We start from the raw sequence: 56009 nt of genomic DNA, 5'->3' as shown, positions 1-56009 counted from the left end.
GGAATGGTCGACTTCTTCGCCACCTCCGTTCTACAACTTCGCTCACATGCCTGAGAAAGTTGGCCTGGACTGCTGGCACGAAGCCAAGGAAGAAGGCGTTGCGTACAAGGTTCCGGCCAAGTACGAAGCCATCCACATGCCGAGCAACACTGCTACCGGTCTGTTCATGGGCCTGTTCCTGACCGTCTTCGGCTTCGCTTTCATCTGGCACATCTGGTGGCTGGTGGGCGCGAGCCTGGTTGCAACCATCGCGGTCTTCGTTCGCCACGCTGCACGTGACGACCAGGGCTACATGGTTCCGGCCGAAGAAGTGGCGCGCATCGAAGGCGAGCGTATGAAAGCGCTGGCCAAAGCAGGTGCTCTGCCTGCCGGCGCACGTGTCGAATCGTTTGAGCGGGTGTAATCAATGTCCAGTCAAGTAATGCACGGCGGCGCAGCTCATGGTCACGACCATGGGCATGACGACCACCACCACGACTCGGGCCAGATGACCGTACTGGGTTTCTGGCTGTACCTGATGACCGACTGCATCCTGTTTGCGTCGCTCTTCGCCACCTACGCGGTGCTGTCCGGCAGTTTTGCCGGCGGCCCGTCGGGTCACGACATCTTCCAGCTCGACTTCGTAGCTGTTGAAACGCTGTTCCTGCTGCTGTCCTCGATCACCTTCGGCTTCGCCATGCTGAAGATGTTCGATGGCAAGAAAGCAGGTGTGCTGGGCTGGTTGGCTGTGACCTTCCTGTTCGGTGCAGGCTTCATCGCGATGGAAATCTATGAATTCCATCACCTGATCGGCGAGGGCTTCGGCCCGCAGCGCAGTGGCTTCCTGTCGGGCTTCTTTGCCCTGGTAGGTACCCACGGCCTGCACGTGACTGCTGGTCTGATCTGGATGGCAATCATGATGTACCAGATCAACAAGCACGGCATCACGCCGACCGCCAAGACCCGCATGAGCTGCCTGAGCCTGTTCTGGCACTTCCTGGACGTGGTCTGGATCTGCGTATTCACCGTCGTTTACCTGCTGGGGGTTCTGTAATGGCTAACGCACACGACACTCATCACGAAGGTAATCACGGCAGCGTCAAGTCGTACATGATCGGTTTCGTACTGTCGATCATCCTGACCGCGATCCCGTTCGGCCTGGCCATGACCGCCAGCCTGCCGAAGAACCTGACCGTTCTGATCATCGTTGCCATGGCCGTGATCCAGGTAGTTGTGCACCTGGTGTACTTCCTGCACATGGACCGCTCGAAAGAGCAACGCAACAACGTATCGACGTTCCTGTTCACCACGCTGGTGATCGCACTGCTGGTCGGCCTGTCGCTGTGGATCATGTTCAGCATCCACTTCGAAATGCTGGCCAAGTGAGGTAAGACTGCATGTCCGTTAAGCACTTTATCCAAATCACCAAACCGGGGATCATTTTCGGTAACGTGCTTTCCGTGGCAGGCGGTTTCTTCCTTGCCTCGAAGGGCCATGTGGATTTCGCCCTGTTCCTGGCGGCGGTGATCGGTACTTCGCTGGTGGTGGCGTCCGGGTGCGTGTTCAACAACTGCATCGACCGTGACATCGACCACAAGATGGAGCGCACCAAGAACCGCGTGATGGTTCAGGGCGGCATGTCGCTGCCCCTCGCGCTGATCTACGCCACCCTGCTTGGGGTGGCGGGTTTCAGCCTGCTGTATGTCCAGGCCAACCCGCTGTCGGCGTTCTGCGCAGCAGTAGGGTTCGTCGTCTACGTCGGCTTCTACAGCCTGTGGCTGAAGCGCAAGTCGGTGCACGGCACCTTGGTCGGCAGCCTGTCGGGTGCCATGCCTCCGGTGATCGGCTACTGTGCCGTGAGCAACAGCTTCGACCTGGCTGCGGTAACCTTGCTGGTGATGTTCAGCCTGTGGCAAATGCCGCACAGCTTTGCCATTGCCATCTTCCGCTTCAAGGATTACAGCGCTGCCAACATTCCGGTGCTACCGGTGGCGCGCGGCATTCTGGCGGCGAAGAAGCAGATCGTGCTGTACGTACTGGCTTTCGTGCTCGCTACCTTGATGCTCACCCTCGGCGGTTACGCCGGCCTCGGCTACCTGGCCGTGGCAGCTGCCATGGGCCTGTACTGGCTGTACATGGCCTGGGGTGGCTACAAGGCCGAGGATGACAGCAAGTGGGCACGCAAGGTGTTCGGCTTCTCCATCCTCACCGTCACTGCCCTGAGCGTGATGATGGGTGTGGACAGCCAAACCGCTGCGGACGTGCTGATGACATACGCACGCTGAAATAGCTGCCTGTTTCACGAAAACCCCGGCCATGTGCTGGGGTTTTTTTATGGGTGTTTTTCCTGTGCCGGCCTTTTCGCGGGCTTGCCCGCTCCCACAGGTACGGCGCAGGTCCCAGGGGCTGCGGGTAACCCTGTGGGAGCGGGCGAGCCCGCGAAGAGGCCAGCGCAGGAAAACATAAATCCTGTATTTTCAAAAAATACTTCTGAAAAGATCTAAAAAAACAGGAATTTGTCCTTTACAGGTATCCTGTCTCGGCATTATCTTCTGATCCAGGCCGCCACATCGGCCAGCGTCGCTCGGACGGTTCCGGGCGCTTACGTTCTCAGAGGAAACCATGGCCAACCCAGGTTCGCCGCGCCGCTTTGCGCGCATCGATCGTCTCCCCCCTTACGTCTTCAACATCACTGCCGAGCTCAAGATGGCTGCCCGCCGCCGTGGCGAGGACATTATCGACCTGAGCATGGGTAACCCCGATGGCGCCACGCCGCCGCACATTGTCGAGAAGCTGGTGCAGGTTGCCCAGCGTGAAGACACCCACGGCTATTCCACCTCGCGCGGTATTCCGCGCCTGCGCCGGGCCATCGCCAACTGGTACAAGGAACGCTATGAAGTCGACATCGACCCGGAGAGCGAAGCCATTGTCACCATCGGTTCGAAGGAAGGCCTGGCGCACCTGATGCTCGCCACCCTCGACCAGGGCGACACCGTGCTGGTGCCCAACCCCAGCTACCCGATCCACATCTACGGGGCGGTGATCGCCGGCGCCCAGGTGCGCTCCGTGCCGCTGGTGCCGGGGGTGGACTTCTTCAACGAGCTTGAGCGCGCCATTCGCGAGTCGATACCCAAGCCGAAGATGATGATCCTTGGCTTCCCGTCCAACCCCACCGCGCAGTGCGTGGAGCTGGACTTCTTCGAGCGTGTGGTGGCACTGGCCAAGCAGTATGGTGTGCTGGTGGTGCATGACTTGGCCTATGCCGACATCGTCTATGACGGCTGGAAAGCCCCGTCGATCATGCAGGTGCCGGGCGCCAAGGACATTGCGGTGGAGTTCTTCACCCTGTCCAAAAGCTACAACATGGCGGGTTGGCGCATTGGCTTCATGGTCGGCAACCCCGAGCTGGTCAATGCGCTGGCGCGGATCAAGAGCTACCACGACTACGGCACCTTCACCCCGCTGCAGGTGGCGGCCATCGCTGCCCTGGAAGGTGACCAGCAGTGCGTGCGCGACATTGCCGAGCAGTACCGCCAGCGCCGCAACCTGCTGGTCAAAGGCCTGCACGAGCTGGGCTGGATGGTCGAGAACCCCAAGGCGTCGATGTACGTCTGGGCGAAAATCCCGCCGGCGTATGCACACCTAGGGTCGCTGGAGTTTTCCAAGAAGCTGCTGGCCGAGGCCAAGGTATGCGTGTCGCCGGGCATCGGTTTCGGTGATTACGGCGATGATCATGTGCGCTTTGCCCTGATCGAGAACCAGGACCGCATTCGTCAGGCCATTCGCGGTATCCGGCAGATGTTCCGGGCTGACGGGCTGGCTCGCAAGTAAGCTTTAGGGACCGCTTTGCGGCCCATCGCGACACAAGGCCGCTCCCACAGGGGCCACGCAGCATCCGAAAGCTGCGCTGTACCTGTGGGAGCGGCGTTGTGTCGCGAAAGGGCTGCAAAGCAGCCCCAGGATCTTCAGCCGGGCGAGCTTTCCGCCTGCATTCCAAGGCTCGGCCAACCTACCTTCGGCACTCATTTCTCACCGAAGGGATCCCCCCCATGAGTGTCTTCACCGCCTATTTCTGCGGCACCGGCTCGCACCGCTTCGACCACGCCAACCCCAACTTCTGGAACGGCGAGCTGGTTTCGACCCTGGCCAGCAACGAGCAGGGCCACGAGTTCGCCCATTGGATTGCTGTCGATGGTCCAGGCAGCGGCAACCTTCAGGATGACAACCTGTTCGTGGAACCTGGTGGCTATTACAACTGGACCGGGCAGCTGTTTGGTCGCGGCTGGGAAGAAAACGTCAACCACGTGCTGCAGGTGATCAAAGGCGAAAGCAACTGGCAGCGCAACGAACTGAGCAAGGAAGAATACGAGCGGCTGAAGCAAGCTGGGGTGCCGATACCGGATGCCAGGTCTGCGGCCTCATGGTTCTGGCGCAACTACAGCTACGGCGCCCGCCACCCAACACCGCAGCAATTGCAGGAGGGCATCATCAGTATGTTCCGCAAGCCGCGCCTGCCGACCCAGGTCAACCTGGTGGGCTGGAGCAGGGGAGGGATCAGTTGCCACATGCTGGCCAATGCCATGGCACAAGACCCTGTACTGCGCGACATACCGGTGAACATCTTTGCCATCGACCCGGTACCGGGGGTTGGCAATGTGCAGCAGCAGCGGGTCAGCTTGGCCGGCAACGTGAAGGAGTACGTGGGGTTCTATTCGCGGGATGAGCGTTCCAAAGGGTTTGCCTGCGTGGTTCCTGCCGTGGCGAGCACCACACGCATCTGCATTTATCCAATGCCTGGCCGGCACGCCACGCTGGTAGGCAACGCATCGGTTGACGGCGCGGGCGCAGGCAAGGCGTTGGCTGAACCGGGGTTGATCGTTCGCCACTTTGCTGAAGTCTGCCTGGCCCGCTGGGGTGTGCAGTTGGGCAAGCGCCTGGCGTTGACCGACAGCCAGTTGATGCAGTATCACCAGCAAATGGCAGCGGCGGACGACCAGTACCAGGCCATGCGGAATGCGTCCTATACCGTGCTCACCGAGGGTGAGAAGGACGACCGCCTGGTGCACTGTGGTCAAGCGCCCATGCGCTTTAGCGAGGTGCAGGGTACAGCCTACGAACCCAGCACGGGCCTGGCCTTGCAGCGCTGGGACGCCGACACTTACAAAGCCATCTGCTAGCGTTGCCAGGCGGCCGGATCAGCGGCAATTTTTTTTGCATTGCCCCTCTATCCAGCCGCCCCTGCTTGGACTGAGAATGGCGCCGCGGGCCAGACCCGATAACAACAACCTTCCCTCCGTGCCATCATGTCCGAATACAACCCTTGCCTTGACTGCGGCGCCTGCTGCGGGTACTTCCGTGTGTCTTTCTTCTGGGGCGAATGCCAGTCTGCCGGGGGCGTTGTCCCGGATGACCTGGTAGTGCAGGTCAACCCTACCCGTGTGGCCATGATCGGCACCGATGCCAAGCCGTGCCGCTGTATCGCCCTTCAGGGCGAGGTTGGCAAAGAGGTGGCCTGTACCATTTATGCCAACCGCTCCAGCCCCTGCCGTGAGTTCGAGGCGTCGTGGGAGGGTGGGGTACATAACCCCAGTTGTGACGCTGCCCGGGCAGCATATGGCCTGCCACCGCTGACACCGCCTGGGGCCAACGAGCCGCATTGGCCGGATGATGGGGCCGAGGTGGCCTGACGCTTTTTCGCTGGCCTGCACTGGCCCTATCGCCGGCAAGCCAGCTCCCACAGGTACTGCGCAAAGCTCAGGTGTTGGGTCGCCATGGGCTGCGCAGCAGCCCCGGGATGCCGTAACCTCGCGCTTGACGTTAAACTGTCATCTCCCCAGCAATGGACAGGAGATCCGGCGTGACCCCACCCCGCAGTTTCCCCAGTGACCTCTGCCTCGACAGCCCGCGCCTGCAACTGCGCCCCATGCGCCATGCCGATGCCGCGCAGTGGCTGGCGATCATGGCCGACCCCGAGGTCATGCGTTATTGGCACCATGCCCCTTGGCAAAACCTGGCCGAGGCCGAAAGCGCCCTGGCCGCCGACCGCGAAGCCTATGCCAATGGCGACCAGCTCAAGCTGGGTATGTACCGCCGCGACAACGGTGAACTCATCGGCATGGTCCAGTTGTTCAACATCGACGATGTTTCCCGCCGTGGCGAGATCGGCTACTGCCTGGCCAGCGCCGTGCAGGGCAGGGGCTACATGGATGAAGCGCTCACCTGCTTCATCGATTACCTGGCCAACACCCTGCACATGCGCCGCCTGGAAGGTGAGATCGACCCGCGCAACCAAGGCTCGGCACGCACCCTGGAACGGCAAGGTTTCGTGCTTGAAGGCACCCTGCGGGCGCGCTGGTGCGTGGCCGGTGAGTTGTCCGACTCCGGCATCTATGGTCTGCTGCTTGAGCCCCCGGTCGCCTAGGAATTTGCCCTTTGCCCGTTTTCTACCTGAGCATCAGCCTGCTGCTGTACTTGCTCGCCCTGTTCTTCAACGGCGCGCACATGAATGGCGGGCATCACATGCCGGCGCTGCAGATGCTGCTGTACGGGCCATGGGGCTTGCCCTTCGGCTTGCACCAATGGTTTGCCAACCCGCTGCTGGCGTTGGCCATCCTTGCCCACCGGCGCTTTCGCCGGCTGGCATTGCTGGCCGGGTTGGCGGCGGCTTACCTGGCGGGCAGCAGCTTCGGCATCACCCGTCTGCCGGATAACCAGACTTATGAATTCCATGACCTGAGCGGGTTTGGTGCCGGCTTCTACCTGTGGCTGGCGGCGATGGGCGTGTTCTGCCTGGGCCAGGCCTGGTATTGCTGGAAGGCCCGCAGCGCTGAGGACATGCCCGGTTGGAACTGGCTTGATGTGGCCTTGATTGCGGCGTTGGGTGTGGCGGTTTATGCCGCCACACAGATGCCAGCGCTGCAATTCGAGCCGGGCAAGGTGCTGATGCCGCCGGTGCAACCCCAGACGCTTTGATACCTAAAAGGAGAGTTGGCATGTGCAAGCAATACCTGGCAGGGCTGGCACTGACCTGCGTGCTGCCATTGGCCGTGGCCGATGACTACACGGCGGCCTACGTGCGGTGCATGGACAAGGCCTCCAGCACGGTGGCCATGAGTGAGTGCATCGGGGCCGAGACGCAGGTGCAGGACCAGCGCTTGAACCGGGTGTACAAGCAACTGATGGGCAAGCTGGATGCCGGGCAGCAGAAAAGCTTGCGCGATGTGCAGCGCAAGTGGCTGGCGTACCGCGATGGCAATTGCCAGTTTCATGTGCAGGCCAGTGGCGGGACCATGGCGCAGCTGGAAGGCGGTACCTGCATGATGAGCATGACCCGCGACCGCGCGGCGGAGCTGGAGCGGGTGCTTAGCCCGGAGCAGTGAGTTGCCTGTACGGGCCTCTTCGCGGGCATGCCCGCTCCCACAGGGGGTAGTGTTGGGAGCAACTGTCTTGTATTGCCTGGACTGGCCTCATCGCCGGCAAGCCAGCTCCCACAGGGATTGCGCCAGCTTATGGCTTTTGAGCACGACAGTTGCCCCCACAGGGATTGCACAGGATTTGAAGTCGATGCGATCGAGGTGGGAGCTGGCTTGCCTGCGATGGGGCGCGAAGCGACCCTGGTTTTACAGGTGTCGCTGGCGCAGTGCCCGGGCCTTGAGGTACTCGCGCACTTCCACGGCATCCCCGGCAAACTCGATGCGTTCGGCCTTGGCTGCCCGCTGGTAGGCATACATCGGGTCGTAGTACTCGTTCAGCAAACCCTCGATCCAGCCCCGGTGCAGGTCCACCGCGCCGCTGCGCTGCTGTTCTTCCAGGGCCTGGCGCAAAACTTCCGATAGCCGTTGGTAGCGTTCGCCACCCAGGCGCTTGTGGATGTTGGCCATGCTCTGCAGCATGCGCTCGGCAAACAGGCGGCGACCGTCTTCCTCGCCATGCACGGCCATAAACTCGGCACTCAGGTTGATCACATAGTCGCGAAGAATGCGTTCCACGCGGTTAGCGAAGCTGTCCTCCAGCCACACCAGCGGATACCGCTGCATGCCTTGGTATAGCTCCAGCGGCAACGTGCAACTGCCGACAATACGGCCTTCATCTTCCAGCACGAACTGCTCGACCCCTCGGGCACGCTTCTTCAGCACATCGATGGCCAACTGGTTCTCGAAATCGATCTGCGCCGGCTGCGCCGTGGCGCGCTTGCCGAAGCTGGAGCCGCGGTGATTGGCGTGGCCTTCCAGGTCGAGCACGTTGTCCAGTTGCTGCAGCACATCGGTCTTGCCGGTGCCGGTCAGGCCGCCGACCAGCACGAAATCGCATTGGGCCACCGCCTGCTGGGTCGTCCCCAGCAGAAAGTTACGCATGGCCTTGTAGCCACCTTTGACGCGTGGGTACTGGATGCCCGCTTCATCGCGCAGCCAGCCCTGCACGATCTGCGAGCGCAGGCCGCCCCTGAAGCAGTACAGGTAGCCCTCGGGATGCGCCTGGGTAAAGGCTACCCAGGCTTGCAGGCGGGCCTGCTTGGTAGCACCGCTGACCAACTGGTGGCCCAGCGCGATGGCGGCGGCCTGGCCCTGTTGCTTGAAGCAAGTGCCGACCTTCTGCCGCTCCTGGTCGTTCATCAGCGGCAGGTTGACCACGCCGGGGAAGGCGCCCTTGGCGAATTCGACCGGCGCGCGCATGTCCATCATCGGCATGTCGTCGAGGAACAGCTGGCGAAAATCGGTGCAGTCGGGGCGCATCAGATCACCTCGACCGCGTGGCTCTGTCGCTCGACCAGCTTGCCGATCGGCGCCAGTTGCAGGCCCAGTTCGGCGGCCACCGCCAGGAACTCTGCTTCACCTTCCGGGGTAACTGCCACCAGCAGGCCACCGCTGGTTTGCGGGTCGCACAGCAGGTGCTTCTGGTCGTCGCTGAGCGTACCGATCTTGTGTCCGTAGCTGTCGTAGTTGCGCAGGGTGCCGCCGGGGATGCAACCCTCGGCCAGGTAGTGGTCGACACTGGGCAGGCGGGGTACAGCGGCGTAGTCCAGGTGCGCGGTAAGGCCGCTGCCTTCTGCCAGTTCGACCAGGTGGCCGAGCAGGCCGAAGCCGGTGACGTCGGTCATGGCCTTGACCCCGTCCAGCTTGCCAAAGCGGCTGCCGGGGGTATTGAGGGTGCACATCCAGTCACGGGCCAGGCCTTGGTCCTGCGCGCGCAGCCTGGCCTTTTTCTCGGCAGTGGTGAGGATGCCGATGCCCAGTGGCTTGGTCAGGTACAGCTGGCAGCCGGCACTGGCGGTGTCGTTGCGTTTGAGGTGGCGCTTGCTGACCACACCGGTGACGGCCAGGCCGAAGATGGGCTCGGGGGCGTCGATGGAGTGGCCGCCGGCCAGAGGAATACCGGCTTCAGCGCACACGGCACGGCCACCGCGGATGACTTCGCGGGCGACTTCCGGTGGCAGCACGTTGACAGGCCAGCCAAGGATGGCGATGGCCATCAGCGGGTCGCCGCCCATGGCGTAGATGTCGCTGATGGCGTTGGTGGCGGCGATTCGACCGAAGTCATAGGGGTCATCGACGATCGGCATGAAGAAGTCGGTGGTCGAGACCACGCCACGTTCGTCGTCCAGTGCGTATACCGCGGCATCGTCGCGTGAGGCGTTGCCGACCCACAGTTTCGGGTCCAGGGCCTGGGTGCCGCTTTCAGCGAGGATCACGTCCAGCACCTTGGGGGAAATCTTGCAGCCACAGCCGGCACCGTGGCTGTACTGGGTCAGGCGAATCGGCTCGCTCATACGTACCTCAGCAGGTCAATTTGTTGCGCGATTGTAGCAAAGCTGGCCTTTGCGCCTGTGCCTCTTATAATTCCTTGGGCCAGCTTCAAGCTTCAAGCTTCAAGCTTCAAGCAAAAGCAAAAGCCACATGCAGGCTGCTTTTGCTTGCAGCTTGCAGCTTGCAGCTTGCAGCTTGCAGCTTGCGACTTGCGACTTGCGACTCGCAGCCGCTTTTCCCCGCCATTGAACCGGAGAACCCCCCATGCTCAAACGCCCCCTGGCGCTCGCCGCTGGCCTTGTGCTGTCCTGCTGTGCCGTTGTCGTGCAGGCCGCTGAAACCTTGCGGGTCAGCGCCATCCCAGATGAAGCACCCACCGAACTGCAGCGCAAGTTCAAGCCGTTGGGCGAGTACCTGGCCAAGCAGTTGGGCATGGAAGTGAAGTTCGTGCCGGTGGCCGATTACCCGGCTGTGGTCGAGTCGCTGGCTTCCGACCGCCTCGACCTGGCCTGGCTGGGTGGGTTCACCTTCGTCCAGGTTCACCTGAAGGACCCGACCGTCACGCCGTTGGTGCAGCGTGAGCAGGATGCGCAGTTCACCTCCAAGTTCATCACCGCCGACCCCAACGTGAAAAGCCTGGCTGACCTGAAGGGCAAGTCGTTTGCCTTCGGCTCCATCTCGTCCACGTCCGGGAGCCTGATGCCGCGCTACTTCATGCTCAAGCAAGACAACATCAAGCCTGAGGACTACTTCAGCCGTGTGGCCTATTCCGGTGCGCATGACGCCACCGTGGCGTGGGTGCAGGCGGGCAAAGTGGACGCAGGTGTGCTCAATGCCAGCGTCTGGCAGAAGCTGGTGGACGCCGGCAAGGTCGATACCAGCAAGGTGAAGGTATTCGCCACCACACCGACCTATTTCGACTACAACTGGACCGTGCGCGGCAACATGGACCCGGCGCTGAAAGAGAAGATCAAACAGGCCTTCCTCGCCCTCGACCCGGCCAACCCGGCGGACAAGGCGATTCTCGACCTGCAGGCCGCCAGCCGCTTCATCGAGACCAAGGCCGAGAACTATGTGGGCACCGAGCAAGCGGCGCGTGAGGCCGGCCTGCTCAAGTGACAGCCTCGAACGCGGCCATCCAGCTGCATGGCGCCGGCCTGCGCCACGGTCAGGTGCGCGCTCTCGATGCCGTCAGCCTGCAGATCGACCAGGGCGAGCGCGTGGCCATCATCGGGCCTTCGGGCGCGGGCAAGTCCAGCTTGCTGCACCTGATGGCCACGGCCGTGCGGCCTGGCAGCGGGCGCCTGGAACTGCTCGGCGAGCAGCCCTGGGCGTTGTCGGTGCGGGCGCGTCAACGCTTACGTGCGCGGGTCGGCCTGGTACACCAGGCGCCACCCTTGCCGCCGCGCCAACGGGTGGTCACGGCAGTGCTGGCAGGGCGCCTGGGGCAGTGGGGGCTGCTGCGCGGCTTGTTCAACCTGCTGTACCCCAGCGATGTCGCAGGCGCTCGGCAGGTTCTGGCTGAACTGGGCCTGGCCGACAAGCTGTTCGTGCAATGCGGGCAACTGTCCGGCGGGCAGTTGCAACGGGTCGGCATCGCGCGCGCGTTGTATCAACGGCCGCAGGTACTGCTCACCGACGAACCCGTGTCGGCCATGGACCCGGTGCTGGCCGACCACAGCCTGGCTTTGCTCAACCGCCATGCCCAGCGTCATGGCGTTACCCTGGTGGCCAGCCTGCATGCGGTGGAGCTGGCGCTGGCGCATTTCCCTCGGGTGGTCGGTATTCGCGAGGGGCAGGTGGCGTTCGACTGTCCGGCCACTGCGGTCACCAAGCAGATGCTGGATGCGTTGTACGCCAATGAACACCTGGCTTCGCCGCCAACCCCTGGGGCACCCCTGACCGTGCACATTCCGCGATGCTGAATGCCAGCACCCGCGACCCGGCCTTATTGCCGCGGTTGCTGCTGGCCGTGCTGGCTGTGGCCGTCCTGTGGCCGGGTATCCAGTTGAGCGAGCTGAACCCCGGTGTGCTGCTGCAGGCAGAGAACCGGCAGCAGATCGCCCAGTTCACCCGCGCGTTCTGGCCACCGGCCCACGACGCCGATTTCCTTGCGTTGCTGTACGACGCCACGTTGCAGACCCTGGCCGTGGCGACTGCCGGCATGGCGCTGGCATTGCTGCTGGCGATCCCGGCTGGCTTGCTGGCCAGCCGGGCGTTGTCGTTGCGCGCTGCATCCAGGGGCGGACGGGCCAGGTTCGGGTCACGGGTGGTACGCCTGCCTGTGCGCGGGTTGCTGATTTTCCTGCGCAGCGTGCCCGAGATTGTCTGGGCGTTGCTGTTCGTGCGTGCGGTGGGGTTGGGGCCGACGGCAGGGGTACTGGCCATTGCCATCACCTACAGCGGCATGCTCGGCAAGGTCTATGCCGAGATTTTCGAATCGGTCGACCAGCGCCCGGCACATGCCTTGTTGCACGCGGGCAGCGGGCGCTTGGCGGCGTTCCTCTACGGCATCCTGCCCAATGCTGCCGCCGAGGTGGTGTCGTACACCGTGTACCGCTGGGAATGCGCGGTACGGGCTTCGGTGGTGATGGGCTTTGTTGGCGCCGGGGGGCTGGGGCAGCAGATCGACCTGTCGATGCGCATGTTTGCGGGTGCCGAGGTTGCCAGCATGCTGCTGACCTTCCTGTTGCTGGTGATCCTGGCCGACCTGCTCAGCCGCTTGCTGCGTTGGAGGTTGGCATGAACCGGGTGATCAACCTGCTACTGCTGGGGGCCATCGTGGCGGCAGTAGCGGCCTCGTTTGCCTACCTGCAGCTGGACTTGCAAGCACTGGTCGGCAATGGCGGCCTGGGGCAGATGGGCGAATACGCCGGGCGCTTCCTGCACCCTGACTGGTCTGCCGGGCACCTGAAGGCGGTATGGCACGGGGCGCTGGAGACCCTGGCCATGTCCGGGCTGGGCACCCTGTTGGCGATGGTGCTGGGGATGCTGCTGGCGCTGCCGGCGGCGGGCCGCTTCGGTTGGCCGTTGCAGGGCGCTGCGCGGTTGCTGCTCAATGCCCTGCGCGCCATTCCGGAGCTGGTGTGGGCGGCGCTCACCGTGCTGGCTGCCGGGCTTGGGCCCAATGCAGGCACCCTGGCCCTGGCGCTGCACACTGCCGGGGTACTGGGGCGGTTGTTTGCCGAGGCGCTGGAGAACGCGCCGCCAGAGCCTGCGGCGGCGATCCGTTTGCAGGGGGGTAGCCAGGTGGCGGCCTTCTGCTTTGGCACCTTGCCCAATGTGTGGCCGCAGTTGCTGGCGTATAGCTTGTACCGCTGGGAGAACAACATTCGCATGGCCAGCGTGCTGGGGTTTGTCGGGGCGGGGGGGCTGGGGCAGATGCTGTACACCACCTTGAGCCTGTTCCAGGAAGCCCAGGCCAGCACGGTGATCCTTGGCATGCTGGTGCTGGTGTTGCTGGTGGACCTGCTCAGTGATGTGTTGCGCCAGCGTTATGTGCGGGCCTGACCGATAGCCAGGGCCACAAGGCAGCCCGAAAATCCATCAGGCTCCCACCACCTCGCCACACTGCGCCTCGCGCTGCATCGATTCCAGGTTGCGCTCGATCGTCTCGCAAATGGTGTCCATCTGGATCTGGTGCTCACTGAACCTGAACGGGCTCTGCAAGTCGGTACCGATCCGCTCGATGGCCAGCAACATGAACCCCACCACCGTCGACGCCAGCGGTGTGAACCAGCCCAGCGACTCCACCAGCCCCACCGGCACGATCAGGCAGAACAAGGTGATGAACAGGCGCGGAAAATACACGTAAGGGTACGGCAGCGGCGTATTGGCAATCCGCTCCATGCCGCCCTGGGCATTCGACAGGTCCACCAGGGTTGCCTCCAGCCGCGCCAGGCGAATGCTGTCCAGCCGCCCGGCCTGGTATTCCCGGGCCAGCAGGGCCGCCGAGCCGCTGAGGATGTCGTTGGCGAAGTTGTTCGAGCGGTTGCGCCGTTCGAACTCCGCCGGCGGGATAAAAGCCATCAGTTCCTCCGGGCAGGTTTCACCTTTCAGGTGTGCCGCCAGGCAGTTCACATAGGCGACATGCCGGCGCAGCAGGGTGGCCTTGACCGGGTTCAGGCCGTCGTCCGTGTCATCGATCAGGGTCAGCGTCTGCCGGGCAAAACTGCGCGAGCTGTTCACCAGCGCGCCCCATAGCGTGCGTGCTTCCCACCAGCGGTTGTAGGCACTGCTGTTGCGAAAGCTCACCAGCACCACCAGCGCAGAACCCAGCAGGGTCAATGGGATCAGCGGCAAGGTGAACTTGCTGTTGAAGAACAGCATGAAGTCGATGGTGACCAGCACATCCCAGATCAGCAGCCAGAACAGCGACCAGCCGATGTAGCCGATGGTCTTCACCACCAGGCGGTACTTGCGGGCGATGACGTCTTTCACGCGGGGGTACCTCGGAACGCGGGGGATGCAGGATGGGACGTCGAGGGGCGCCGAAGGTTCGCCATCCTTGAGCGGGTGTATCCATAAGGATACGATTGGGTGGCCACTTGATGATGCCGAATGGTGTGAAGCCCAGCTGTGGATAGAGCAGCAGGCCGGCGGTGTCGTGATTGAAGCATGGCACTCAGACCTCCCGAGCGCAGGCACTAATCCCGCGCAGGCCCTGTAGGAGCGGGTTTACCCGCGAAGAGGCCATCAGCCTCACATCATAGGCCGCTTTCCATCCAGCACCGCGCCCCGATTCACGGCTTGGCGGCCACCGCCACGTAGCCTTTGACCGCAGCCGGCGCCCTCGGCTTGGCCTTGCGTGCCAGCAGGTACTGATAGCGCCGCCACTCCTTGTCGATCTCGTTGAACGACATGAACACGCTGATGCGTTCCTTGCCGATCAGGTCGGGGCGCCTGCCAGCGTCGATCTCGCTGGTCGGGATGATGGCCACGTTGATGCCCACGACCTTGCCATCGTCGGCAAACACCGGCCCACCCGACATGCCTTTGGTGATCGGGCCATCGTGTACCGAGTAGAAGACACTGCCAGGCGTACCTTCCAGCCGAACCAGCGACGGCAGGGCATGGCCCTTGCCTTGCATCGGCATCATCAAGCTGTTGTAGCCGACCGCCGTCACGGCCTCGCCCGGCACGTACTGGCGCCAGGCCGGTACCGTCGCAGCCTTGTGCTTGAAGAACACCACATCACCGAGGCCTTCGTGAACCACGTTGGGCAGGAAGGGGGTGTGTTTGGCGGTTACTGCGTAATCCTCGTTCCACTGGATGGCGCTGGCCATCAGCAGCATTGGCAGCGGAGCACCGGAGGTGACCACGAATGCCTGGCTGTAGACGGGATCGGAAACGTACGACGTTGGCACTCCATTGCACCCACCCAGCAGCATCATTGCTGCCACACAGGGCGCTATAGCTTTCATGGTTCACACAGGATTGAGGGGAAGGGTGCGCAACTATGGCTAAGTGCCATTATTCGGACAATCCTTTCGTGATATATCCGACGAATGACAGCTTAAGGGCTAATCAGAAGGGTAGCCAATTGAATCGGGGTATCGGGGCGAGGCCCGGCGCCGTGGCGGTGGCGTCAAGGCGAAGGGTGGTTTTGGCGAGACGAAAAAAAACCGACCATAAGGTCGGCTTTTTCCGGATTTTGGTGCCCCGAGGGAGACTCGAACTCCCACTCCTTTCGAAAACGGATTTTGAATCCGCCGCGTCTACCAATTCCGCCATCAGGGCGTGTGGCGCGCAGTATAGTGAGCTGCCGCTGGTCGGTCAATCGGCTTTCATGGTCAATTTTCACACATTGGGCTAAACTTCCCGGCCCTGCCGAACCGAACATCATCATGCGCGTCGCCGATTTTTCCTTCGAACTCCCCGATTCCCTGATCGCCCGCCACCCACTGGCCGAGCGCCATGGCAGCCGTCTGCTGGTCCTCGATGGGCCGAGCGGCGTGCTGGCACACCGGCAATTCCCCGATTTGCTCGAGTACCTGCGCCCGGGCGACCTGATGGTGTTCAACAACACCCGGGTCATCCCGGCCCGCTTGTTCGGCCAGAAAGCGTCTGGCGGCAAGCTGGAAGTGCTGGTCGAACGCGTGCTCGACAGCCACCGGGTGCTGGCTCACGTAAGGGCCAGCAAGGCGCCGAAAGAGGGCGCGGTCATCCTCATCGATGGCGGTGGCGAGGCCGAAATGGTCGCCCGCCACGACACACTGTTCGAGCTGCGCTTCACCGAAGAGGTGCTGCCACTGCTCGACCGCGTCGGGCACATGCCGTTGCCGCCCTATATCGACCGCCCCGACGAGGGCGCCGACCGTGAGCGCTACCAGACCGTCTACGCCCAGCGTGCCGGTGCAGTGGCCGCGCCCACCGCCGGCCTGCACTTCGATGAAGCGCTGCTGGAAAAAATCGCAGCCAAGGGCGTGGAGCGCGCCTTCGTCACCCTGCACGTGGGCGCCGGCACGTTCCAGCCGGTGCGTGTCGACAAGATCGAAGACCACCATATGCACAAAGAGTGGCTCGAAGTGAGCCAGGACGTGGTCGATGCCATCACGGCCTGTCGCGCTCGCGGTGGCCGGGTGATCGCCGTGGGCACCACCAGCGTGCGTTCGCTGGAAAGTGCCGCGCGCGACGGCGTGCTCAAGGCGTTCAGCGGCGACACCGATATTTTCATCTACCCGGGTCGGCCGTTCCATGTGGTCGACGCACTGGTCACCAACTTCCACCTGCCGGAGTCCACGCTGCTGATGCTGGTCTCGGCCTTCGCCGGCTACCCCGAGACCATGGCCGCCTACGCCGCGGCGGTGGAGCAGGGGTACCGCTTCTTCAGTTACGGTGATGCCATGTTCATCACCCGCAATCCGGCGCCACGCGGCCCCGAGGATCAAGCATGAGTCGCACCTGTCGAATGTCCTTCGAACTGCTGGCCACCGACGGCAAGGCCCGTCGCGGTCGCATCACTTTCCCTCGTGGCACCGTGGAAACCCCGGCGTTCATGCCGGTGGGCACCTATGGCACGGTCAAGGGCATGCTGCCACGCGATATCGAGGCCATTGGCGCCGAGATGATCCTCGGCAATACCTTCCACCTGTGGCTGCGCCCCGGCACCGAGGTGATCAAGAAGCATAACGGCCTGCACGATTTCATGCAGTGGAAGGGCCCGATCCTCACCGACTCCGGTGGTTTCCAGGTGTTCAGCCTGGGCGCCATGCGCAAGATCAAGGAAGAGGGTGTGACCTTCGCCTCGCCGGTCGATGGCTCCAAGGTGTTCATGGGCCCGGAAGAGTCGATGCAGGTCCAGCGTGACCTGGGGTCGGACGTGGTGATGATCTTCGACGAGTGCACCCCGTACCCGGCCGAGCACGATGTCGCGCGCACCTCCATGGAGCTGTCGCTGCGCTGGGCCCAGCGCTCGAAGAACGCCCACGCCGACAACACCGCCGCGCTGTTCGGCATTGTTCAGGGTGGCATGTATCAGGACCTGCGCATGCGCTCGCTCGAAGGTCTGGAAAACATCGGCTTCGATGGCCTGGCCATTGGTGGCCTGTCCGTTGGCGAGCCCAAGCACGAAATGATCAAGGTGCTGGATTACCTGCCTGACCAGATGCCGGCTGACAAACCTCGTTACCTTATGGGGGTAGGCAAACCGGAAGATCTCGTTGAGGGTGTGCGCCGCGGCGTCGACATGTTCGACTGCGTGATGCCAACGCGCAACGCGCGCAACGGGCATCTGTTTGTCGATACAGGGGTGATCAAGATCCGCAATGCGTTCCATCGCCACGATGAATCGCCGCTGGATCCGACCTGTGACTGCTACACCTGCACCAACTTCTCGCGCGCCTATCTGCACCATTTGGACAAGTGCGGCGAAATGCTGAGCAGCATGCTGAATACCATCCACAACTTGCGCCATTACCAGCGCTTGATGGCCGGTTTACGCGAGGCCATTCATCAGGGTAAATTGGCCGCCTTTGTCGACGCCTTCTACGCCAAGCGCGGGCTTCCGGTTCCGCCCTTGGACTGACTGTCTGCATCCATTATTAGAAAATTACATTAGGAGTGCCCAATGAGCTTCTTGATCCCCGCCGCATACGCGGACGCTGCAGCACCTGCCGCCGGCCCAGCCGGTACCGGCTTCGAGTGGATTTTCCTGGTCGGTTTCCTGGTCATCTTCTACCTGATGATCTGGCGCCCACAGGCCAAGCGTGCCAAAGAGCAGAAGAACCTGCTGAGCAACTTGCAAAAAGGTGACGAAGTTGTCACCAACGGCGGTATCGCCGGCAAGATCGTCAAGGTTTCCGATGACTTCGTGGTACTGGAAGTGTCCGACACTGTCGAACTCAAGTTCCAGAAGGGCGCCATTGCTGCGACCCTGCCAAAAGGTACGCTCAAGGCTATCTGAGTTACCGGTTTTATTTTCCAGTCGGGGCGCGCAACGCGCCCCGCGTCTTGAACGGGCGGCGTGATGCTGAACAAATACCCTCTGTGGAAATATGCACTGATCGTGCTGGTACTGGTGGTCGGTTTCATTTATTCCGCACCCAACCTTTACCCGGACGACCCGGCGGTGCAGATCAGTGGTGCCAGCTCGGCGCTGCAGGTGAACCAGGCCGACCTCGACCGCGTCAGCAAGGCGTTGGTCGATGCCAAGATCGCAGTCAAGGGCACCAGCCTGGGCGAGAAGGGCAGCGGGCTGATCCGCCTGACCAACCAGGAAGACCAGCTGCCGGCCAAGGATGTGGTGCGCAAGGCGCTGGGCGATGATTACGTCGTGGCCCTGAACCTGGCCCAGACGACTCCGCAATGGCTGCGCAACCTGGGTGCAAGCCCGATGAAGCTGGGCCTGGACCTGTCCGGTGGTGTGCACTTCCTGCTGGAAGTGGACATGGACAAGGCCATGAGCGCCCGCATGAAAGTCTACGAAGGCGAGGTCAAGACCTTGCTGCGTAAAGAGCGTGTGCGCTACCGCAGCCTGCCTCAGCAGGATGGTGGCATCATGCTGGGCTTTGCTGACGATGCAACCCGCGAACAGGCGCGTGCCCTGATCCGCAAGAATTTCAATGATTTCGACCTGACCACCACCGAGCGCAACGACCTTGCGGTGCTGCGCCTGGCGCTGACCCAGGCGAAGGTCGCCGAAATCCGCGAATACTCGATCAAGCAGAACCTCACCACCGTGCGCAACCGCGTCAACGAGCTGGGCGTGGCCGAGCCGCTGGTACAGCGTCAGGGCGCCAACCGCATCGTGGTCGAGTTGCCGGGTGTGCAGGACACTGCCGAAGCCAAACGTATCCTGGGTAAAACCGCCAACCTCGAGTTCCGTTTCGGTGCCGAACCGGGTGCGTCCAAGGCCACTACCGAGGTGTTCGAGTTCCGCGAAGGCGGCCGTTCCGCTGCGGTCGAGCGCGGGCTGATCATTACCGGTGACCAGGTTACCGACGCCCAGGCAAGTTTCGATGAACACGGCCGCCCACAGGTGAACATTCGCCTGGATGGCCACGGTGGCGAGCTGATGAGCCGCGCTACCCGCAGCAACGTTGGCCGCAGCATGGCGGTGATCTTCATCGAGCAGAAGCCGGTTACCCGCTACGTCAAGCAAACCGTCGACGGCGTCGAGAAAGACGTGGCCGTGCAAACCTTCGTCGAAGAAAAGAAAATCATCAGCCTGGCCACCATCCAGTCGCCGCTGGGTAGCCAGTTCCGCATCACCGGCCTGAACGGCCAGGGCGAATCGTCCGAGCTGGCGCTGTTGCTGCGTGCCGGTGGTCTGGCTGCACCGATGTACTTCGCAGAAGAACGTACCATTGGCCCAAGCCTGGGTGCCGACAACATCACCAAAGGTATCGATGCATCGCTGTGGGGCATGCTGTTCGTCTCGCTGTTCATCATCGCCATCTACCGTGGTTTTGGCGTGATCGCAACCATCGCCCTGGCGGGCAACATGGTGCTGCTGCTGGCACTGATGTCGCTGCTGGGTGCCACCCTGACCCTGCCAGGCATTGCCGGTATCGTGTTGACCATGGGTATGGCGGTAGACGCCAACGTGCTGATCTTCTCGCGCATACGCGAAGAGCTGAAGGCCGGCATGTCGGTGCAGCGCGCCATCCACGAAGGTTTCAACCGCGCCTATACCGCGATCATCGACGCCAACCTGACCAGCCTGCTGGTCGGCGGCATCCTGTTCGCCATGGGTACCGGCCCGGTCAAGGGCTTTGCGGTCACCATGTCCCTCGGGATTTTCACCTCGATGTTCACCGCCGTCATGGTGACCCGCGCAATGGTCAACCTGACCTGTGGCGGGCGTGACATCAAGAAGCTGTGGGTTTGAGGGAGCTGCGATGAAAACCATCAACTTCATGGGCGTGCGCAATGTCGCGTTCGCCATTACCGTGCTCCTCACCGTGCTGGCGCTGTTCAGCTGGTGGCAGAAAGGCCTGAACTTCGGCCTGGACTTCACCGGTGGTACGCTGATCGAGCTGACCTACGAGCGCCCGGCAGACCTCAAGGCGGTACGCGCCGAGCTGGTCGACTCCGGTTTCCACGAGGCCGTGGTGCAAAGCTTTGGTGCTACCACCGACCTGTTGGTGCGTATGCCGGGTGATGACCCGCAACTGGGCAACAAGGTAGCTGCCGCACTGCAGAAGGCGGGCGGCGACAACCCGGCCACGCTCAAGCGCGTCGAGTTCGTTGGCCCGCAGGTGGGTGAAGAGCTGCGCGACCAGGGTGGCATGGGCATGCTGCTGGCGTTGGGCGGCATCCTCATCTACCTGGCCTTCCGCTTCCAGTGGAAGTTCGCGGTGGGGGCGATCATCTCGCTGATTCACGACGTGGTGGTCACACTGGGTATCCTGTCGTTCTTCCAGATCACCTTCGACCTGACGGTGTTGGCGGCAGTGCTGGCGATCATTGGCTACTCGCTGAACGACACCATCGTCGTGTTCGACCGGGTGCGGGAAAACTTCCGCGTCATGCGCAAGGCTTCGTTGATCGAGAACATCAACGTGTCCACCACCCAGACCTTGCTGCGTACCATCGCCACCTCGGTTTCGACCTTGCTGGCCATCGCGGCGCTGTTGTTCTTTGGTGGTGACAACCTGTTCGGCTTCTCGCTGGCCTTGTTCATCGGGGTGATGGCAGGTACCTACTCGTCGATCTACATCGCCAACGTGGTATTGATCTGGCTGAACCTGAACAGTGAAGACCTGATCCCGCCGACCAAGGCAGAAGGCGTGGACGATCGTCCGTAGCGGCTAGCCCAACACCGCCTGGCGGTGCAAAAGGCGCGAGTATTGAACTCGCGCCTTTTTTTTTGCTCCAAGGCTGGGAGAAGCGCGGGTTGCGACCCGCTGTTACGATCAGGAGGTTGACGTGAATAAATCAATGCTGGTGGGTGCGGTACTGGGTGCTGTCGGTGTGACTGCCGGAGGTGCTGTCGCGACCTACAGCTTGGTCAACAAGGGGCCTGAATATGCCCAGGTCACCGACGTGCAGCCGATCAAGCAACAGGTGAAAACCCCGCGTGAAGTGTGCAAGGACGTTGCCGTAACGCGCCAGGCGCCGGTCAAGGACCAGCACCAGATCGCCGGTACCGTGGTAGGCGCCCTGGCGGGCGGCTTGCTCGGCAACCAGATCGGTGGCGGCACAGGCAAGAAGATCGCCACCGTTGCCGGTGCGGTCGGTGGTGGTTATGCCGGCAACAAGGTGCAGGAAGGCATGCAGCAGCGTGACACCTACACCACCACGCAAACCCGCTGCAATACGGTCAATGACATCAGTGAGAAGGTGGTGGGGTACAACGTGAAGTACACCCTGGGTGATCAGGTAGGGCAGGTGAAGATGGACCGCGAGCCTGGGTCGACCATTCCGGTGGACAAGAATGGCAAGCTGATCCTGAGCGAGGCCGGGCAGTAAGTCTGAATGCGGTCCGCTCTTTTATGTGGGGGCGGCCTTGCATCGCGAAAGGGGCGCGCAGCGGCCCCAGGGTCTGTGACCCATCAGAGATTGTCGGGGCTGCTTTGCAGCCCTTTCGCGACACAAGGCCGCTCCCACAAAATGCGGATTGTGGACGGCTTCGGCAGGCACAAAAAAGCACCCCGAGGGGTGCTTTTTGTTTGCCAGCAATCCGCGCTTAGCGCTTCAAGCTTTCTGGCAGGTGTGGCTGGATAGCGGTCAGCACGGCCTTGAAGCACTTGATGTTGCCCGCAACGATGTGGCCTTTGTCGAGGAAGTCGTGGCCACCGTTGAAGTCGCTCACCAAGCCACCGGCTTCCTGAATCAGCAGCACGCCAGCGGCCATGTCCCACTCGGACAGCCCCGATTCCCAGAAGGCGTCGAAGCGGCCGGCAGCAACGTAGGCCAGGTCCAGGCTGGCAGCGCCGGCGCGGCGGATGCCGGCAGTCTGGCCGGTCAAGGCGCGGAACATGCCCAGGTAGTTGTCGAGGTCGGCCATCTGGCTGTCGCGGAACGGGAAGCCGGTACCCAGCAGGGCGCCTTCCAGGCTGGTGCGCGAGCTTACACGCAGGCGGCGGCCATTGAGTTGGGCGCCACGGCCACGGCTGGCGGTGAATTCTTCCTGGCGAACCGGGTCGACGATCACGGCGTGCTCAAGGCGGCCGCGGTATTTGCAGGCAATGCTGACAGCGAAGTGCGGGATGCCACGCAGGAAGTTGGTGGTGCCGTCCAGCGGGTCGATGATCCACAGGTAATCCTTGCCCTCTTCACCGGTGCCGGCGTGCAGGCCGGTTTCTTCACCCTGGATGGAGTGGTTCGGGTAGGCCTTGCGCAGGGCGTTGACGATGGTCTGCTCGGCGGCGCGATCGACTTCGGAAACGTAGTCCTTGGCCTCTTTCTCATCGACCTTGATGCTATCCAGGCGTTCGATGGAGCGGAAAATCAGTTCACTGGCGCTGCGAGCGGCGCGCAGGGCGATATTCAGCATAGGCTGCATGGGCGGGTCACCTGGAGATGTTAAAGAAGAAAGCCGATCATTCTAGCAGAAAACTGTGGCGGCAGAAGGGGCACATTTGCTTTCGTGGCGTTACGTCTGTCGGTTCTGTAAGATCCAAGCCCCTGATTCCTGCATCTGTGAGCACAACACCTTGCTGCAAAATATTCGTGTTGTTCTGGTCAATACCAGCCACCCCGGCAACATCGGCGGCGCTGCACGTGCCATGAAAAACATGGGCTTGTCGCGCCTGGTGCTGGTGCAGCCGAAAGAGTTCCCCGCCGTGGATGCCAGTGCCCGCGCCTCTGGTGCCGACGATGTGCTGGGCAATGCCCAGGTGGTCGACAGCCTCGAACAGGCCCTGGTCGGCTGCAACCTGGTGATGGGCACCAGCGCCCGCGAGCGCAGCATTCCTTGGCCGTTGATCGGCCCGCGTGAATGTGGCGAAAAGGCGGTGGTGCATGCCAATGGTGGCGAAGAAATCGCCCTGGTGTTCGGGCGCGAACACGCCGGCCTGACCAACGAAGAACTGCAGCGATGTCACTTCCACGTGCACATTCCCTCCAACCCCGACTTCAGCTCGCTGAACCTGGCTGCCGCCGTGCAAGTGCTCGCCTATGAGGTGCGCATGGCCTGGTTGGCCGCCGGTGTGGCACCGGCCCAGGTCGAGAAGGTTGATGCCAGCGAGCTGGCGACCATGGACGAAATGGAGCTGTTCTACGACCACCTGGAGAAAACCCTGGTGGGCATCGGCTTCCTCGACCCTGCAAAGCCCAAGCACCTGATGCCGCGCTTGCGCCGGCTGTACGGGCGGGTGGCGGTCGAGCGTTCGGAAATGAGCATTTTGCGCGGCATCCTGACCGAGACCCAGAAAGTGGTCCGGGGCGAGCCGCATAAACGGAAGGACTGAAAGATGTTTGAACGCCTGCGTGAAGATATTCAAAGCGTATTCCACCGTGACCCGGCTGCGCGCAATGCCTTCGAGGTGCTCACCTGCTACCCCGGCATGCATGCCATCTGGCTGCACCGCCTGGGTAATGCCTTGTGGCGGCGCGACTTCAAGTGGCTGGCGCGCCTGGTCTCGAACTTTGGCCGCTGGCTCACCGGTATCGAGATTCACCCGGGTGCCACCATCGGCCGGCGTTTCTTCATCGACCACGGCATGGGCATCGTCATCGGCGAAACCGCCGAAATCGGCGATGACGTCACCCTTTACCAGGGCGTCACGCTGGGCGGCACCAGCTGGAACAAGGGCAAGCGCCACCCCACCCTGGAAAACGGCGTGGTGGTAGGGGCGGGGGCCAAGGTGCTGGGCCCGTTCACCGTGGGTGCGGGGGCCAAGATCGGCTCCAATGCGGTGGTGACCAAGGCGGTCCCGGCCGGTGCCACGGCAGTGGGCATCCCCGGGCGCATCATCGTCAAGAGCGAAGACAGCGAAGTGGAGGCCAAGCGCAAGGCCATGGCCGAGAAGATCGGCTTCGACGCCTACGGTGTGAGTGGCGACATGCCTGACCCGGTGGCGCGCGCCATTGGCCAGATGCTCGACCACCTGCAGGCCGTCGACGAGCGGCTGGAGGGTATGTGCGGCGCGTTGACGAAAATGGGCAGTGACTACTGCGCCAAAGAGCTGCCGGCCCTGCCTGAAGATGACTTCACCGAAGCGGCCCAGGCCGTCAGGCGCGACACTCAGCCGCATTGATTGCGCCGCGGCGCACCGAGGTAGACATACGGGGCGTGTGCTCACGCCCCTCGTCTGCTACAATCGCGCCGCCTCCCAGATGCAAACCCGACTAAAGCAGTAGGTCTAATAGTTGACTTAAATGCTCGGGAATCGCATACTTGCACACATCCCGAAACTCCCGTGGTACCCAATAGCCATGCGACTGACTACCAAAGGCCGATACGCCGTGACTGCCATGCTCGACCTGGCGTTGCACGCGCAGCATGGGCCGGTGTCTTTGGCCGATATTTCCGAGCGCCAGGGCATTTCCCTCTCTTATCTGGAGCAGCTGTTCGCCAAGCTGCGCCGTAGCAGCCTGGTTTCCAGTGTGCGCGGCCCAGGTGGCGGCTATCAGCTGTCGCGCGGTATGGAAACCATCCAGGTGGCACAGGTCATCGACGCGGTCAACGAATCGGTCGATGCCACCCGTTGCCAGGGCCTCGGGGACTGCCATGCCGGTGATACCTGCCTGACCCACCACCTGTGGTGCGACCTCAGCCAGCAGATCCATGAATTCCTCAGCGGCATCAGCCTGGCCGACCTTGTCATGCGCCGTGAGGTGCAGGAAGTCGCCCAGCGCCAGGACTTGCGTCGTGTCGCAGGCCGAACCGCCCAGCTGGACAAGATTGAGACGTCTGCCGTCGATTGACCCTTAGCCACGACGAGCGACGCCACCGCCTGATAGGAGAGACAAATGAAGTTGCCGATCTACCTCGATTACTCCGCGACCACGCCGGTTGACCCACGCGTCGCCCAGAAAATGGCCGAATGCCTGCTGGTTGACGGGAACTTCGGTAACCCGGCTTCGCGCTCCCACGTGTTCGGCTGGAAGGCCGAAGAAGCGGTCGAGAACGGCCGCCGCCAGGTTGCCGAGCTGATCAACGCCGACCCGCGCGAGATCGTCTGGACCAGCGGTGCCACCGAGTCCGACAACCTCGCCCTCAAAGGCGTGGCGCACTTCTATCAGACCAAGGGCAAGCACATCATCACCTCCAAGATCGAGCACAAGGCGGTACTGGATACCGCTCGCCAGCTGGAGCGTGAAGGTTTCGAAGTCACCTACCTGGAGCCAGGCGAAGACGGTATCGTCACCCCGGCGATGGTCGAGGCCGTGCTGCGTGACGACACTATTCTGGTGTCGCTGATGCACGTGAACAACGAAGTCGGCTCGATCAACGACATCGCCGCCATCGGTGAGCTGACCCGTGCGCGTGGCGTGCTGTTCCATGTCGATGCCGCCCAGTCGGCCGGCAAGGTGGAAATCGACGTGCAGAAGCTGAAGGTCGACCTGATGTCGTTCTCGGCGCACAAAGCCTACGGCCCGAAAGGCATCGGCGCGCTGTACGTCAGCCGCAAGCCGCGTGTGCGTCTGGAAGCCATCATTCACGGTGGTGGTCATGAGCGCGGCATGCGTTCGGGCACCCTGCCGACCCACCAGATCGTCGGCATGGGCGAAGCATTCGCCATCGCCAAGCAGGAAATGGCCGCCGAAAACGTACGCATCAAGGCCCTGAGCGACCGCTTCTTCAAGCAGGTCTCCAGCCTTGAAGAACTGTACGTCAACGGTAGCCAGACTGCCCGCGTACCGCACAACCTGAACCTGAGCTTCAACTACGTCGAAGGCGAATCGCTGCTGATGTCGCTGAAGGACATCGCCGTATCGTCCGGTTCGGCGTGCACCTCCGCGTCGCTCGAGCCGTCGTACGTACTGCGCGCTCTGGGCCGCAACGACGAGCTGGCGCACAGCTCGATCCGCTTCTCCTTCGGCCGCTTCACCACCGAAGAAGAAGTCGACTACGCCGCGCAGAAAGTCTGCGAGGCCGTCAACAAACTGCGTGAACTGTCGCCGCTGTGGGATATGTACAAAGACGGCGTTGACATCTCCAAGATCGAGTGGGCCGCCCACTAAGCAGTCGCCGGCAAGAGCGGCTCCCTGATGAGGAAGGAATTGCACCATGGCATACAGTGAAAAGGTCATCGACCACTACGAAAACCCACGCAACGTCGGCAAGATGAATGCCGAAGACCCGGATGTCGGTACCGGCATGGTCGGCGCCCCTGCGTGTGGCGACGTGATGCGTCTGCAAATCAAGGTCAACGAGCAGGGCGTGATCGAAGACGCCAAGTTCAAGACCTACGGTTGCGGTTCGGCCATCGCTTCCAGCTCCCTCGCTACCGAGTGGATGAAGGGCAAGACCCTGGACGAAGCCGAAACCATCAAGAACACCCAGCTGGCAGAAGAACTGGCGTTGCCGCCGGTCAAGATCCACTGCTCGGTACTCGCCGAAGATGCCATCAAGGCAGCTGTGCGCGATTACAAGCAGAAGAAAGGCTTGATCTAAGCCGCCTGTTGCGAGGTAAGGAGTCCTGATGGCTATCAGCATGACAGAAGCCGCCGCCAACCACATTCGCCGCTCCCTCGATGGGCGCGGCAAAGGTGAGGGCATTCGCCTGGGCGTGCGCACCACCGGTTGCTCGGGCCTGGCCTACGTGCTGGAGTTCGTTGACGAACTGGCCGACGAAGACCAGGTGTTCGAAAACCACGGCGTCAAGGTGATCATCGATCCCAAGAGCCTGGTGTACCTCGACGGTACCGAGCTGGACTTCGTCAAGGAAGGGTTGAACGAAGGCTTCAAGTTCAACAACCCCAACGTGCGCGGTGAGTGTGGCTGCGGCGAAAGCTTCAACGTTTGAGGCCGGCTGTGGGTACTCCTTGTCACTACGCATTGTTTGACCTCCAGCCAAGCTTCCGCCTGGATCTCGACAAGCTGGCCACTCGCTACCGCGAGCTGGCCCGCGAAGTCCATCCCGACCGTTTTGCCGACGCCTCCGAGCGGGAGCAGCGGGTCGCGCTGGAAAAGTCCGCAGCCCTCAACGACGCCTACCAGACGCTGCGCAGTGCGCCGCGTCGTGCCCGCTATCTGCTGGCCATCAGCGGTCACGAAGTGCCCCAGGAAGTCACGGTCCACGACCCGGACTTTCTGTTGCAGCAGATGCAGTGGCGCGAAGAGCTGGAAGAGCTGCAGGACGAAGCCGACCTGGACGGCGTAGCGGCATTCAAGAAGCGCTTGAAGGCCGCCCAGGACTCGCTGAACGAGGATTTCGCTGCCTGCTGGGATGTTCCCGCCGAGCGCGACAAGGCTGAGCGCCTGATGCGCCGCATGCAGTTCCTCGACAAGCTCGCCCAAGAAGTGCGCCAACTGGAAGAGCGCCTCGACGATTAACCCGGTGTCGCCCGTGATGGCACCTAAGGTACTCAGATAAGCATGGCCCTACTGCAGATTGCCGAACCCGGTCAAACCCCCCAACCGCACCAGCGTCGCCTGGCGGTCGGCATTGACCTGGGTACCACCAACTCCATGGTCGCCGCCTTGCGCAGCGGCCGCAGCGAGCCCCTGCCTGATGCGCAGGGTAACGTCATTCTGCCGTCCGCGGTACGCTACCTCGACGGGCGTATCGAGGTGGGGCAGGCCGCGCGTGAGGCCGCTTCCAGCGACCCGCTGAACACCGTGCTGTCGGTCAAGCGCCTGATGGGGCGCGGCGTTGCCGACGTCAAGCAGTTGGGCGAGCAACTGCCTTACCGCTTTGTCGGCGGTGAGTCGCACATGCCGTTCATCGATACCGTGCAGGGCCCGAAAAGCCCGGTGGAAGTGTCCGCCGACATCCTCAAGGTGCTGCGTGAGCGGGCCGAAGCGACCCTGGGTGGCGAGCTGGTAGGCGCGGTGATCACCGTGCCAGCCTATTTCGACGACGCGCAGCGCCAGGCGACCAAAGACGCTGCACGCCTGGCAGGCCTGAACGTGCTGCGCCTGCTCAATGAGCCGACCGCCGCTGCCGTGGCCTACGGCCTGGACCAGAACGCCGAAGGCGTGGTGGCCATCTATGACCTGGGCGGCGGTACCTTTGACATTTCCATCCTGCGCCTGACTGCCGGTGTGTTCGAAGTGCTGGCCACCGGCGGCGATACCGCCCTGGGCGGCGACGATTTCGACCATGCCATTGCCGGCTGGATCATCGAACAGGCCGGTCTTTCCTCCGACCTGGACCCGGCCACCCAACGCGCACTGCTGCAGACTGCCTGTGCTGCCAAAGAAGCCCTGACTGACGCCGACGTGGTCACTGTCAGCCATGGTGCCTGGCAAGGTGAGCTGAGCCGTGTTGCCTTCGACGCCATGATCGAGCCGATGATCGCCCGCAGCCTCAAGGCTTGCCGCCGCGCGGTGCGCGACAGCGGCGTTGAAATGGACGAAGTCAGCGCCGTGGTCATGGTCGGTGGCTCGACCCGCGTGCCGCGTGTGCGCGATGCGGTGGGTGCGCTGTTTGGCCGTACGCCGCTGACCTCGATCGACCCGGACCAGGTGGTGGCCATCGGCGCCGCGATTCAGGCCGATACCCTGGCCGGCAACCGCCGCGAAGGTGGCGAACTGCTGCTGCTCGATGTCATTCCGCTGTCGCTTGGCCTCGAAACCATGGGCGGGCTGATGGAGAAGGTGATCCCGCGCAACACTACCATTCCGGTGGCGCGTGCCCAGGAGTTCACCACTTACAAAGACGGCCAGACGGCCATGATGATCCACGTGCTGCAAGGCGAGCGTGAGCTGATCAGCGACTGCCGCTCGCTGGCGCGTTTCGAGCTGCGTGGCATTCCGGCCATGGTCGCCGGCTCGGCAAAAATCCGCGTCACCTTCCAGGTGGATGCCGACGGCCTGCTCAGCGTTGCCGCGCGCGAGCTGGGTTCGGGCGTGGAAGCCAGCATCCAGGTCAAGCCGTCCTACGGCCTGACCGACGGCGAAATCGCCCGCATGCTCAAGGACTCGTTCGAACACGCCGGTTCCGACAAGCATGCCCGCCAGTTGCGCGAGCACCAGGTGGACGCCGAGCGCCTGCTCGAAGCGGTACAGGGCGCCCTGGACGCCGACGGCGAACGCTTGCTCAGCAGTGACGAGCGCGACGCCATCGAATTCCAGATGCAAGAACTACGTGATTTGCTGGCGGGCACCGATGGCGCAGCCATCGAGCAACAGACCAAGCGTCTGTCGCAGGTGACCGACGCATTTGCCGCCCGTCGCCTTGATTCGACGGTCAAAGCCGCACTGGCCGGGCGCAACCTGAATGAGATCGAGGAGTAATCGATGCCGCTGGTAACCTTCCTGCCGCATGAGAAGTTCTGCCCTGAAGGCCTGACCGTGGATGTGCCAGCCGGGACCAACATCCTGGAGCTGGCCCACGACCATCACATCGAGATGGAAAGCGCCTGTGGCGGGGTCAAGGCTTGCACCACCTGCCACTGTATTGTTCGCAAAGGTTTCGATTCGCTCGAAGAAGCCGACGAGCTGGAAGAGGACATGCTGGACAAAGCCTGGGGCCTGGAGGCGCAGTCGCGCCTGGGTTGCCAGGTGGTGGTCGCCGACCAGGACCTGACCATCGAGATCCCCAAGTATTCGCTGAACCACGCTGCCGAAGCACCGCACTGAGGGCCTGTACATGAGTCTGAAATGGGTTGATGTACTTGAAATCGCCATCCAGCTTGCAGAAAGCAAGCCGGAAGTCGATCCTAAATATGTGAATTTCGTCGACCTGCACCGCTGGGTGCTGGCATTGCCAGAGTTCAGCGACGATCCGTCACGCGGCGGTGAGAAAGTGCTTGAGGCAATCCAGGCCGCCTGGATTGACGAAGCCGACTAAGCGTTGCGTGCAGGTTAGGCAATCCCCTCGAACCCGCGTATAATTCGCGGGTTTAATTTTTCGTAACACTCATATTCTGGAGTTTTCCATGGCTGTTCAACGTACCTTCTCGATCATCAAGCCTGACGCCGTTGCCAAAAACGTCATCGGCAAGATCACCACCCGTTTCGAAGAAGCCGGCCTGAAAATCGTTGCCTCGAAAATCAAGCAACTGTCCAAAGCCGAAGCCGAAGGCTTCTACGCTGAGCACAGCGAGCGCGGCTTCTTCGGTGACCTGGTTGCCTTCATGACTTCCGGTCCGGTCGTTGTTCAGGTCCTGGAAGGCGAAAACGCCATCGCCAAGAACCGTGAGCTGATGGGCGCTACCAACCCTAAAGAAGCTGCTCCTGGCACCATCCGCGCCGACTTCGCCGAGTCCATCGACGCCAACGCCGTTCACGGTTCGGACTCCGAAGCTGCTGCTGCTCGCGAAATCGCTTACTTCTTCGCTGCTACCGAGGTAACCACTCGCTAAGCGAAAGCTTACGGGTGAGGGTGAATCCATGACGACATCTACTGGCAAAATCAACCTGTTGGGCCTGACCCAGCCGGAAATGGAACAATTCTTCGACTCTATCGGGGAGAAGCGCTTCCGCGCCGGCCAGGTGATGAAATGGATTCACCATTTTGGCGTGTCCGATTTTGCGGCCATGACCAACGTTGGCAAGGCCTTGCGCGAGAAGCTCGAGGCCGTTGCCGAGATTCGCCCCCCGGAAGTGGTCAGTGAAGACATTTCCGCCGACGGCACCCGCAAGTGGGTGATCCGCGTTGCCTCCGGCAGCTGCGTCGAAACCGTCTACATTCCTACCGACGACCGCGGCACCCTGTGCGTATCGTCGCAAGCCGGCTGTGCCCTGGACTGCAGCTTCTGCTCCACCGGCAAGCAAGGCTTCAACAGCAACCTCACCGCCGCCGAAGTGATCGGCCAGGTGTGGCTTGCCAACAAATCCTTCGGGACCGTCCCTGCCAAAATCGACCGCGCCATTACCAACGTGGTGATGATGGGCATGGGCGAGCCTCTGCTGAACTTCGACAACGTCATCGCCGCCATGAAAATCATGATGGATGACCTGGGCTACGGCATTTCCAAGCGTCGCGTCACCTTGTCCACCTCGGGCGTGGTGCCGATGATCGACGAGCTGGCCAAGCACATCGACGTGTCGCTGGCACTGTCGCTGCACGCCCCTAACGACGAGCTGCGCAACAAGCTGGTGCCGATCAACAAGAAGTACCCGCTGAAAATGCTGCTGGAATCGTGCATGGGCTACATGGCTACCCTGGGCGGCAAGCGCGTGCTGACCATCGAGTACACCCTGCTCAAGGACGTCAACGACCAGCCAGAGCATGCCGCGCAAATGATCGAGCTGCTGCGCGACGTGCCGTGCAAGATCAACCTGATCCCGTTCAACCCGTTCCCGCATTCGGGCTATGAGCGGCCTAGCAACAATGCCATTCGTCGTTTCCAGGACCTGCTGCACCACGGTGGTTTCAACGTGACCACCCGTACTACTCGAGGCGACGACATCGACGCTGCCTGCGGTCAGTTGGTGGGGCAGGTCAACGACCGCACGCGCCGCAGTGAGCGCTATATTGCTGTGCGCCAACTGTCTGCGGATGTCGAGCTGCAAGACAGCGCCGCCAGCCACTGACCGGGACCTTGCCCATGAGCCTGCGCGCCGCGCTGTCGATCCTTGCGCTTTCGCTGCTGGCCGGCTGCGTGTCGGGCGGCGCGAGCGACCCGCTGGGCAGCCGCCAGGGCAGGGCCGAAGCGGGGCGTGCCTACGTGCAGCTTGGGCTGGGTTATTTGCAACAGGGTTTGACCGAACAGGCCAAGGCGCCACTGGGCAAGGCCCTGGCCCTGGACAGCAGCGATGCCGATGCGCACGCGGCCCTGGCGCTGGTGTTCCAGGCCGAAGGTGAGCCGGCGCTGGCCGAAACACACTTTCGCAAGGCCCTGCAAAGCAGCGGCGGCAATACGCGAATTCGCAACAACTACGGCAGTTTCCTTTATGCTCAGGGGCGATTTGCCGAGGCCGAGCAGATGTTTCGCCTGGCCAGTGCCGATACCCTGTATCCTGAGCGCTCGCGCGTATACGAGAACCTTGGCCTGACTGCCTTGAGGCTCGAACGCCGGGACCAGGCACAGGCCTATCTGGTGAAAGCATTGCAGCTCAACCAGCGGCAACCCAGGGCGTTGCTGGAAATGGCTGAGTTGTCCTACGAAAACAGGCATTATGTGCCGGCCCGGGACTACTACGATCGTTTCAGCGAGCTGAGCGCGCACGATGCCCGTAGCCTGCTGCTGGGCAGCCGCCTTGCCAGGGTGTTCGACGAGCAGGGCGCACTGGCCGAAACGGGCCAGCAATTACAACGACTTTATCCCGGTACGCCGGAATATCAGCAATACCTGTCGGAGCAACGATGAACGCCGCGCATCCCGAAGTAGCAGTAGCGCCTGGCCAGAACCCCGGTGAGCTTTTGCGCCTGGCCCGTGAGAAACGGGACTGGTCGCAAGCCGAGGTGGCCCGCAAGCTAAACCTCACTGTCAGTTCGCTGAACCACGTGGAAACCGGCGCCTTCGACAAGCTGCCCGGGCATACGTTTGCCCGTGGCTACATACGTGCCTACGCCAAGCTGCTGGACCTGGACCAGGCTGCGCTGGTCGATGCCTTCGACCGCTACACCGGTACCCATGCCAAGGGCAGCGACGTGCATTCGCTGGGCCGCATCGAAGAGCCGACGCGCCTGTCGCACAACATCCTGCGCGGCGTCAGCCTGCTGTTGCTGCTTGCCGTGGTCGGTGGCGGTTTCGTCTGGTGGCAGGACCAGGGCAGCCTGCGCGGCAAGGACCTGGCCAAGATGGCCCTGGAGCATGTCGAAGTCGAAAGCGCCGACGGCACCACCCAGATCCACCCGCTCGATGAGCCTGAAGACCAGGCCGTTACCGCCGGCCAGCAGGCTGAGACTGCACCGCTGCCGTTGGCGCAGGGCACGGGCGAACAACCCGCTGCAGCTGGCGAGCAGCCGGCGGCCGGTACAGCCACAGAGCCAGCCGCTGGGGCGGCAACTGCCCAGCAGGCGCCCGTGCAGGCAGCCGCCAGCACCCCGGCGGCCACGGCGGCCCCTGTAGCTCCCGCTACGGCCGCGCCGGCCGCCGCCACGCCTGCAGCTCCTGCCGCGGCGGTCGCCGCCAGTGAGCCTGCGCCAGTGCCGGCCGGTAGCGGCAAGGTCGCCATTCAGTTCACCGCCGATTGCTGGACCCAGGTTTCCGACGGCAACGGCAAGGTGCTGTTCAGCGCCATCAAGCGCAAAGGGGACAACCTCGAACTGACCGGCAAGCCGCCGTTCGCGGTACGCCTGGGCTTCGCCCGGGGCGCCCAGGTCAGCTACAACGGCCAGGCCGTCGATGTTGCCCCGTTCACCAGTGGCGAGACTGCTCGCCTGAAGTTGGGACAGTAAGTCATGCACGGCGAATCTCCGATCAAACGTCGCGAATCCCGCAAAATCTGGGTCGGCAATGTGCCGGTGGGTGGTGATGCCCCCATCGCGGTGCAGAGCATGACCAACACCGACACCAACGATGTGGCCGCCACCGTGGCGCAAATCCAGCGCCTGGTCGATGCCGGCGTGGACATCGTGCGGGTGTCGGTGCCAGACATGGACGCTGCCGAAGCCTTCGGCAAGATCAAGCAACAGGTGAGCGTGCCGCTGGTAGCCGATATCCACTTCGACTACAAGATCGCCCTGCGCGTGGCCGAGCTGGGCGTCGATTGCCTGCGTATCAACCCGGGCAACATCGGCCGCGAAGACCGTGTGCGCGCAGTGGTGGACGCCGCCCGCGACCGCGGCATCCCGATCCGCATCGGTGTCAACGCCGGTTCGCTGGAAAAAGACCTGCAGAAGAAGTACGGCGAGCCTACCCCGGCCGCGCTGGTCGAGTCGGCCCTGCGCCATGTCGAGCACCTCGACCGCCTGGACTTCCAGGACTTCAAGGTCAGCGTCAAGGCCTCCGACGTGTTCATGGCCGTGGAGGCCTACCGCCTGTTGGCCAGGCAGATCGTGCAGCCGCTGCACCTGGGCATCACCGAAGCCGGTGGCCTGCGTTCAGGCACGGTGAAATCCGCCGTCGGCCTCGGTATGCTGCTGGCCGAAGGCATTGGCGATACCATTCGCATCTCCCTGGCGGCCGATCCGGTCGAAGAAGTGAAGGTCGGCTACGACATCCTCAAGTCGCTGCACCTGCGCTCGCGCGGCATCAACTTCATCGCCTGCCCGAGCTGCTCGCGGCAGAACTTCGATGTGGTCAAGACCATGAACGAGCTGGAAGGGCGCCTGGAAGACCTGCTGGTACCGCTGGACGTGGCAGTGATCGGTTGCGTGGTCAACGGCCCGGGTGAAGCCAAGGAAGCCCATGTCGGCCTGACTGGCGGCACGCCGAACCTGATCTACATCGACGGCAAGCCGGCGCAGAAACTGACCAACGACAACCTGGTCGATGAGCTGGAAAAACTCATCCGCCAGAAAGCGGCCGAAAAGGCCGAAGCCGACGCGGCGCTGATCGTCCGTGGCTGACACACAGAATTCGTAAGGACTTTTCGTGAGCAAATCGCTGCAAGCCATTCGTGGCATGAACGACATCCTGCCAGAACAGTCGCCGCTGTGGCGCTACTTCGAAGGCACTGTCGCCGGCCTGCTGGACACCTACGGGTACAGCCAGATCCGCACGCCGATCGTCGAGTTCACCGAGCTGTTCAAGCGCTCGATCGGCGAAGTGACCGATATCGTCGAAAAAGAGATGTACACCTTCGAGGACCGCAACGGCGACTCGCTGACCTTGCGCCCTGAAGGCACCGCCGCCTGCGTGCGTGCCGTGCTCGAGCACGGCATCACCGGTAACGGCCAGGTGCAGAAACTGTGGTACATCGGCCAGATGTTCCGCCACGAACGCCCGCAGAAGGGCCGTTACCGCCAGTTCCACCAGATTGGCGTGGAAGTGTTCAACCTCGACGGCCCGGACATCGACGCCGAGCTGATCATGCTGACCTGGCGCCTGTGGGGCCTGTTGGGCATCCAGGACGCGGTCAAGCTCGAACTCAACAGCCTCGGCACCAGCGAGGCCCGCGCCCGCTACCGTGATGCGCTGGTCGAGTTCCTGTCCGCACGCCTGGAGCAGCTGGATGAAGACAGCCAGCGCCGCCTGAAAAGCAACCCGCTGCGCATTCTCGACAGCAAGGACCAGAACACCCAGGCGGTGCTGGTTGGGGCGCCAAAGCTGGAAGACTACCTGGACGAACCTTCACGCGTGCACTTCGAGGGCCTCAAGGCTCGCCTGGAGGCCGCCGGCATTCCGTTCGTGATCAACACCAAGCTGGTGCGTGGCTTGGACTACTACAGCAAGACCGTATTCGAGTGGGTGACCGACAAGCTCGGCGCCCAGGGCACCGTGTGTGCCGGTGGCCGCTACGACGGCCTGGTCGAGCAGATGGGCGGCAAACCGACCACCGGCGTTGGTTTCGCCATGGGTATCGAGCGTCTGATCCTGCTGCTGGAAACCCTGGGCAAGGTGCCGGAGTCCATCAGCCGTACTGTCGACGTCTACCTGTGTGCCTTTGGCGAGCAGGCCGAGCTGGCCGGGCTGCGCCTTTCCGAAGGTTTGCGCGACCGTTTGCCGGGCTTGCGCCTGGCCGTCAACGCCGGCGGCGGCAGTTTCAAGAGCCAGTTCAAGAAAGCCGATAAAAGCGGTGCGCTGTTCGCCCTGATCCTCGGTGACGACGAACTGGCCAAGCAAGTCATCGGCTTGAAGCCACTGCGTGGCCAGGGCGAGCAACAGAACATTGCCTGGGATGCTCTTGCCGAGCACCTGGAAACCGCGATCGCGCAGGCGTAACGCGGTTCAACAACGAATAGGCGAAAAGGAGTATTGGGGTGTCGAGTACTGATGATGATGACCTGGCAGGGGTCAAGGACTGGTGGAACCGCAATGGCAAGCCGCTGCTGACCGGCGCATTGCTGGCAGGTGTGGTGGTGCTGGGCTGGAATACCTGGCACAAGTACCAGAACAACCAGTCGCAAGGGGCCTCGCAGTTGTACCAGGCCCTGCTCGAAACCAGCCTGACGCCAAGCGGTCAGCCCGACGCCACCAAGGTCGCGGAACTGGCCGGCAAGCTCAAGAGCGAGTTTGGCGGCACGGCCTATGCCCAGTACGGTAGCCTGTTCGTGGCCAAGGTCGCGGTCGAGAGCGGCAAGCTCGACGACGCCGCCGCCGAGCTCAAGGGTGTGCTGGACAAGCCTGCCGATGCCACCCTGGGCGAAATCTCGCGCCAGCGCCTGGCTCGTGTGCTGGCCGCCCAGAACAAGGCCGAAGATGCCCTGAAGCTGCTTGACGGTGATGCCGACAAGGCGTTCCTGGCCAGCCGTGAAGAGCTGAAGGGTGACCTGCTGGTGCAACTGGGGCGCGCCAGCGACGCGCACAGCGCTTACGAGAAAGCCAAGGCTGCGTTGTCCGATGACGCCGCAGTCGGTGGCCTGCAATTGAAGCTGGATGACCTGGCTAAAGGGGACGCGTAAGTGATCGGTTGGAAACATGCAGCAGTGCTGACCCTGGCCGTACTGGCCGCAGGTTGCAGCAGCAACAGCAAGAAGGAACTGCCCCCGGCCGAGCTGACCAAGTTCACCGAGGAAGTGGTGCTGAAGAAGCAGTGGAGCCGTTCGATCGGTGACGGCCAGGGTGAAACCTACAACACCCTGGTACCGGCCATCGAGAACGACCGCATCTACGCTTCCGACGTACACGGCGACGTCTATGCCCTCGATCGCATCACCGGCGACGTGGTCTGGAACAAGGACCTGGAGCTGCCGGTTTCCGGCGCAGTGGGCGTGGGTTACGGCCTGGTCATGCTCGGCACCCTCAAGGGTGAAGTCATTGCCCTGGATTCCAGCACCGGTGAAGAACGCTGGCGCTCCCGCGTGACCAGCGAAGTGCTGGCCCCGCCTGCCAACAACGGTGACGTGGTTGTGGTGCAGACCCAGGACGACCGCCTGATCGGCCTGGACGCCGCTACCGGCGACCGCCGCTGGATCTACGAAAACACTCCGGCCGTACTGACCCTGCGTGGCACCGGTGCGCCGATCGTCACCAACCGCCTGGCCATTGCCGGCCTGTCGACCGGCAAGGTGGTGGCGGTGGACATCAACAACGGCGTGCCGGTGTGGGAAAGCCGCGTGGCCATTCCCCAGGGCCGTTCCGAGCTGGAGCGCGTGGTCGACATCGATGGCGGTCTGCTGCTGTCTGGTCAAACCCTGTATGTCAGCACTTACCAGGGCCGCGTAGCGGGCCTGGACCTGGAAAGCGGCCGTGTGCTGTGGCAGCGTGATGCCTCCAGCTACGTGGGTGTCGCCCAGGGCTTCGGTAACGTTTACGTCAGCGAAGCTTCAGGCACTGTCGAAAGTGTCGACGAGCGCACTTCCAGCGCCCTGTGGTCCAACGACAGCATGGCCCGTCGCCAGCTCTCTGCGCCGGAAGTGTATTCCAGCTACGTGGCCGTGGGCGACTTCGAAGGTTACCTGCACCTGCTGAGCCAGGTCGATGGGCGCTTCGTGGGCCGTGAGCGTATCGACAGCGATGGCCTGCGCGCCCGCCCACTTGTGGTCGGTGACACCATCTATGTCTTCGGCAACAGCGGCAAGCTCGAGGCACTGACCATCCGCTGAAGCTATGCTTGAAGCCTTGGCGGGCTTCAAGCCGCGGCGCAGGAAGCGCCGCCCGTACTCCGGCCGCTGCCTTGCAGCGGCCTTTGCATTTTCAAGAATTCGAGAGTGGAGAGCCGATGGTTCCCGTAATTGCCCTGGTGGGCCGCCCGAACGTCGGCAAATCCACCATGTTCAACCGCCTGACCAAGACCCGCGATGCCATCGTCGGTGACCTGTCGGGCCTGACCCGTGACCGCCAGTATGGTGATGCCAGCTGGCAGGGTCGTTCCTTCATCCTGATCGACACCGGCGGTATCACCGGTGACGAAGTGGGCATGGACGAGAAAATGGCCGAGCAGTCGCTCATGGCCATTGAAGAGGCCGACTACGTCCTGTTCCTGGTCGATGCCCGCGCCGGCATGACCGCCGCCGACCAGATGATTGCCGAGCACCTGCGCAAACGCAACAAAGAGGCGATTCTGGTCGCCAACAAAATCGACAACATCGACGCCGACGTGGCTCGCGCCGAGTTCTCGCCGCTGGGCATGGGCAACGCCATTCCGGTAGCCGGTTCCCAGGGCCGCGGTATCAACGCGCTGATGGAGGCCGTGCTCGGCCACCTGCCGCGCGACCAGGTCGAGGAAGCCCTGGACGCCGATGTCGCCGAAGGCGAAGAGGCTGTGCGCATTCCGGGCCCGAGCGAAAAGGATGGCATCAAGATCGCCATCATCGGCCGCCCGAACGTCGGCAAGTCGACCCTGGTCAACCGCATGCTCGGTGAAGAGCGTGTGGTGGTGTACGACCAGCCGGGCACCACCCGCGACAGTATCTATATTCCGTTCGAGCGCGATGGCGAGAAGTACACGTTCATCGACACTGCCGGCGTGCGCAAGCGTGGCAAGATCCACGAGGAAGTCGAAAAGTTCTCGGTGGTGAAGACGCTGCAGGCGATCAAGGACGCCAACGTGGTGATCTTCGTCATGGACGCCCGCGAAGGTGTGGTCGACCACGACTTGAACCTGCTGGGCTTTGCCCTGGAAGCCGGGCGCGCGATCGTCATTGCCCTGAACAAGTGGGACGGCATGCAGCCGGGCGAGCGTGACTACGTCAAGACCGAACTGGAACGCCGGCTGTTCTTCGTCGACTTCGCCGACATCCACTTCATTTCCGCCTTGCATGGCACTGGCGTGGGCAACCTGTACAAGTCGGTGCAGGCTGCCTTCAAGTCGGCGGTCACCCGCTGGCCGACCAGCCGCCTGACGCAAATCCTCGAAGATGCGGTGAGCGAGCACCAGCCGCCGCTGGTCAACGGTCGTCGCATCAAGCTGCGCTATGCCCACCTGGGCGGGGCCAACCCGCCGCTGATCGTGATCCACGGCAACCAGACCGAGAAGATTCCGAAGTCGTACTCGCGCTACCTGGAAAACACCTACCGCCGTGTGCTGAAGCTGGTCGGCACGCCGATCCGCATCGAATACAAGGGCGGTGAGAACCCGTACGAGGGCAAGAAGAACACCCTCACAGACCGCCAGGTCAACAAGAAGCGCCGGCTGATGTCGCACCACAAGAAGGCCGAGAAGAAGCGCCGCGACAAGCGTTAATCCGTTGCAAGCTGCAAGCCGCAAGTAAAAGCAGGCCGCGTATCTCGCTGCTTTTTCTTGTGGCTTGCAGCTTGAAACTTGTAGCTTATAGCTCTCAGTCCCCAGGAAAGAGGGCTCCATGATCCGCAGCAAACTGCCGAATGTCGGCACGACCATCTTCACCACCATGTCCCAGCTCGCCGTGCAAACTGGCGCGTTGAACCTGTCGCAGGGGTTTCCCGATTTCAATGGCCCACAGGCACTGCTCGATGCAGTAGGCCGGCATGTGGCCGCCGGGCATAACCAGTACTCGCCGATGACCGGCCTGCCGGCTCTGCGCCAGCAAGTGGCGGCCAAGGTGGAGCGCTTGTACGGGGCGAAGGTGGATGCCGACCAGGAAGTGACCATCACCCCCGGCGCCACCGAGGCGATCTTCTGCGCCATTCAGGCGGTGGTGCATGCCGGTGACGAGGTGATCGTCTTCGATCCGTGCTACGACAGCTACGAGCCTTCGGTGGAACTGGCCGGTGGCCGTTGCGTGCATGTGCAATTGAGCGATGGCGACTTCCGTATCGACTGGCAGAAGTTCAGCGATGCCCTGAGCCCGCGCACGCGCATGGTCATCCTCAATTCCCCGCACAACCCCAGCGGCGCCCTGATCACCCGCGAAGACCTCGACCAGCTGGCGCAGCTGATCGCCGACCGGGATATTTACCTGGTCAGCGACGAGGTCTACGAGCACCTGGTCTACGATGGGGTACGCCACGCCAGCGTGCTGGCCCATGCGCAGCTGTACCCGCGCGCCTTCGTGGTCAGTTCGTTCGGCAAGACCTACCACGTCACCGGCTGGAAGACCGGTTACGTGATCGCCCCGCCGGCGCTGAGCGCCGAACTGCGAAAGGTGCACCAGTACGTCAACTTTTGCGGCGTCACCCCGCTGCAGTGCGCGTTGGCCGACTTCATGGCCGAGCACCCGGAGCACATCGATGAGTTACCGGCCTTTTACCAGGCCAAGCGCGACCTGTTCTGCGGCTTGCTGGAGGGTTCGCGATTGCGCTTTACCCGCACGGCGGGCACTTATTTCCAGCTGGTGGACTATTCGCACATACGCCCGGACCTGAATGATGTCGACATGGCGCTGTGGCTGACCCGTGAGCACGGCGTAGCGACCATTCCGGTGTCGGTGTTCTACCAGCACCCCATCCCCGAGCAACGCCTGGTGCGCCTGTGCTTTGCCAAACGAGAGGAGACGCTGCGCCAGGCAGCGGAGAAACTATGCGCGATCTGAGCACATTGCCGAACCTGAAAATCGCCCTGGTGCAGACTACCCTTGCCTGGCATGACCGCGAGGCCAATTACGCGCACTTCGAGGTACTGCTTGAGCAGGCCGGTGAAGTGGACCTGGTGATCCTGCCAGAGATGTTCACCACGGGGTTTTCCATGCAATCGGAAAGCCTGTGCGAGCCTGAGAATGGCCCCACCTACAAATGGCTCAAGGCGCAGGCGAAAAAGTACAACGCGGTGATTACCGGAAGCGTGATCGTGCAGGCGGCCGATGGCAGCCACCGCAACCGGCTGCTGTGGGCGCGCCCGGATGGCGAGATTCTGCACTACGACAAGCGCCATCTGTTCCGCATGGCGGGCGAGCACAAGCATTACACCCCGGGCGAGCGCCAGGTGCAGTTCGAGCTCAAGGGCTGGCGGATTCGCCCGCTGATCTGCTACGACCTGCGCTTCCCGGTATGGAGCCGCGACGCCCAGGACACCGACCTGCTGCTGTACACCGCCAACTGGCCGGCCGCTCGCCGCCAGCACTGGAACCGCCTGTTGCCGGCGCGGGGCATCGAGAACTTGTGCTATGTGGCCGCGGTGAACCGGGTGGGGACGGACGGCAAGGGCTTTGCCTATTCCGGTGACAGCCAGGTGCTGGACTTCCAGGGTGAGAGCCTGCTGAGTGCCGGCGAGGCGGACGGGGTGTTTACCGTGGTGCTGAGTGCGGCGGAGCTGGCGGCGTACCGCACCAAGTTCCCGGCCAACCTCGATGCCGATACCTTCGAGCTGCACTGACAGCAGGGCCGGCCTCTTCGCGGGTAAACCCGCTCCTACAACGACCGATGTAGGAGCGGGTTTACCCGCGAAGAGGCCAGTGCCGGCTACATCAAAGGCTGATCAGTACACATCCCGCCGATACCGCCCATCCTCGATCAGCTGCTGCACAGCGGCCTCCCCAAGAATGCCATTGAGCGCGGCATCCACCCCCGCAGCCATGCCTTGCAGGCTGCCGCAGACATACACACACGCACCCTCTGCCAGCCAACGCTTGAACGCCTCGGCCTGCTGCAGCAACACATCCTGCACATACACCTTTTCGGCTTGATCGCGAGAGAACGCCAGGTCCAGCCGTGCCAGGTCGCCGTTGGCCAGCCAGCCTTGCAGCTCTTCACCACACAACAGGTCATGGGCGCGGTTACGCTCACCGAACAGCAGCCAGTTGCGCTGCTCCCCCGCATTCACCCGCGCCCGCATCAGGCTGCGCAGGCCGGCCAGGCCAGTGCCGTTGCCGATCAGGATCATGGGTGCGGCGTGGCCCGGCAGGTGGAAGCTGCTGTTGCGGCGCAGGCGCAGGCTCAGCGTGCCATTGAGCGGCAGGTACTCGGTCAACCAGCCGGAACCCAGGCCCAGCTGCCCATCGGCGTGGCGCTCTTGGCGTACGATCAACTCGAGCACGCCATCGCTGGCAATCGAGGCGATGGAGTATTCACGGCTGCCAATCGGTACCAGGGCATCGACCAGCGCCTGCGGCTGCAGGCCGATCAGGTGATCACGGCGCGTGGGCAACTGGCGACCGGCCAGCGCCTGGGCCAGGGTTTCACTCAGGCCATTGACCTGCACCGCTGTGGTTGCATCGACCGCCATGCCCTTGAGGAACGCGGCGACCCGCGGTGGACCATTGAGTGGCAGCACCTCCACCAGGTCGCCAGCCTCCCAACTGACCGGGGTTTGCGGTTGCAAGCCTAGCAGGTAGACCGGCCGGCCCTGGCTGCCGGGGTTGAGCAGCTTGCGCTGCACCAGCGTCCAGTTGGCGAAACTTGGCGGTTGCCAGGCGGCCACCGGCTGGGCCCCGGTCAGCTGCGCCAGCGCTTGCTGCCACTGCTGCAGGGCAGCCTGGTCGGCATTGTCCACTTCCACCGGGCTGAACGCGCTGTTGGCCCCGCGCTCGGCGAGCCACGCTTGCAGGCGGCGGGCGAAACCGCAGAAGTGCGGGTACTGGCGATCGCCAAGGGCGAGCAGGGCGTAGCTGAGGTTGTTCAGCGCCCAGGGTTGCCCAAGCACTTTGCGCTCGAAGGCGCGCGCGCTGTCGGGGGCTTCACCGTCGCCGAAGGTGCTGACCACAAACAGTGCGCGGCGGGCCTGGCGCAAGTCTGCCTCACCCAGCTCGGCCAGGGCGCGGACCTGCACCGGCAGGCCGGCTGCCTGCAACTGGCCAGCGCTCTGCCAGGCCAGTTGCTCGGCCAGGCCGCTCTGGCTGGCGAAACCGATCAGCCAGCTGTCGCCGCTGCCACTGTTGGCGGCCACGCTGCCGCGAGCGGCGCTCACCTGGCGCTTCTTGCGGCGGCGGTCGAGGTACAGCAGCCAGCCGGTGACGAAGAACAGCGGCATGGTCAGGCTGGCGATGGTGACGATGATGCGCCCCGGCAGGCCAAAGTATTCACCCACATGCAGGGCGTAGATGCTTTGCAGCAGTTGGGCCTTGAAGGATTTGTCGGTATAGCGCTCCTGGCGCTTGACCTGGCCGCTGGCCGGGTCCAGCACCAGGGTGTTGAAGGCCCGTGGGTGGTCGGCGCTGTCCAGCAGGTAGAACAGGTTGGCCGGCTGGCCGCCTGCCGCTGGCAGGCGCAGGTTGTACGCCGCCAGGCCGGGCCCGGCAGCCTGTTTGAGGCTGGCCCAGATGGCATCGTAGTCGACCACCCGCGGCGGCGCATTGGGGTCGACCTTTTGCGGCCCGTGTCGGCCTCGGCCTTCACCGCGTTTGTGCTGCTGGCCAGCGGCCGGGGCATCGGCCAGCAGCCTGTTTAGGCCTTCGCGGTACCACTCGTAGGACCAGAACAGCCCGGTCAGGGCAAACAGCAGGTAGAACAGCAGGCACCAGGTGCCGGCCACGGCGTGCAGGTCCCAGTTGAAGGCGCGGCCCTTCTTGGCCCAGTCCAAGGTCAGCCATGTGCGCCAGTTAAGCGCCTTGCGCGGCCAGCGCAGGTACAGGCCGGACAGGCAGAAAAACACCAGCAGCAGGGTGCAAGCGCCCGTGATCTGCCGGCCGGTATCACCCATCGCCAGGAAGCGGTGCAGGGTGAGCATGAGGTTGAAGAAGCCTTGCCCGGCCACTTCGCCCTTGAGCTCGCCGGTGTACGGGTCGGCGTAGCGCAGCAGGCCACGGCGTTCGCCCGGTGCGGGCATGAAGAAGATACGGGCGGCATTGCCTTCGCGCACATCCACCCACAGCATCGATACCTTCTCGTGTTGCTGGGCTTCGACCCGTTGCACCAGCTCGGCTGGCGGCAGTACGCCTTCGGCGCGCACCTCGACCTTCAGCACGTCGGCATTGAAGGCGCGCAGCAGTTCTTCCTGGAACGAGTACAGCGCTCCGGTAATGCCCATCAAGGCCAGCACCAGGCCAGCGGTGATGCCAAAGAACCAGTGCAATTGGAACAGCGTCTTCTTCACCACATCATCACCTTGTGTTTCTGCCGCATGCTGCGCGGCGTGCATTATGCCTTGATACGCAAAAGCCCCGCTCACGGAGATGAACGGGGCCGGGGTGGGTGTTTTTTAGCGTGTTGCGTTTTACCAGCGCCGCCCGGTCAACCCAACCCCTGTCAGAAGTGCACGCTGGTGGTCAGCAATGCCGTGCGCCCAGCCGCCTGGTTGGCGAAGTGGGTGGAGAAGGTCTTGTCGTAGTAAACCTCGTTGGTCAGGTTCTGCACGTTCAATTGCAGGTCGATGTTCTTGGTCAGCTTGTAGGCAGCCATGGCGTCGTAGCGTACGTAGCTGTCGACCATGGTGGTGTTGGCTACGCTGCCGTACACGTCATCCACGTAGAACGCACCGCCGCCCACGGTCAGCTTTGGTGTAATCGCGTAGGTGGTCCACACGCTGGCGCTGTTGTTCGGCGTGTTCGGCAACTGGTTGCCGTCGTTGGCCTTGCCCAGCGGGCCGCCGTCGATCTGGCGGGCCTGCATGTAGGTGTAGCCAGCGAACACTTGCCACTTGGCGGTGATCTTGCCGCTGGCCGACAGTTCGATACCCTGCACGCGGGTTTCGCCGACGTTCTCGTAGCTTGTGGTATCGACCTGAACGCGCGCGTTTTCCTTCTCGGTGCGGAACAGCGCGGCGGTCAGCGACAGGCGCTGGTCGAGCAGGTCCCACTTGGTGCCGATTTCGTAGTTGGTGGTTTCTTCCGGCTCCATGTCGCTGCTCAACAGGTTGCCGGCACGGTCGGTGGTGTTGCCCAGTGGGTTGGCCTCCATGCCTTCGCCCAGCATTGCACCCGGTGGGGTAGCAGAGGTGGCGTAGGACACGTAGACGCTGCCGTTGTCGGCCGGTTTCCATACCAGGCCCAGCTGGCCGGTGACGAACTCGCTGGTATCCTTGCCTTTGGCGGCTACGCCCTTGGCATTGACCACGGTGGCGCCAGCAGCGTCATAGGTGCGGTACTGGGTATCGAAGTGGTCGTAACGCAGGCCCATGTTCACCAGCCATGCAGGCGACAACTCAAGGGTGTTGAATACATACAGGGCGCGGGTGTCGCTCTTGGTATCGGTGCCGGCGTAGTTGCGGGCGATACTGCCGTTCCACGGGTCATCCGGGTTCGGGTTGCTCAGCGAGGTGCAGTTGTAGCCGCTGTTGGCGCCGATCAGGCCGGGGTTGCACACGGATGCGTTCAGCCGGGTGTTGGTGTTGACGGTGTAGCTGGAGCGGTCGCTTTCTTCGCGGCTCAGCTCGATGCCGGTGGAGAAGCTGTTTTTCATGCCGCCCAGGTAGAACTCGCCAAACAGGTCGGTCTGGTTGGTGGTGGTGGCGGTGTTGCCAACGCGGGTGTTGGCCCGGCGCCAGACGCTGCCGTTGTTGACGTTGCCCTTGCTGTCGTCCGGTTGGGTGAGGATGTAGTCCTGCATGCTGTTGCCGTGGCGCAGGGTGTTCTTCACGGTCAGCGCGTCGGTCAGGTCGTGTTCGATGGCGAAGGTGGCGATATCCACCCGGCTCTTGCGGAAGTCGCGACCGCTCAGGCCATAGAAGTTGTCGCTGTCGCCGCCATCATCCGGCTTGCTCGGGTGGGCCGAAGTACGGGCAGCGCTGCCAGCCAACGGGATGCTGTACGGGATGCCCGAATCCGGCAGGTCGTCGCTTTCCAGGTGGTAGTAGTCGAGGTTGACGCGGGTTGGCGTGCCCAGGCCGAAGGCCAGCGACGGGGCGATGCCCCAGCGGTCGTAGTTCACCTTGTCGCGGCCTGCGACGTTGCTTTCATGGGTCATCAGGTTCAGGCGGCCGGCCACGGTATCGCTGAATTGGTAGTTACCGTCGAAGGTATAGCGTTGGGTCTGGTCGCTGCCCCAGGTCCAGGCACCGTCCAGCGAGTTGCCCAGGTGCGCGCGCTTGCTCACCAGGTTGATGGTACCGCCCGCTGCCCCGCGGCCACCTACGGCGGAGTTCGGGCCCTTGGCCACTTCAACCGACTCGATGGCGAAGATTTCGCGGGTTTGTGCGCCAGTGTCGCGCACGCCGTCCAGGTAGGTGTCGCCCTGGGCGTCGAAACCGCGAATGAACGGGCGGTCGCCTTGCGGGTTGCCACCTTCGCCGGCGCCGAAGGTAATGCCTGGCACGGTGCGCAACGCGTCTTGCAGGGTCAGGGCGTTGGTATCCTTGATCACCTGTTGCGGGATCACCGTGACCGAGCGCGGGGTGTCCACCAACGGCGCAGTGTACTTCTGCGAAGCTGCGCGCTCGGCTTTGTAGTCGCTGCTGGCCTGCTCAGCCTTGCCGTTCACGCTGGTGGCATCCAGGGTGATGGCACTGCTGGCAGCCGGGTCGGCGGCGTAGGCCGAGGATGCGCCAAGCGCGATGCCTATGGCGCTAACGATCAGACGCGGTGAGCTTACTGCAGATGGTACGGACTGGCGCATTGCTGGAAACCTTCCCCAAGGTGGTGAGGCGGCGGATACTAATGTAAGCGATTGTGACTAACAATTGAGATTCGTTACCATTCGTGAAGAATTTACAATCTTTACAATTTGCCCGTAAGTTTCCAATCAACTGAAACGTCGTAAGCGGCGAAAAGGCTTGTGTAGCGCAAAAGGGAATCAATATCATTGGGCCTTTACAGTTCCCGACGGTAACCTTGCCATGCTGCTGCACATCCCAGGCCTGTTCGCCGCTGACGAACTGGCCCGTATTCGCGAGGCCCTGGAGCAGGCTGACTGGGCCGATGGCAAGGTGACTGCCGGCTACCAGTCGGCCAAGGCCAAGCACAACCTGCAACTGCCAGAAGGGCACCCGCTGGCCAAGGAAATCGGCACCGCGCTGATCGACCGCCTATGGAAGACCCCGCGCTTCCTGTCGGCAGCGTTGCCGCACAAGGTGTTCCCGCCACTGATCAATTGCTACCGCGAGGGCGGCAATTTCGGCTTTCACATCGACAATGCCCTGCGCCAGCCCAAGGGCAGCCCGGAGCGCGTGCGTACCGACCTGTCGTCCACGCTGTTTCTCAGTGACCCGGGCAGCTACGACGGGGGGGAACTGGTCATTCAGGACACCTATGGTGAGCAGCAGGTCAAGCTGGCGGCCGGTGACCTGGTGCTGTACCCCGGCACCAGCCTGCACAAGGTCAACCCGGTCACCCGCGGGCAGCGCTATGCCGCCTTCTTCTGGACCCAGAGCCTGGTGCGTGAGGACAGCCAGCGCGCGCTGCTGTTCGAAATGGACAATGCCATCCAGCAACTGACGGCCGATGTGCCAGAACACCCTGCGCTGCTGCAACTGACGGGCACCTACCACAACCTGCTGCGCCGCTGGGCCGAGGTCTGACCGTGGGCTATCAGTTGCGGCGTGAGGAAGTGCTGGACGTGGCCGGGTTGCGGGCCATGCTTGAGCAAAGCCCGGGCAAGGCGGCACAGGCCATCCTGGCAGCGGCGGGGAAGGGCGTGGTCGAAGCGCAGTTGCTGCTGGGGCAGATTCTGCTCGATGGGCGCGGGATAGAAGCCGACGCCGAGGTTGCCCGGCGCTGGTTTGCCATTGCCGCGCAAGGTGGCAACGCCATGGCGCATAACATGCTCGGGCGTTGCCTGGAGCATGGCTGGGGCGGTGCGGTAAACCTGGCTCAAGCCGCCGTGCACTATGCCCGCGCCGCCGATGCCGGGCTTGCCTGGGGGCTGTACAACCTGGGTAACCTGCTGGCGACCGGGCGTGGTGTGCCGGCCAACCAGGCGCAGGCGCTGATGTGCTACGAGAAGGCCGCACAGCAGGGGCATGCCAAGTCGATGAACCTGTATGGGCGCTATCTGGAGCAGGGCATTGCCACCGCGCCCAGCCCCGCGCGTGCGGTGCGCTGGTATCGCCGGTCGGCCGAGGCAGGGGATTTTCGCGGCATGTTCAGCCTGGGGCTGGTGCTGGTCGAGCGTGGCCAGGTGGCCGAGGCTGCGCCTTGGCTGGAGCGTGCGCGGGTCGAGGGTAACCTGAACTTTCTGCGTGCGGCGCTGGTGACCCTGCAGGGCGCGGGGCCGGTGCTCATGGCGTTTGCCGCGCGCTATGCCGAGGAAATCGAACGGCGCGAAGCTTGAAGTTGCCTGTGCTGGCCCAATCGCCGGCAAGCCGGCTCCCACCTCGACAGCGCTGATCTCGGCATCTGCACACATGAAAACGGGGCCTCGCGGCCCCGTTGTGCATTACAGGTAGTAGGCCTTCAGCGGCGGGAAGCCGTTGAATTCCACTGCGCTGTAGCTGGTGGTGTAGGCACCGGTCGACAGCCAGTACAGGCGGTCACCAATGGCCAGGTTCAGCGGCAGGCCGTACTTGTAGTTCTCGTACATGATGTCGGCGCTGTCGCAGGTAGGGCCGGCGATGACCACTTCTTCGGTTTCGCCTTTCTTCTCGGTCCAGATCGGGAACTTGATGGCTTCGTCCATGGTTTCGATCAGGCCGGAGAACTTGCCCACGTCGGTGTAGATCCAGCGCTCGACGGCGGTACGCGACTTGCGTGCAACCAGCACCACTTCGCTGACCAGGATGCCGGCGTTGGCGATCAGCGAACGGCCAGGTTCGAGGATGATTTCCGGCAGCTCGTCACCGAAGTCTTCCTTGAGGAAGCGAATGATTTCTTCGGCGTAGGTTTCCAGGCTGTTGGTACGGGTGATGTAGTTGGCCGGGAAGCCACCGCCCATGTTGATCAGCTTCAGTTCGATGCCGTCTTCTTCCTTCAGGCGCTCGAAGATCACCTTGACCTTGGCGATGGCGGCGTCCCATACGCTGATGTCGCGCTGTTGCGAACCGACGTGGAAGGAGATGCCGTAGGGCACCAGGCCCAGGTCGCGGGCCAGGATCAGCAGGTCCATGGCCATGTCGGTCTGGCAGCCGAATTTGCGCGACAGCGGCCAGTCGGCAGTGGTCGAGCCTTCGGTGAGGATACGCACGTACACTTTCGAGCCCGGGGCGGCCTTGGCGATGTTGCGCAGGTCGGCTTCGGAGTCGGTGGCATACAGGCGCACGCCCTTCTCGTAGAAGTAGCGGATGTCCTTGGACTTCTTGATGGTGTTGCCATAGCTGATGCGGTCAGCGCTGACGCCGCGGCCCAACACCTTGTCCAGCTCGTAGATCGAGGCGATGTCGAAGCTCGAACCTTTCTCCTTGAGCAGGTCGATGATCTCGACAGCCGGGTTGGCCTTCACCGCATAGTAGACCTTGGCGAATTCGAAACCCGCGCGCAGGTCGTCGTAGGCCTGGCTGATCATCTGGGTATCGATGAGTACGAACGGGGTTTCCTGCTTGTCGGCGAACGCCTTCATTTTCTGGAAGGTATCACGCGCGAAATAGTCTTCGACCTGGATCGACATGCTCAGGGACTCCATGGGCAAACTGAAAGATTAAGTGGCTGCAAACTGAACGTCCTCCGTATCCCCACTTTGGTTCGCCTACTCAGTACTTGAGCCGGATGGATCGTTTCCAGCATGGACGTTCGGCGCGCACTTTAGGGCGTGAAGAATGCAGAATCAACAGGCAATCCTGGCGTGATCGGCGTTGATTGGCCACCTGTCGTTTGAATAAACGACTCATATGACCGGCTGATGTTCCCGGTGGTGTTTCAAGCGTAAAAAATTGTGGAATGGACCACGTCGGCTCATGTGCGGTTGAAGCCGCTGCTACAGGGTTTTGACCCACCCTGTGGCAGCAGCCTGATACCCGATGGCACCGGAGGTGTTCATATTTATGGCCACGCTTTTCTGGTACCCACGTACCGAAAATCGCGCATAAATTTTTTGTTACCGACCGACGGATGCGACGCTTCTGGTGCGTGAAACCAGTATCCGCACCTTGCTGCGCATCACTTGGCAGCGCGCCTCACGATGCCACCGCCTCCGCCGGGGATACGATGCTGGTTTTGGCGCCGCGCGAGCGGCCGGAACTCAGGTACGCCGCAATCGACTCCTGCGTCACCTCGCCGAGGAACACCTGCTCGGCATCCAGCACCGGCAACCACGCCCGGTTGAACTCGTACATGCGCGACAGCAGGATGCGCAGGTGCTCGTCGTGCGAGGCAGTGGCATTGAACGGGCGCAGGAAGTCACCACAGGTGCCCTGCTGGCGGTGCATGTCCCGCCGGCGTACATAGCCCAGGGCCTTGTTCTGCGCGTCGGTGACCACCACGTAGCGGCGGTCGTGTTCGTCGAGCAGTTCCAGCGCATCGCTTACCGGCGTTTCCGGGCTGACCGCCGGGGCGTTGTCTGCCGCATCTTCGGCGCGCACCAGCAGCAGGCGCTTGAGGGTGCTGTCCTGGCCTACGAAGTTGCTCACGAACTCGTCTGCCGGGTGCGCCAGCAGGGTGTCCGGGTGGTCCAGCTGCAGCAACTTGCCGGCCCGGAAGATGGCAATCTTGTCGCCGAGCTTGATCGCTTCGTCGATGTCGTGGCTGACCATGATCACGGTCTTGTTCAGCGCCCGTTGCATTTCGAAGAATTCGTTCTGGATCATTTCACGGTTGATCGGGTCGACCGCGCCGAACGGTTCGTCCATCAACAGCACCGGCGCATCGGCCGCCAACGCGCGGATCACGCCGATACGCTGCTGCTGGCCACCGGAAAGCTCGCGCGGGTAGCGTTGCAGGTACTGTTTGGGCTCGAGCTTGATCATGTGCATCAGTTCGCGGGCACGCTCGTGGCATTTCTGTTTGTCCCAGCCGAGCAGGCGCGGCACCACGGTGATGTTCTCTTCGATGGTCATGTTTGGGAACAGGCCGATCTGCTGGATCACATAGCCGATGTGCCGGCGCAGGGTCACTTCGTCCAGCCCGGTGGTGTCCTCGCCATTGATGAACACCTGGCCCGAGGTTGGCGTGATCAGGCGGTTGATCATTTTCAGCGTGGTGCTTTTGCCGCAGCCCGATGGGCCGAGGAACACGCAGATTTCCCCTTCGTTGACGGTGAGGCTTACCGCGTCGACGGCTTTGACGTCCTTGCCGTTGACGTTGAAGGTTTTGCTGAGGTTCTTCAGTTCGATCATGAGCGCAGTCCTTCTGGAGTCAGGGCACGTTGCAGGGTTTGCAGCAGCAGGTCGGCGATGATGGCCAGCAGGCTGACCAGTACCGCGCCGACCAGCAGCATCGACATGTCGCTGCGGCTGATGGAGGTCAGGATCAGCACGCCAAGGCCGCCGGCGCCGATGGTGGCGGCAATGGTCATGACGCCGATGTTCATCACCACGGCGGTACGCACGCCGGCGAGGATCACCGGCACGGCGATGGGCAGCTCGACCATGCGCAGGCGCTGGCCGAAGGTCATGCCGATGCCGCGCGCGGCTTCGCGGATGCCGGGTTCGACATTGGTCAGGGCCAGGTAGGTGTTGCGCATGATCGGCAACAGCGAATACAGGAACACGGCGGTAATCGCCGGTAGCGGCCCGAGGCCTTGTCCGAATTTGGAGTAAAGCGGCAGCAACAGGCCGAACAGGGCAATCGACGGGATGGTCAGCAGTACCGTGGCGCTGGCCTGCAGCGGGCCGGCAAGGGCCGGGAAGCGGGTCATGAGGATGCCCAGCGGCACGCCCACCAGAATCGCCAGGCCCACGGCCACACCGACCAGCATGATGTGTTGGCCGGTCAGGTTCAGTACCTGGGCCCAGTCGAGGTGGTTGAAGGTATCGATCAGGTTCATGGCTGGCCCTCACTGGTCAGTGGGTGATCGCGCAGGAAGGCGGTGGCCACGGCGGTCGGGTTCTGGTGCTCGACATCGACCTTGGCGTTGAGCTGGCGCATGGTTTCATCGTCCAGTTGCTCGGCCAGCGGCTTGAGCAGCCCCGCCAGCTGCGGGTTGGCGTCGAGCACGGCCTTGCGCACCACTGGCGCGGCCGTGTAGTCAGGGAAGTAGTGCTTGTCGTCTTCCAGCAGCTTCAGGTTGAAGGCGCTCAGGCGGCCATCGGTGGTGTACACCAGGCCGGCGAACACCTGGTTGTTGCGCATGGCGGTGTAGACCAGGCCCGCGTCCATCTGGCGGATGTTGGCGCGGCCCAGTTGCAGGTCGTACATCGCTTTCAGGCCGACCAGGCCATCGGGGCGGTTGGCGAACTCGGTGTCCAGTGCCACCAGGTGTTTGCGCTCGCTTTCGTCACGCAGTACCTGGTTGAGGTCGCTGATGCTGTTGACCTGCGGATAGGCCTCGGCCACTTGCTTGGGCAGGCCCAAGGCGTAGGTGTTGCTGAACTTCGACGGGGTCAGCCAGACCAGGCCCTTTTTCGCGTCCAGCGCCTTGACCTTGGCGTAGGTGGCTTCGGCGCTGGGCATGCGTTCTTCGATGTGGTTGTACGACACCAGCGATACGCCGGTGTATTCCCACATCAGGTCGAGCTGGCCGGTTTCCTGGGCCTGGCGCGCGATGTTGCTACCCAGGCCGGTGGTGACGCGCACGTCGAAACCGTTGGCACGCAGGTACTGCGCGGTGATTTCGGCCAGTACGGTCTGTTCGGTGAACACCCGCGCGCCGATGCGGATCTGGGGCTTTTCCGCTGCCTGGGCAAATCCTGCGAACAGCAGGGCCGCGCCCAGCAGCAAGGCGATTGTTTTCTTCATGCGTTCCCTATCCTTAGTGGGCCAGGCCACGTTCCAGCCAGCGCTTGCTGGAGAAACTCACCGCCGCGTCCAGTAGCAGGGCCAGCAGTGCGGTACAGGCGGCCCCCAGCAGCAGCTGGGGCTGGTTGTTCAGGGCGATGCCGGGGAAGATCAGGCTGCCCAGGCTATTGGCGCCAATCAAGAATGCCAGCGGTGCGGTGCCCACGTTCAAGGCCAGGGCCACGCGAACACCGCCGACAATGATTGGCACGGCGTTGGGCAGCTCGACCTGCCACAGTTGCTGGCGTGGGGTCATGCCAATGCCCGTGGCGGCTTCCTTGAGCGAGGCGGGGACGTTTTTCAGGCCTTCGTAGGTGTTGCGCACGATGGGCAGGAGGGAGGCGAGGAACAGTGCGAAGATCGCCGGCCCGGCGCCGATGCCCAGGATACTGAGGGCGATGGCCAGAACGGCCAGGGGGGGAATGGTGTTGCCAACGTTGAAGAACTGCATGAAGCGCTCGGCTTTGTCGACCCGGTGCGGCCGACTGAGCGCAATGCCGGCGGGGATGCCCACGGCCAGTGCCGCCGCCATCGAAGCCAGCACCAATACCAGGTGCGCTTGCAGGTAGAACCCAAGATCGTCGCGATACCGCGCGATCGTGTCGATGCCGATCCAGTGGACCAGCAGGGCCAGGATGACGAGCACGGCGGCCCATCCCAACAGCCCTTTACCGTAGCGTTTAGCCACAGGCAGACTCCTTGTGTTGTCGGCGAGCACACTTCTTGGTTGCCGGCCAGGGGTGGCGGCGGGTGGTGTGTTCGCGAGTAGCAGTCAGATGCAAACCGAAGGCTGCGATCTGGCCATGAGCCGAACCCCGTCGGGCCCGAAAATGCTGATGAAACCAGCCCTCAACCGAAGCGGGTTGCAGGGGAGTGGACGTCTCCAAGGCCCTAAAGGTTCCCATTTGAGGCGGCATTTGGCCAGCGTTAATCACTGGGGGAATGCAAATCTGGCGAGAGAAAACAGCGGCTTGGCGCGCTGCAGGCGTTGAAATAACTGCCCTGTGGCCATTTGTCGTGATAAAGCGATTGTGTGGTGAATCTGCTGGGCCAGACCTGCAACCCCTGCATCAGCAGATTTTGGTCCCCGCCCAACTTCAGGTATGATATCGCCCCTTTCAAATCCCCCAGTCAGGCGATTTCCCATGACCAACCAGGCCGCCGAAGTCGCGAAGCGCCGCACTTTCGCAATCATTTCCCACCCCGACGCCGGTAAGACCACCATCACCGAAAAGCTGCTGCTGATGGGCAAGGCCATTGCCGTCGCCGGTACCGTGAAGTCGCGCAAGTCCGACCGCCATGCCACCTCCGACTGGATGGAAATGGAGAAGCAGCGCGGCATCTCCATCACCACCTCGGTGATGCAGTTCCCGTACCGCGAGCACATGATCAACCTGCTCGACACCCCCGGCCACGAAGACTTCTCTGAAGACACCTACCGCACCCTGACCGCAGTGGACTCGGCGCTGATGGTGCTGGACGGCGGTAAGGGTGTAGAGCCGCGGACCATCGCCCTGATGGACGTCTGCCGCCTGCGCGACACGCCCATCGTCAGCTTCATCAACAAACTCGACCGTGACATTCGCGACCCTATCGAACTGCTCGACGAGATCGAGGCGGTTCTGAAGATCAAGGCCGCGCCGATCACCTGGCCGATCGGTTGCTACCGTGACTTCAAGGGCGTGTACCACCTCACCGGTGACTACATCGTGGTGTACACCCCTGGCCACGGCCATGAGCGCACCGAGGCCAAGATCATCCAGAAGCTGGACTCCGACGAGGCCCGTGCCCACCTGGGTGACCAATACGATTCGTTCGTCGAGCAACTGGAGCTGGTGCAGGGTGCTTGCCACGAGTTCAACCAGGAAGAGTTCATCAATGGCCAACTGACCCCGGTGTTCTTCGGTACGGCACTCGGTAACTTCGGTGTCGACCACGTGCTCGACGCGGTGGTCGACTGGGCGCCGCGGCCGCTGGGGCGTGTGGCCCACGAACGTACCGTAGAGCCGGTCGAAGAGAAGTTCACCGGTTTCGTGTTCAAGATCCAGGCGAACATGGACCCGAAACACCGCGACCGTATCGCGTTCATGCGCATCTGCTCGGGCAAGTACGAAAAGGGCATGAAGATGCGCCACGTGCGCCTGAACAAGGACCTGCGTATCGGCGATGCGCTGACCTTCTTCTCCTCCGAGCGTGAGCAACTGGAAGAGGCCTTTGCCGGCGACATCATCGGCCTGCACAACCACGGCACCATCCAGATCGGTGATACCTTCACCGAAGGCGAGGCCCTGGGCTTTACCGGTATCCCGCACTTCGCCCCGGAACTGTTCCGCCGTGTGCGCCTGAAGGACCCGCTGAAGTCCAAGCAGCTGCGCCAGGGCTTGCAGCAGCTGGCGGAAGAGGGTGCCACGCAGGTGTTCTTCCCGGAGCGCAGCAACGACATCATCCTGGGTGCGGTCGGTGTGCTGCAGTTCGATGTGGTCGCCAGCCGCCTGAAGGAAGAGTACAAGGTCGAGTGCGCCTACGAGCCGATCACCGTGTGGTCGGCCCGCTGGATCAGCTGCGACGACAAGAAGAAGCTCGAGGAATTCCAGACCAAGGCCATGGAAAACCTGGCCATCGATGGTGGCGGCCACCTCACTTACCTGGCGCCGACCCGGGTCAACCTGGCGCTGATGGAAGAACGCTGGCCGGACATCAAGTTCCGCGCTACCCGCGAGCACCACTGACTATTGGATTTGGGGCTGCCTTGCAGCCCTTCGCGGGCACGCCCGCTCCCACGGGCAATCACTGTGGGAGCGGGCGTGCCCGCGAAGGGCCGCAAAGCGGCCCCATTTCAATTCCCGGCCTTGATACTGGTCCAGATCCGCGTCCTGAGGCGGTCGATCTTGGCCGGCATCGCCTCCAGCGCATACAGCTTGCCCATCACGGCCTCGCTCGGGTAAATCATCGCATTGCCTTTCAGCGCAGGGTCCACCAGCCCGTCCGCCTTGAGGTTGCCGTTGGCATACTGCACATGGTTGCTGATGTTGGCCATCACCTCCGGCTGCAGCAGGTAGTTCATGTAGGCATAGCCAGCCTTTTCATCCGGCGCATCGGCCGGCATGGCCACCATGTCGAACCACAAGGGCGCGCCTTCCTTGGGTATCGAATAGCCCACCTTGACGCCGTTGTGCGCCTCTTCGGCGCGGTTCTTCGCCTGCAGCACATCCCCCGAGAAGCCCACCACCACGCAGACATCGCCGTTGGCCAGGTCGCCAGTGTA

The 56009-nt window shown here is 62.8% G+C and carries 57 protein-coding genes, 1 tRNA gene and 1 pseudogene (1 of these 59 running past the window's edge); 44 read left to right on the top strand and 15 right to left on the bottom strand.

The features are described 5' to 3' along the window. From cyoB to APH30_RS00785, 10 genes are all read left to right on the top strand, one after another. Positions 1-403, top strand: partial view of a cytochrome o ubiquinol oxidase subunit I gene (cyoB, locus tag APH30_RS00830; RefSeq protein WP_009685201.1) — the 3' end only. 1616 nt of this gene lie to the left of the window's left edge; 403 of the gene's 2019 nt are visible here — the last part of the coding sequence; its start codon lies off the left edge, out of view; the stop codon is at positions 401-403. 3 nt (positions 404-406) lie between these two features. After that, the gene (cyoC, locus tag APH30_RS00825) at positions 407-1033 is read left to right on the top strand and encodes a cytochrome o ubiquinol oxidase subunit III (RefSeq protein ID WP_029886722.1); all 627 of its coding nucleotides are present in this window, start codon (positions 407-409) and stop codon (positions 1031-1033) included. Next, positions 1033-1365 carry a cytochrome o ubiquinol oxidase subunit IV gene (gene cyoD, locus APH30_RS00820; protein ID WP_003248599.1) on the top strand — a complete coding sequence of 111 codons (333 nt, stop codon included), beginning with the start codon at positions 1033-1035 and terminating at the stop codon, positions 1363-1365. Before cyoC ends, cyoD begins: the two co-directional genes overlap by 1 nt. Positions 1366-1376: 11 nt before the next feature. Next, positions 1377-2264 (top strand): heme o synthase, encoded by an 888-nt coding sequence (gene cyoE, locus APH30_RS00815; protein WP_029886721.1) that lies wholly within the window; start codon positions 1377-1379, stop codon positions 2262-2264. Positions 2265-2601: 337 nt separating this feature from the next. Beyond that, entirely contained in the window at positions 2602-3810 is a 1209-nt protein-coding gene (alaC, locus tag APH30_RS00810) for an alanine transaminase (protein ID WP_054911420.1), read from the top strand. Between the two features lie 218 nt (positions 3811-4028). Beyond that, a complete protein-coding gene (locus APH30_RS00805; RefSeq protein WP_054911419.1) occupies positions 4029-5156 on the top strand; it encodes a hypothetical protein in 1128 nt (375 codons plus the stop codon). A 126-nt stretch (positions 5157-5282) separates the two neighbouring features. Beyond that, positions 5283-5666, top strand: a complete 384-nt coding sequence (locus APH30_RS00800; RefSeq protein ID WP_029886718.1) for a YkgJ family cysteine cluster protein — start codon at positions 5283-5285, stop codon at positions 5664-5666. A gap of 170 nt (positions 5667-5836) precedes the next feature. Then, positions 5837-6400 carry a GNAT family N-acetyltransferase gene (locus APH30_RS00795; RefSeq protein ID WP_009681616.1) on the top strand — a complete coding sequence of 188 codons (564 nt, stop codon included), beginning with the start codon at positions 5837-5839 and terminating at the stop codon, positions 6398-6400. Between the two features lie 11 nt (positions 6401-6411). Then, on the top strand, positions 6412-6951 hold the full coding sequence (locus tag APH30_RS00790) for a hypothetical protein (RefSeq protein ID WP_054911418.1): 540 nt from the start codon (positions 6412-6414) through the stop codon (positions 6949-6951). 20 nt (positions 6952-6971) lie between these two features. Continuing rightward, positions 6972-7358, top strand: coding sequence for a lysozyme inhibitor LprI family protein (locus APH30_RS00785; protein WP_054911417.1), 387 nt, complete (start codon positions 6972-6974; stop codon positions 7356-7358). Positions 7359-7598: 240 nt separating this feature from the next. On the opposite strand, the gene mnmH is transcribed toward APH30_RS00785, so the two are convergent. Next, on the bottom strand, positions 7599-8711 hold the full coding sequence (gene mnmH / locus APH30_RS00780; protein WP_054911416.1) for a tRNA 2-selenouridine(34) synthase MnmH: 1113 nt from the start codon (positions 8709-8711) through the stop codon (positions 7599-7601). Continuing rightward, entirely contained in the window at positions 8711-9745 is a 1035-nt protein-coding gene (selD, locus tag APH30_RS00775) for a selenide, water dikinase SelD (RefSeq protein WP_054911415.1), read from the bottom strand. The genes mnmH and selD overlap by 1 nt, the downstream gene beginning before the upstream one ends. 241 nt (positions 9746-9986) lie before the next feature. Here selD and APH30_RS00770 point away from each other — a divergent pair, with 241 nt between their 5' ends. Genes APH30_RS00770 through phnE form a run of 4 tightly spaced genes read left to right on the top strand, consistent with a single transcriptional unit; the run spans position 9987 to position 13232 of the window. Beyond that, positions 9987-10841: a putative selenate ABC transporter substrate-binding protein gene (locus APH30_RS00770; protein WP_009682057.1), complete on the top strand. Its 855-nt coding sequence runs from the start codon at positions 9987-9989 to the stop codon at positions 10839-10841. After that, positions 10838-11647 carry a phosphonate ABC transporter ATP-binding protein gene (locus APH30_RS00765; RefSeq protein ID WP_054911414.1) on the top strand — a complete coding sequence of 270 codons (810 nt, stop codon included), beginning with the start codon at positions 10838-10840 and terminating at the stop codon, positions 11645-11647. Before APH30_RS00770 ends, APH30_RS00765 begins: the two co-directional genes overlap by 4 nt. Continuing rightward, entirely contained in the window at positions 11641-12468 is an 828-nt protein-coding gene (locus tag APH30_RS00760; RefSeq protein WP_054911413.1) for an ABC transporter permease, read from the top strand. The genes APH30_RS00765 and APH30_RS00760 overlap by 7 nt, the downstream gene beginning before the upstream one ends. After that, positions 12465-13232, top strand: coding sequence for a phosphonate ABC transporter, permease protein PhnE (gene phnE / locus APH30_RS00755; RefSeq protein ID WP_054911412.1), 768 nt, complete (start codon positions 12465-12467; stop codon positions 13230-13232). Before APH30_RS00760 ends, phnE begins: the two co-directional genes overlap by 4 nt. Before the next feature lie 36 nt (positions 13233-13268). Here the strand turns inward: phnE and APH30_RS00750 are convergent, their stop codons facing one another. From APH30_RS00750 to APH30_RS00740, 4 genes and pseudogenes are all read right to left on the bottom strand, one after another. After that, positions 13269-14162, bottom strand: coding sequence for a bestrophin family protein (locus tag APH30_RS00750; protein ID WP_054911411.1), 894 nt, complete (start codon positions 14160-14162; stop codon positions 13269-13271). Positions 14163-14244: 82 nt separating this feature from the next. Next, positions 14245-14346 (bottom strand): annotated as a pseudogene (locus tag APH30_RS29380) (GNAT family N-acetyltransferase); the annotation flags it as partial. Between the two features lie 118 nt (positions 14347-14464). Then, a complete protein-coding gene (locus tag APH30_RS00745) occupies positions 14465-15112 on the bottom strand; it encodes a trypsin-like peptidase domain-containing protein (protein WP_033690164.1) in 648 nt (215 codons plus the stop codon). A 264-nt stretch (positions 15113-15376) separates the two neighbouring features. After that, a tRNA-Leu gene (locus tag APH30_RS00740) sits at positions 15377-15461 on the bottom strand. A 107-nt stretch (positions 15462-15568) separates the two neighbouring features. On the opposite strand from APH30_RS00740, the gene queA reads away from it, so the two are divergent. The 6 genes from queA (at position 15569) to APH30_RS00710 (ending at position 21635) form a co-directional block, all read left to right on the top strand. Further along, on the top strand, positions 15569-16618 hold the full coding sequence (gene queA, locus APH30_RS00735) for a tRNA preQ1(34) S-adenosylmethionine ribosyltransferase-isomerase QueA (RefSeq protein ID WP_054911410.1): 1050 nt from the start codon (positions 15569-15571) through the stop codon (positions 16616-16618). A gap of 14 nt (positions 16619-16632) precedes the next feature. After that, positions 16633-17748 (top strand): tRNA guanosine(34) transglycosylase Tgt, encoded by a 1116-nt coding sequence (gene tgt / locus APH30_RS00730; protein WP_009682049.1) that lies wholly within the window; start codon positions 16633-16635, stop codon positions 17746-17748. A 42-nt stretch (positions 17749-17790) separates the two neighbouring features. Beyond that, positions 17791-18126, top strand: coding sequence for a preprotein translocase subunit YajC (gene yajC, locus APH30_RS00725; RefSeq protein ID WP_008092587.1), 336 nt, complete (start codon positions 17791-17793; stop codon positions 18124-18126). Positions 18127-18189: 63 nt separating this feature from the next. Beyond that, the gene (secD, locus tag APH30_RS00720) at positions 18190-20052 is read left to right on the top strand and encodes a protein translocase subunit SecD (protein ID WP_054911409.1); all 1863 of its coding nucleotides are present in this window, start codon (positions 18190-18192) and stop codon (positions 20050-20052) included. 10 nt (positions 20053-20062) lie between these two features. Continuing rightward, positions 20063-20971, top strand: coding sequence for a protein translocase subunit SecF (gene secF / locus APH30_RS00715; RefSeq protein WP_009682047.1), 909 nt, complete (start codon positions 20063-20065; stop codon positions 20969-20971). A gap of 121 nt (positions 20972-21092) precedes the next feature. Next, the gene (locus APH30_RS00710) at positions 21093-21635 is read left to right on the top strand and encodes a glycine zipper 2TM domain-containing protein (protein WP_033744396.1); all 543 of its coding nucleotides are present in this window, start codon (positions 21093-21095) and stop codon (positions 21633-21635) included. A 217-nt stretch (positions 21636-21852) separates the two neighbouring features. Here APH30_RS00710 and suhB read toward each other — a convergent pair whose 3' ends face one another. Continuing rightward, a complete protein-coding gene (gene suhB, locus APH30_RS00705; protein WP_009682045.1) occupies positions 21853-22671 on the bottom strand; it encodes an inositol-phosphate phosphatase in 819 nt (272 codons plus the stop codon). 151 nt (positions 22672-22822) lie between these two features. Between suhB and trmJ the strand changes: the two genes are divergently transcribed. The 21 genes from trmJ to APH30_RS00600 all read left to right on the top strand — a co-directional run bounded on the left by trmJ (position 22823) and on the right by APH30_RS00600 (position 41448). Then, a complete protein-coding gene (gene trmJ, locus APH30_RS00700) occupies positions 22823-23578 on the top strand; it encodes a tRNA (cytosine(32)/uridine(32)-2'-O)-methyltransferase TrmJ (RefSeq protein WP_054881954.1) in 756 nt (251 codons plus the stop codon). 3 nt (positions 23579-23581) lie between these two features. Further along, complete coding sequence (cysE, locus tag APH30_RS00695; protein WP_054911408.1) at positions 23582-24367, top strand: serine O-acetyltransferase; 786 nt, start codon at positions 23582-23584, stop codon at positions 24365-24367. A 178-nt stretch (positions 24368-24545) separates the two neighbouring features. After that, positions 24546-25037, top strand: coding sequence for a Fe-S cluster assembly transcriptional regulator IscR (iscR, locus tag APH30_RS00690; RefSeq protein ID WP_008092572.1), 492 nt, complete (start codon positions 24546-24548; stop codon positions 25035-25037). Positions 25038-25082: 45 nt separating this feature from the next. Next, the gene (locus tag APH30_RS00685; protein ID WP_009682042.1) at positions 25083-26297 is read left to right on the top strand and encodes an IscS subfamily cysteine desulfurase; all 1215 of its coding nucleotides are present in this window, start codon (positions 25083-25085) and stop codon (positions 26295-26297) included. A 46-nt stretch (positions 26298-26343) separates the two neighbouring features. Further along, a complete protein-coding gene (iscU, locus tag APH30_RS00680) occupies positions 26344-26730 on the top strand; it encodes a Fe-S cluster assembly scaffold IscU (RefSeq protein WP_003248539.1) in 387 nt (128 codons plus the stop codon). A 28-nt stretch (positions 26731-26758) separates the two neighbouring features. Next, the gene (iscA, locus tag APH30_RS00675; RefSeq protein ID WP_003248536.1) at positions 26759-27082 is read left to right on the top strand and encodes an iron-sulfur cluster assembly protein IscA; all 324 of its coding nucleotides are present in this window, start codon (positions 26759-26761) and stop codon (positions 27080-27082) included. Between the two features lie 8 nt (positions 27083-27090). Beyond that, positions 27091-27612: a co-chaperone HscB gene (gene hscB / locus APH30_RS00670; protein ID WP_054911407.1), complete on the top strand. Its 522-nt coding sequence runs from the start codon at positions 27091-27093 to the stop codon at positions 27610-27612. Between the two features lie 42 nt (positions 27613-27654). After that, positions 27655-29517, top strand: a complete 1863-nt coding sequence (hscA, locus tag APH30_RS00665; protein WP_054881952.1) for a Fe-S protein assembly chaperone HscA — start codon at positions 27655-27657, stop codon at positions 29515-29517. A 3-nt stretch (positions 29518-29520) separates the two neighbouring features. Next, the gene (gene fdx, locus APH30_RS00660; protein WP_023533300.1) at positions 29521-29862 is read left to right on the top strand and encodes an ISC system 2Fe-2S type ferredoxin; all 342 of its coding nucleotides are present in this window, start codon (positions 29521-29523) and stop codon (positions 29860-29862) included. Between the two features lie 10 nt (positions 29863-29872). Next, positions 29873-30073: a Fe-S cluster assembly protein IscX gene (iscX, locus tag APH30_RS00655; RefSeq protein ID WP_009682037.1), complete on the top strand. Its 201-nt coding sequence runs from the start codon at positions 29873-29875 to the stop codon at positions 30071-30073. A gap of 88 nt (positions 30074-30161) precedes the next feature. After that, a complete protein-coding gene (ndk, locus tag APH30_RS00650; RefSeq protein ID WP_009682036.1) occupies positions 30162-30587 on the top strand; it encodes a nucleoside-diphosphate kinase in 426 nt (141 codons plus the stop codon). A gap of 28 nt (positions 30588-30615) precedes the next feature. Beyond that, positions 30616-31761 carry a 23S rRNA (adenine(2503)-C(2))-methyltransferase RlmN gene (gene rlmN, locus APH30_RS00645; RefSeq protein WP_009682035.1) on the top strand — a complete coding sequence of 382 codons (1146 nt, stop codon included), beginning with the start codon at positions 30616-30618 and terminating at the stop codon, positions 31759-31761. Between the two features lie 14 nt (positions 31762-31775). Beyond that, positions 31776-32537: a type IV pilus biogenesis/stability protein PilW gene (gene pilW, locus APH30_RS00640; RefSeq protein ID WP_029885479.1), complete on the top strand. Its 762-nt coding sequence runs from the start codon at positions 31776-31778 to the stop codon at positions 32535-32537. Continuing rightward, positions 32534-33571: a RodZ family helix-turn-helix domain-containing protein gene (locus tag APH30_RS00635; protein ID WP_054911406.1), complete on the top strand. Its 1038-nt coding sequence runs from the start codon at positions 32534-32536 to the stop codon at positions 33569-33571. The genes pilW and APH30_RS00635 overlap by 4 nt, the downstream gene beginning before the upstream one ends. A gap of 3 nt (positions 33572-33574) precedes the next feature. Beyond that, positions 33575-34684, top strand: a complete 1110-nt coding sequence (gene ispG / locus APH30_RS00630; protein WP_009682032.1) for a flavodoxin-dependent (E)-4-hydroxy-3-methylbut-2-enyl-diphosphate synthase — start codon at positions 33575-33577, stop codon at positions 34682-34684. A gap of 25 nt (positions 34685-34709) precedes the next feature. After that, positions 34710-35999, top strand: a complete 1290-nt coding sequence (gene hisS / locus APH30_RS00625) for a histidine--tRNA ligase (protein ID WP_009682031.1) — start codon at positions 34710-34712, stop codon at positions 35997-35999. A gap of 38 nt (positions 36000-36037) precedes the next feature. Further along, a complete protein-coding gene (locus APH30_RS00620) occupies positions 36038-36679 on the top strand; it encodes a tetratricopeptide repeat protein (RefSeq protein WP_009682030.1) in 642 nt (213 codons plus the stop codon). Then, the gene (gene bamB, locus APH30_RS00615) at positions 36680-37822 is read left to right on the top strand and encodes an outer membrane protein assembly factor BamB (protein ID WP_009682029.1); all 1143 of its coding nucleotides are present in this window, start codon (positions 36680-36682) and stop codon (positions 37820-37822) included. It begins immediately after the preceding gene. A gap of 116 nt (positions 37823-37938) precedes the next feature. Beyond that, complete coding sequence (gene der, locus APH30_RS00610) at positions 37939-39402, top strand: ribosome biogenesis GTPase Der (RefSeq protein ID WP_009682028.1); 1464 nt, start codon at positions 37939-37941, stop codon at positions 39400-39402. Between the two features lie 118 nt (positions 39403-39520). Continuing rightward, a complete protein-coding gene (locus tag APH30_RS00605) occupies positions 39521-40669 on the top strand; it encodes a pyridoxal phosphate-dependent aminotransferase (protein WP_054911405.1) in 1149 nt (382 codons plus the stop codon). Beyond that, positions 40657-41448: an amidohydrolase gene (locus APH30_RS00600; protein ID WP_029885485.1), complete on the top strand. Its 792-nt coding sequence runs from the start codon at positions 40657-40659 to the stop codon at positions 41446-41448. The genes APH30_RS00605 and APH30_RS00600 overlap by 13 nt, the downstream gene beginning before the upstream one ends. A 102-nt stretch (positions 41449-41550) precedes the next feature. On the opposite strand, the gene APH30_RS00595 is transcribed toward APH30_RS00600, so the two are convergent. Then, a complete protein-coding gene (locus APH30_RS00595) occupies positions 41551-44106 on the bottom strand; it encodes a PepSY domain-containing protein (RefSeq protein WP_054911441.1) in 2556 nt (851 codons plus the stop codon). A gap of 149 nt (positions 44107-44255) precedes the next feature. Beyond that, positions 44256-46559, bottom strand: a complete 2304-nt coding sequence (locus tag APH30_RS00590; protein ID WP_054911404.1) for a TonB-dependent siderophore receptor — start codon at positions 46557-46559, stop codon at positions 44256-44258. Positions 46560-46779: 220 nt separating this feature from the next. Here APH30_RS00590 and APH30_RS00585 point away from each other — a divergent pair, with 220 nt between their 5' ends. Together APH30_RS00585 and APH30_RS00580 are read left to right on the top strand one after the other, a co-directional pair. Next, positions 46780-47460 (top strand): Fe2+-dependent dioxygenase, encoded by a 681-nt coding sequence (locus tag APH30_RS00585; RefSeq protein WP_029885073.1) that lies wholly within the window; start codon positions 46780-46782, stop codon positions 47458-47460. A gap of 2 nt (positions 47461-47462) precedes the next feature. Next, on the top strand, positions 47463-48212 hold the full coding sequence (locus APH30_RS00580) for a tetratricopeptide repeat protein (protein ID WP_054911403.1): 750 nt from the start codon (positions 47463-47465) through the stop codon (positions 48210-48212). Between the two features lie 105 nt (positions 48213-48317). Here APH30_RS00580 and APH30_RS00575 read toward each other — a convergent pair whose 3' ends face one another. The 5 genes from APH30_RS00575 to APH30_RS00555 all read right to left on the bottom strand — a co-directional run bounded on the left by APH30_RS00575 (position 48318) and on the right by APH30_RS00555 (position 53432). After that, positions 48318-49481: a type III PLP-dependent enzyme gene (locus APH30_RS00575; protein WP_029885071.1), complete on the bottom strand. Its 1164-nt coding sequence runs from the start codon at positions 49479-49481 to the stop codon at positions 48318-48320. A 505-nt stretch (positions 49482-49986) separates the two neighbouring features. Further along, positions 49987-51144 (bottom strand): betaine/proline/choline family ABC transporter ATP-binding protein, encoded by a 1158-nt coding sequence (locus APH30_RS00570; protein WP_054911402.1) that lies wholly within the window; start codon positions 51142-51144, stop codon positions 49987-49989. After that, on the bottom strand, positions 51141-51794 hold the full coding sequence (locus APH30_RS00565; RefSeq protein ID WP_029885069.1) for an ABC transporter permease: 654 nt from the start codon (positions 51792-51794) through the stop codon (positions 51141-51143). Before APH30_RS00565 ends, APH30_RS00570 begins: the two co-directional genes overlap by 4 nt. After that, positions 51791-52705: a glycine betaine ABC transporter substrate-binding protein gene (locus APH30_RS00560; protein WP_054911401.1), complete on the bottom strand. Its 915-nt coding sequence runs from the start codon at positions 52703-52705 to the stop codon at positions 51791-51793. Before APH30_RS00560 ends, APH30_RS00565 begins: the two co-directional genes overlap by 4 nt. A 13-nt stretch (positions 52706-52718) precedes the next feature. Continuing rightward, complete coding sequence (locus tag APH30_RS00555) at positions 52719-53432, bottom strand: ABC transporter permease (RefSeq protein ID WP_009685140.1); 714 nt, start codon at positions 53430-53432, stop codon at positions 52719-52721. Between the two features lie 457 nt (positions 53433-53889). Between APH30_RS00555 and APH30_RS00550 the strand changes: the two genes are divergently transcribed. Further along, the gene (locus APH30_RS00550) at positions 53890-55473 is read left to right on the top strand and encodes a peptide chain release factor 3 (RefSeq protein ID WP_003248481.1); all 1584 of its coding nucleotides are present in this window, start codon (positions 53890-53892) and stop codon (positions 55471-55473) included. Positions 55474-55580: 107 nt separating this feature from the next. Here APH30_RS00550 and APH30_RS00545 read toward each other — a convergent pair. Further along, positions 55581-56009, bottom strand: a 429-nt coding sequence (locus tag APH30_RS00545) for an extracellular solute-binding protein (RefSeq protein ID WP_156326349.1), incomplete at its 5' end; no start/stop codon positions are given.

The organism is Pseudomonas sp. NBRC 111127, assembly GCF_001320345.1.
GTDB classification, from domain to species: Bacteria; Pseudomonadota; Gammaproteobacteria; order Pseudomonadales; family Pseudomonadaceae; genus Aquipseudomonas; species Aquipseudomonas juntendi.
The sequence above is the reverse complement of the archived record's forward strand: the minus strand, read 5'-3'. Positions and strand labels throughout refer to the sequence as shown.

What these genes read in the sequence shown, in the direction of transcription:
- tgt (WP_009682049.1), top strand. Translation starts at nt 16,633, where the DNA reads ATGTCCTTCGAACTGCTGGCCACCGACGGCAAGGCCCGTCGCGGTCGC.
- ndk (WP_009682036.1), top strand. Translation starts at nt 30,162, where the DNA reads ATGGCTGTTCAACGTACCTTCTCGATCATCAAGCCTGACGCCGTTGCC.
- rlmN (WP_009682035.1), top strand. Translation starts at nt 30,616, where the DNA reads ATGACGACATCTACTGGCAAAATCAACCTGTTGGGCCTGACCCAGCCG.
- pilW (WP_029885479.1), top strand. Translation starts at nt 31,776, where the DNA reads ATGAGCCTGCGCGCCGCGCTGTCGATCCTTGCGCTTTCGCTGCTGGCC.
- APH30_RS00575 (WP_029885071.1), bottom strand. Translation starts at nt 49,481, where the DNA reads ATGTCGATCCAGGTCGAAGACTATTTCGCGCGTGATACCTTCCAGAAA.
- APH30_RS00600 (WP_029885485.1), top strand. Translation starts at nt 40,657, where the DNA reads ATGCGCGATCTGAGCACATTGCCGAACCTGAAAATCGCCCTGGTGCAG.
- ispG (WP_009682032.1), top strand. Translation starts at nt 33,575, where the DNA reads ATGCACGGCGAATCTCCGATCAAACGTCGCGAATCCCGCAAAATCTGG.
- iscR (WP_008092572.1), top strand. Translation starts at nt 24,546, where the DNA reads ATGCGACTGACTACCAAAGGCCGATACGCCGTGACTGCCATGCTCGAC.
- APH30_RS00745 (WP_033690164.1), bottom strand. Translation starts at nt 15,112, where the DNA reads ATGCTGCTGGGTGGGTGCAATGGAGTGCCAACGTCGTACGTTTCCGAT.
- selD (WP_054911415.1), bottom strand. Translation starts at nt 9,745, where the DNA reads ATGAGCGAGCCGATTCGCCTGACCCAGTACAGCCACGGTGCCGGCTGT.
- der (WP_009682028.1), top strand. Translation starts at nt 37,939, where the DNA reads ATGGTTCCCGTAATTGCCCTGGTGGGCCGCCCGAACGTCGGCAAATCC.
- secF (WP_009682047.1), top strand. Translation starts at nt 20,063, where the DNA reads ATGAAAACCATCAACTTCATGGGCGTGCGCAATGTCGCGTTCGCCATT.
- yajC (WP_008092587.1), top strand. Translation starts at nt 17,791, where the DNA reads ATGAGCTTCTTGATCCCCGCCGCATACGCGGACGCTGCAGCACCTGCC.
- APH30_RS00585 (WP_029885073.1), top strand. Translation starts at nt 46,780, where the DNA reads ATGCTGCTGCACATCCCAGGCCTGTTCGCCGCTGACGAACTGGCCCGT.
- APH30_RS00590 (WP_054911404.1), bottom strand. Translation starts at nt 46,559, where the DNA reads ATGCGCCAGTCCGTACCATCTGCAGTAAGCTCACCGCGTCTGATCGTT.
- APH30_RS00805 (WP_054911419.1), top strand. Translation starts at nt 4,029, where the DNA reads ATGAGTGTCTTCACCGCCTATTTCTGCGGCACCGGCTCGCACCGCTTC.
- APH30_RS00800 (WP_029886718.1), top strand. Translation starts at nt 5,283, where the DNA reads ATGTCCGAATACAACCCTTGCCTTGACTGCGGCGCCTGCTGCGGGTAC.
- iscA (WP_003248536.1), top strand. Translation starts at nt 26,759, where the DNA reads ATGGCTATCAGCATGACAGAAGCCGCCGCCAACCACATTCGCCGCTCC.
- cyoE (WP_029886721.1), top strand. Translation starts at nt 1,377, where the DNA reads ATGTCCGTTAAGCACTTTATCCAAATCACCAAACCGGGGATCATTTTC.
- cyoC (WP_029886722.1), top strand. Translation starts at nt 407, where the DNA reads ATGTCCAGTCAAGTAATGCACGGCGGCGCAGCTCATGGTCACGACCAT.
- APH30_RS00605 (WP_054911405.1), top strand. Translation starts at nt 39,521, where the DNA reads ATGATCCGCAGCAAACTGCCGAATGTCGGCACGACCATCTTCACCACC.
- cyoD (WP_003248599.1), top strand. Translation starts at nt 1,033, where the DNA reads ATGGCTAACGCACACGACACTCATCACGAAGGTAATCACGGCAGCGTC.
- APH30_RS00770 (WP_009682057.1), top strand. Translation starts at nt 9,987, where the DNA reads ATGCTCAAACGCCCCCTGGCGCTCGCCGCTGGCCTTGTGCTGTCCTGC.
- queA (WP_054911410.1), top strand. Translation starts at nt 15,569, where the DNA reads ATGCGCGTCGCCGATTTTTCCTTCGAACTCCCCGATTCCCTGATCGCC.
- APH30_RS00760 (WP_054911413.1), top strand. Translation starts at nt 11,641, where the DNA reads ATGCTGAATGCCAGCACCCGCGACCCGGCCTTATTGCCGCGGTTGCTG.
- APH30_RS00570 (WP_054911402.1), bottom strand. Translation starts at nt 51,144, where the DNA reads ATGATCGAACTGAAGAACCTCAGCAAAACCTTCAACGTCAACGGCAAG.
- fdx (WP_023533300.1), top strand. Translation starts at nt 29,521, where the DNA reads ATGCCGCTGGTAACCTTCCTGCCGCATGAGAAGTTCTGCCCTGAAGGC.
- cysE (WP_054911408.1), top strand. Translation starts at nt 23,582, where the DNA reads ATGTTTGAACGCCTGCGTGAAGATATTCAAAGCGTATTCCACCGTGAC.
- APH30_RS00635 (WP_054911406.1), top strand. Translation starts at nt 32,534, where the DNA reads ATGAACGCCGCGCATCCCGAAGTAGCAGTAGCGCCTGGCCAGAACCCC.
- iscX (WP_009682037.1), top strand. Translation starts at nt 29,873, where the DNA reads ATGAGTCTGAAATGGGTTGATGTACTTGAAATCGCCATCCAGCTTGCA.
- hscA (WP_054881952.1), top strand. Translation starts at nt 27,655, where the DNA reads ATGGCCCTACTGCAGATTGCCGAACCCGGTCAAACCCCCCAACCGCAC.
- APH30_RS00685 (WP_009682042.1), top strand. Translation starts at nt 25,083, where the DNA reads ATGAAGTTGCCGATCTACCTCGATTACTCCGCGACCACGCCGGTTGAC.
- APH30_RS00565 (WP_029885069.1), bottom strand. Translation starts at nt 51,794, where the DNA reads ATGAACCTGATCGATACCTTCAACCACCTCGACTGGGCCCAGGTACTG.
- alaC (WP_054911420.1), top strand. Translation starts at nt 2,602, where the DNA reads ATGGCCAACCCAGGTTCGCCGCGCCGCTTTGCGCGCATCGATCGTCTC.
- APH30_RS00560 (WP_054911401.1), bottom strand. Translation starts at nt 52,705, where the DNA reads ATGAAGAAAACAATCGCCTTGCTGCTGGGCGCGGCCCTGCTGTTCGCA.
- mnmH (WP_054911416.1), bottom strand. Translation starts at nt 8,711, where the DNA reads ATGCGCCCCGACTGCACCGATTTTCGCCAGCTGTTCCTCGACGACATG.
- phnE (WP_054911412.1), top strand. Translation starts at nt 12,465, where the DNA reads ATGAACCGGGTGATCAACCTGCTACTGCTGGGGGCCATCGTGGCGGCA.
- secD (WP_054911409.1), top strand. Translation starts at nt 18,190, where the DNA reads ATGCTGAACAAATACCCTCTGTGGAAATATGCACTGATCGTGCTGGTA.
- suhB (WP_009682045.1), bottom strand. Translation starts at nt 22,671, where the DNA reads ATGCAGCCTATGCTGAATATCGCCCTGCGCGCCGCTCGCAGCGCCAGT.
- iscU (WP_003248539.1), top strand. Translation starts at nt 26,344, where the DNA reads ATGGCATACAGTGAAAAGGTCATCGACCACTACGAAAACCCACGCAAC.
- APH30_RS00785 (WP_054911417.1), top strand. Translation starts at nt 6,972, where the DNA reads ATGTGCAAGCAATACCTGGCAGGGCTGGCACTGACCTGCGTGCTGCCA.
- APH30_RS00550 (WP_003248481.1), top strand. Translation starts at nt 53,890, where the DNA reads ATGACCAACCAGGCCGCCGAAGTCGCGAAGCGCCGCACTTTCGCAATC.